This window comes from Eggerthella hominis (genome assembly GCF_014287365.1).
Taxonomy (GTDB): domain Bacteria; phylum Actinomycetota; class Coriobacteriia; order Coriobacteriales; family Eggerthellaceae; genus Eggerthella; species Eggerthella guodeyinii.
This window is the reverse complement of sequence record NZ_JACOOA010000002.1, coordinates 459,292-516,962: the sequence shown is the minus strand read 5'-3', so window position 1 is coordinate 516,962 and position 57,671 is coordinate 459,292. Positions and strand designations below refer to the sequence as shown.

The window sequence follows — 57,671 nt, the reverse complement described above, 5'->3', positions numbered from 1 at the left end:
CACCGTCATGGACGGCCTCGATCGCCTCGATACGGCCTCCACGGTGCAGGTGGAGAACGGCTCGTCGATCGCCGTCGCGTTCCCCGAGCCCACGCCGGCCGGTTCGCTCATCATGGTGGAGTGCAACCGCACGCTGCTTCCCGGCGAAGGCGGCACGTTCGGCCTGGCCGGAAACTACACCACCTCCGACGGGCAGACGAGCGACATGCCCGCCACCGACAAGACGTTCGACGTGGTCAGCACGTCGCCGGTGGAGCAGTTCTCCACCTGGCTGGGCACGCAGGATTGGGTGAAAGCGTGGAACTCCAACAAGTTCCTGCACCTGTTCTTCGACCCCACCATCATCGTCACGTCGGTTCCCGTCGTGTTCAGCGGATGGCTCATCGCCATCGCGCTCGTCATCGTCAGTTTCCCGCTGGCCATTCCCATCGGCCTGCTGTGGTCGTTCTTGCGCATGGCGAAGAGTCGCATCCCGCGCGCCATCGGCGCCACGTACATCAACATCGTACGCGGCACGCCGCTGTTCTTGCAGATTTACATCGCGTTCTTCGGCCTGCCCTTGCTCGGCATCAAGATGGACCTGTTCGTGCTGGGCGCCATCGTGCTCGTGATGAATTCGAGCGCGTACCTGGCCGAGATTTTCCGCGCGGGCATCCAGTCCATCAACGGCGGTCAGTTCGAGGCCGCGCGTTCGCTGGGCATGAACGGCGCGCAGACGATGTTCTACGTCATCATCCCGCAGACCGTGCGCCGCGTCATCCCCACGATGACGAGCGAGTTCATCCTCATGTACAAGGACACGTCGCTGCTCGCCGCCGTGGGCGTCATGGAAATCATGATGTACGCGAAAACCATCACGGCCGCCACGGGCAATGTGACGCCGTACATCGTGGCTGCCGGCTTCTACCTCATCGTCACCATTCCCATGACGAAGCTCATTAACGTGCTTGAGGCTCGCATGGCCGGTGGCAGGCGTCGCAAGAAGAACATCGCCATCACGTCGGAAGAGGCCGTGCTGCCCGACTCCGACGCCGCCGTGTCCAAGAGCCTGCGCATGTCCGAGACGCTGGCCGGCTCCAACCATATCAGCCATTAAGGAGGTGCGGATATGAGCGAAACGAGCGAAGAAACCAAGCATCTGACCGGCGAGCCGGTGGTCCGCATCGAGGGGCTGCGCAAGGCGTTCGGCGACAACGTGGTGCTGCGCGGCATCGACCTTGAGGTGCAACGCGGCGAAGTGGTGGTCATCCTGGGGCCGTCGGGCTCGGGCAAGTCGACGCTGCTGCGCTGCGTGAACCTGCTGGAGACGCCCACCGAAGGGCGCATCTTCTTCGAGGACACCGAGATCACCGCGAAGAAGACCGACATCAACAAGGTGCGCGCCAAAGTGGGCATGGTGTTCCAGAACTTCAACCTGTTCCCGCACCTCACGGCGAAGAAGAACGTCATGCTGGCGCAGCAGAAGGTGCTGCGCCGCGCCCACGACGAGGCCGAGAAGATCGCCGTCGAGCAGCTGACCCGCGTGGGTCTGGCCGACCGCGTGGACTACAAGCCCTCCGAGCTGTCGGGCGGCCAGCAGCAGCGCGTGGCCATCGCCCGCGCGCTAGCCATGGACCCGCACGTGATGCTGTTCGACGAGGCCACGAGCGCGCTCGACCCCGAGCTCGTGCGCGACGTGCTGGGCGTCATGAAGGGCCTGGCAAAGGGCGGCATGACCATGATCGTGGTCACCCATGAGATGGGCTTCGCCCGCGACGTGGCCGACCGCGTCATCTTCATGGACGGCGGCTTCATCGTGGAGCAAGGCACGCCCGAAGACGTGTTCGACCACCCGAAGTCCGACCGAACGAAAGACTTCTTGGGCCACATCTCGTAGCGCTCGCCGCGCCCCGCTCCGGCGGGGCGCGCGGGCTGCCCCCCCCCACGCAACGAACGAATGTTTCACGTGAAACATCCGGGCCCGTCCGGGGGCGGCCGCAAGCGATGTGGGCGCAAAACGGCACCCATGCCAATTCCGAACGGCGTTTCGGGCCGGGCGCGCCAGGTTTTCGGAAAGACGCACGGCATATGCCCAGGTCGCGAGATCCTCCGAGCTGCTGCGACCCGAGTTCGTCTCGGGCAACATTGGTATGGGTGCCGTTTTGCGCCCAAAAACCGAACAGGCGATCGGCTCGGCACCGGCTTGCGCGCTGCCGCGTGCCGGGGAGATATGCGCCAAACGGGGAATAGAAACAAATGTTTCACGTGAAACATCCTGCGGGCTTGGTTGGTGCCCCTGGCTGTTGGCAACGCTCCCGGTCGCAATGCGGCTGCGGAGTGCCGGGGGGGGGGTGGCTCCGTCGTTGCGACGCGGTGATCGACTCTCTCCCTTTGTCCCTGGCGCGCCGACTGGCACTGCGCGCGACCCGCGATCGGCGCGTCGCGCGATGCACGGCCCCGAAAGCCTCCGTCGCGCCAAAAGGGAAGGACCCCGCACCCCCGCACCCCGCACCTTCCTGTAAACTCCTTGTTCCCGGTATGTCAAAAAATGTTATTCATCTAATAACATTTTTTCAACAAATGGTGATACAATGACCAATATAGGCATCTGTCGGTACAGACGAGAGTAAGGGGGTGTGCGATGGATATCTTCTCCGATCCCGTGATGCTAGCGCGCTTGCAGTTCGCTTGCACAGCGGCATATCACTTCATTTTTGTGCCGTTGACCATCGGTTTGGGACTTATCCTTGCCATCAACGAAACACGGTACTACCGCTCCCGCGATCCCAAGGACGCGGCAGCAACCAAATTCTGGGTGAAGATCTTCACCGCGACGTTCGTGATAGGTTTGGCCACGGGCATCACGATGGAGTTCTCCTTCGGAACGAACTGGGCGGACTACTCGAGGTTCGTCGGCGACATCTTCGGTGCGCCGCTGGCCGCCGAGGCGCTGCTCGCGTTCTTCCTCGAGTCGACGTTCCTGGGCGTGCTGCTGTTCGGCCGCAAGCGCGTCTCGCCGAAGTTCTACATGGTGTCGTCCTGGCTCGTGTGGTTCGGCTCGGCCCTATCGGCCCTGTGGATCCTCATCGCGAACTCGTGGATGCAGACGCCGGCCGGCGCGGAGCTGTCCGCCGACGGATCGAAGGCCGTCATCACCGACTTCCTCACCGCGGCGATGAACCCCTCGGTGTGGCCGCGCTACTCGCACACCATCGTCGCCGTGCTCATCATGGGCGCGTTCGTTGCCATGGCCGTGTCCGCGTGGTACCTCATCAAGAAGCGCCACACCGACTTTGCCATGAAGACGATGAAGCTGGGTGCCGTGGTGGGCATCGTGGTCAGCTGCGTCATGCTGGTGACCGCGCACTCGTCCGCCGTGGTCGTGGCCGAGGAGCAGCCCACGAAGCTGGCGATGATGGAGGGCATGTACGACTCCGAAGTGCCCCCGCTGTACGCATTCGGCTGGGTTGACGAAGAGAACCAGCAGGTCATCAGCCCGTTCTCCATCCCGGGTGGCACGAGCTTCCTCGCCACCGGCACGTGGGATACCGAGTACGAGGGCCTCAACGAGCTGGCCGCCTCCGCCGAATACGGCGCCATCGACCCCGAGACCGCGCCCGTGAACTTCGTGTTCCAGACGTACCACCTCATGGTTGCGATGTACGGCCTCATCATGCTCACGATCATCCTCACGCTCGTGTTCACGCTGCGCGGCGGCAAGATCCAGAACATGAAGTGGCTGCAGCGCCTCGTGCTCATCTCGCCGGTGTTCCCGCTCATCGCCATCCAGGCGGGCTGGTTCACGGCCGAGGTCGGCCGCCAGCCGTGGGTGGTGTACCCGTCCGCGACCGGCCCCGACGGCGTGAGCCTGCTCACGAGCGAGGGCGTTTCGCAGTCGGTGTCCGCCCCCGAGCTCATGATCACGATGGTGCTGTTCCTCGTGGTGTACGCGTTCCTCATGGTGGCGTGGGCTCGCACGATGGGCCGCTTCATCAAGGAAGGCCCCGTTGTCGAGACCGAAGGCGTCGTCGCGAAGGAAGGTGAGTAATCATGGAAATCACGTTCTTCCAGGGGCTTTGGTTCCTCCTGATCTTCGTGTTGATCGCCGGTTACTTCGTCCTCGACGGGTTCGACCTGGGCGCGGGCGTGCTGTACCCCTTCGTGGCGAAGGGCGATAAGGAAAAGGCCGTCGTGCGCACGAGCATCGGGCCCGTGTGGGACGGCAACGAAGTGTGGCTGCTCACCGCAGGCGGCGCGCTGTTCGCGGCGTTCCCGGCGGCGTACGCCACTACGTTCTCCGGGTTCTACCTGGCCGTTATGCTGGTGCTGTTCGGCCTGATCGTGCGCGCCGTGTCCGTGGAGTACCGCGGCCACGACCTCAAGTGGGCGAAGGTGTGGGACGTCTGCTTCTTCATCGGCTCGCTGCTGCCGGCTCTGCTGCTGGGCGTCGCCGTGGGCAACATCTACGCGGGCATCCCCATGAGCGCCAACGGCGACTACACGGGCATCCCGCTGCTGGGCCTCATCACGCCCTTCACGCTGCTGTGCGGCCTGCTGGGCCTGTCGATGTTCCTGACGCAGGGAGCCTCGTGGCTGGCGCTCAAGGCGCCGAAGCCCGGCGACCTGCAGGCGCGCGTCGCCAAGCTGCGCTTCCCGCTGCAGATCGTCTCGCTCGTGCTGTTCGTGGCGGTGTCGGCCTATGCCCTCATCGGCCTCCAGCCGGCGATGGACCCGATGCTCGGCGCTGTGCGCTGGGTGCTGGCCATCCTGTTCGTGGCCGCCATCGTCGTGTCGATCTTCTTCGCGAAGAAGAAGGATTGCGACCTGGGCGCGTTCATCGCCCAGTCCGGCGCGGCGGCGCTGCTCGTGCTGCTGCTGGCGGCGTCGATGTTCCCGAACTTCGTGGTGGCCTCGGCCGACAGCGTGGGCGCGTCCATCACGGCCATGAGCGCCGCGTCGTCCGAGCTGACGCTCATGTGGATGACCATCATCACGTGCGTCGGCCTGCCGCTCGTGCTGATCTACCACGTCATCATCTACCGCACGTTCCGCGGCCGCGTGAAGGACGAGGACCTGGCGCACTACTAGGATAGCCTCCGCCTGAACGAAAGCTTCAACTTCGCGAAGCCGTCGGAAACCCGACGGCTTCGCTTACGTTATACTGTCGGAAACAAAGCGCGAGAGAAGGAACCATCATGGACGACCAGACCCAGCCGCAGCCGCCTCAGCAGCCCGTTCCGCCTGCGACCCCGACGCCGGCGCAGCCGGCTCAACCCGCGCAGCCGGCGAGCCCCTACGCGCAGCCGACGGCGCCCGTTCCCGGGCCCGCTCCCTACGGCCAGCCGCAGCAGCCCGGCCAGGCGTACGGCCAGGCGTACGGCCAGCAGCCTCCCTACTACCAGCCGGTTGCCCCGCAGTCCAACGGCAAGGCCGTCGCCGCGCTCGTGTGCGGCATCCTGGCCATCCTGTTCTCGGCGACGATCCTGCTGGGCATCGTGTTGGGCATCGTCGCCATCGTGCTTGCCGTGCAGGCCGTCAAGGCGACGGGGAAGGACAGCAAGGCGACCGGTGGCAAGGTGTGCGGCATCGTCGGCATCGTGCTGTCCGTGTTGGCGTTCTTCCTGTACGTGGTGCTCGGCCTGGGCATGCTCGCGTTCGTGGCCGCCTACGACGACGTCGAATACCGCTCTTCTTCCACGTCCGACCTGTCCGCCATCACCGAGGGCGACCAGCAGATGGAAGCGGCGATGTCCGACAAGCTCGACCTGTTGAAGAACAAGGACGCCGCCATCATGCAGCAGATCGCCGACGACGCCGACGAGCAGCTGTCGGACGCGACGGGCTACAGCCTGACCGACCTCGGCATCGACCCTGCCGTGTTCGTCGAGTGGATGCTGACCGATTTCGATTACCAGCTTGATGGCGCGTACGACAACGGCGACGGCACGGGCACCGCCTACGCCGACGTGACGCTGCGCGACTCGATGGCCTTCGCCACCACGTTCATGGAGGACGCGCAGGCGGCCATCGACGCCGGCGAGATGCAGACCCTCGATGAGGCTGGCGCGAAGGCCCTCCTCGGCGAGCTCTACCAGGCCGCCATGGACAAGACCACCGCCATGGCCACGAACTACGTGAGCCTCGACCTCGTCAAGTCCGGCGACGCCTGGCAGGTGGACGAAGATTCCTGGTCCGACGAGCTCGACTACCTCTTCGGGCTGTAGGGACTACGCCAACTTCTGACCGAGTTCTTTTGCGGCGGCAGCTTTATCGAAGTTGCCGCCCGTTTTTTGCGTGAGGGCGCCCATGACGCGGCCCATGTCCTTCTTCGACGAGGCGCCCGTCTCGGCAAGCACCTCGTCGATGAGGGCGGTCAGCTCGTCGCCGGACACCTGCTTGGGCAGGTAGCTTTCCAGGATGGCCACCTGGGCGGCGAGGGTGTCGGTGCGCTCCTGGTCGTTGCCGGCCTTGATGGAGCCGTCGAGCGTCTCCTTCGTCTGCTTGATGAGGCGCTTGAACATGGCGTCCACGTCCGCGTCCGTGATGTCGCGGCGCTCGTTCACCTCGATGTTCTTGATCTCGCCGTGCACCTGGCGCAGGATGGACAGCTTCGGCTTGTCCTTCGCGCGCATCGCATTCTTGATTTCGTCTTGCAGCTCGTCGTAGCGCATGGGAACCTCGTTTCACTCGCAGGTTTGATCCCCTTGAGTATACTGCACAAACAAATGTTTCACGTGAAACACTCGGAACCTAGGCCGATTTGACGAACTTGTTCTTTTCGAAGGTGACGGGGGTGCCGGTTTCAAGGAGCTTGATCAGCTTGTCCTCGGCTCCGTCGCCGTACATGGAGATGCCTTCCACCTTGGGAAGCTCGTACCACTGCCCGGGCGTTCCGTAGAGGCCGTTGTTGTCGCATATATACTTCGCTCGCCATGAGTTGCTGTTTTCGATCGTCGATGTCGGTCCGGCGTACAGAAAAGCGTTCGCTGCGCTGTTGTTATAGCTTTTGAACTGGAGGTAGTACGTCTCCTCATCGAGTCCCTTCACGGAGGGCCAGGACGTGAGACCCTTGTCGGCAGCGTACGCTTTCCGGGCGCTTTCGTCGCCGGAGTACGGTCCTTTGTACGTTGCGAGCCAGCTTCCCAGTTCGTCGTCGAGCCCCAGCCCGTGCACATCGCATTTGATGATGACGGCGCCGTTGGGGGTAAACGTGGCGGTGTAGTTTCCTTCGCTCGGGCACAGCACGTCGTTGTTTTGCTTCTTGAGCTGCGCGACGCAATTGCCGAACAGCGTTTGCTGGGAGTCGGGGTTCTGATCGAGCAGCCAGGCGTTGGTGTACATGCTCTTCACCGAGCGGCGGTTGGCGGCGCAGGTGGCTTCTTCGGTGTTGCCCAGCGCGCCCGTGAACACGGGGATGGCGACGGCCACGAGGACGGCCACGATGGCCACCACCACGAGCAGCTCGGCCAGGGTGAACCCGGCAGTGCGGCGGCTGTGGGCTGGGCGATATGGGGACGGGCGATGCGGCATGGCTGCTCCTTCACGACTGGCAGCATCATAGCTGGTCTTGTTCCCGCGCACAATGTATGCACGCGCTCTCTGGTATCATGAAAGCACTATTGTGAAGGTACTGACGAGAAGGATAGGTATGAAAGACTTGCCGGCGCATCAGCTCGATCCGAAGGTCAAAACCGTGTGGCGCATCAACGATGCGATTTGGCTCACGGTGGTGTTCCTCTGCTGCTTTGTTCCATTCGCCATCGCGGCGGCGGTGGAGCCGGCTCCGTGGATGTTCATCGTGCTCGTCGCCATCGCCATCGTCTTCGTCGTGTGCCTCGTCGTGTGGCTCGTGGTGCTGCCGCCCATCCGCTTCATGCGCTGGCGTTACGAGCTGTCCAACGACTACCTCGACATCGCGCGCGGCATCGTGTGGCGCAAGCGCTTCGTCATCCCGTTCATTCGCGTGCAGAACACCGACACGCGCCAAGGACCCATCCTGCGCGCGTTCGGCCTGTCCAGCGTCACGGTGGCCACGGCCGCCGGCGAGCATGAGATACCCGGCCTCAGCGCTGACGTTGCCGAGCAGCTGCGCGATCGCGCCGCCGAGCTCGCGCGTCTCGCCCAGGAGGACGTGTGATGACGGACTTCCAGCAAGCGCCGCAGCCCCAACCGCAACCTGCGCCCGGGGAGCTGCAGAAGCACCACGTCCACCACAGCTACATCTGGCTCGGCAGCCTGCGCACGGCGTTCATGCTGCTGGTCGTCGTGGCGTTCTCCTCGTTCTCGGCCATCATCGGGGCCATCTCCGACGGCGAGGTCATCACGCGCGGCGACATCCCCACGCTCGTGCTCATCATCGGGGCCGTGATCGTCGGCATCGTCGTGCTCGTGGCGCTCATCGCCGTCTACCAGGTGATTTCCTACAAGCATCTCTACTACGAGCTGGGGCCCGAGGAGTTCAACCTGTACTCGGGCATCCTCAACAAGAAGCGCGTGCACGTGCCCTACCAGCGCATCCAGTCCGTCGATCAGCGCGCGACGCTCATCCAGCGCATCTTCGGCGTGTGCAGCGTCAGCATCGACACGGCGGGCGGCGCGTCGAACAAGGCCGTCATGGTGCCGTACGTGCAGAAGACGCAGGCCGAAGAGCTGCGCCGCGAGCTGTTCGCGCGCAAGCAGTACGTCGTTGCCGTGCAGAACGGCGCCGCTTCCGAGGCCGAAGCCGCGGCTGCGGCCGTCGCCGTCGCGGCGGGCGCCGTCCCGCAAGGCGCGCACGAGGCCGCCAGCGCCAACGTCCTGGACGCGCCGGCCGAGATCTGGCAGGACGTGCGCGGCGTGTTCGGCGGCGCGGCGGTGGACACGGGCCGCGTCACCTACGAATACGGCATGTCCAACAAGGAGCTTATCTTCACCGGCCTGTCGAACAACACGGCGTTTTTCGTCGTGGTCATCGGCATCGTCGGCGCGGTCGCGCAGTTCATGGGCGAGATGGCGCCCCTCCTGTCCGGCACGATGGAGCCGCTCGTGGGCAACGTCGTGGGCGCGAGCGTCCAGCTGTTCGGCGGCAACCTCATCGCGGCGGGCGTGGCGGCCTTCGTCGGCGCGTCGCTCGTGCTGTGGCTCCTATCCGCCATCGGCGCCTGCATCTCGTACGGCGGGTTCCGCGCGTGCCGTCGCGACAACCGCATCGAGGTGGAGCACGGCCTGCTGCAGCATCGCTTCCAGGGCGTCGACGTCGATCGCGTGCAATCGGTGGTGGTGAAGCAGAGCTTCATCCGCCGTCTGCTGGGCTACTGCGAGCTGTCCCTCGGCAAGATCGATGCCGCGGCGGAAGGCTCGGACGACCAGCAGAAAAGCCTCAACCAGCAGGGCCTCGTCATCCACCCCTTCGTGAAGATGACCCGCGTGCCCGAGATCCTCGCGGGCATCATCCCCGAGTTCGCCGACGTGCCCACCGACAACATCCCGGTGGCGCCGGTGGGGCTGCGCCGCGCCATCATCCGTCGCTGCCTCATCCAGGGCACGGGGTTCTGGCTGGCCGTTCTCGTGGCGGTGGGGCAGATCGCGGTGAACGTGCTCGCGAACCCCGCGGTGCCCGACGAGGCGATGACCCTGTTCTTCGTCAACAACGGCGCGCTGTTCGGCTACGCGCTGGCGGTGGTGCTACTCATCCTCGACGCGGTGGGCGCCGTGCTGTGGTTTCGCGGTTCCGGCTTCGCGTACAACGAGCGTTTCATGCAGGTGAGCAACGGCGGTTTCGCGCGCGAGACCATCAGCTTCCCGCGCAAAAAGATACAGTTCGGTTACACCAAGACGAATCCTTTTCAACGCAATGCCGGCACCGCCACGGTCAGCGCGCGCACTGCAGCAGGCATTGGAGGCACCACCATCAGGCTCATCGATGCCCGAGAGGACGATGCCCGCGCCTGGCTCGCATGGCTCAAGCCCCATGGAAATGTGATACAGTAGCACCATGAACGCATCAACCACATCCGACACCAAAGGCGCTCGAAGTACCGGCCCCGGCCACGATGCCGAGCGCCCCTCCACGGCTGCGCCCGCAGCCGTGCAGAAACCCGTTCCCGGCTGGACGCCTTCGCAGTTCAAGCCGAACGACTACGTCAACATGCACGCGCTGCGCGACGAGGTGTCCAACACCTCGGCCAGCGCTGCGAACAAGGCGCGCAACATCCGGGAGTACACGCTGGGGGAGGAGATCGCGAACTCCATCTCGCACGGCATCGGCGTGCTGCTGGCCATCGCGGCCATCCCCATCCTCGTCGTGCGCGCGCTCGACGACGGAGGCGGCATCTACCTGTTCGCCGCGCTCGTGTACACGCTCACCATGCTGCTCGAGTACACCATGTCCACGCTGTACCACGCCATCGCGGTCGACCGGGCGAAGCGCGTGTTCAAGGTGCTCGACCACAGCTGCATCTACCTGTTCATCGCCGGGTCCTACACCCCGTTCTGCCTCATCTCGCTCGCCGATTCCGGCGGCGTGTGGCTGTGCGCGTTCGTGTGGCTCGTGGCGCTGGCCGGCGTTGCCTGCGAAGCGTTCTGGGTGTTCCGCCCGCGCTGGGTGTCCGCCGTGTTGTACCTGCTCATGGGCTGGTGCGTCGTGTGGTTCCTTCCCGCGCTCATCGAGGCCATCCCGGGTCCGGGCCTGTGGCTGCTCGTGGGCGGCGGCATCTGCTACTCCATCGGGTGCATCTTCTACGTGTTGAAGAAGGTGCCGTACATGCACTCCCTGTTCCATCTCTGGGTACTCGCCGGAAGCGTCCTGCAGTTTCTGGCCATCTCCCTGTACGTTATGTAAGCGGCTGCGTGCACAAGCGCGCGGGCATGACAGCCCCACGGTTGTCGCGAGGCCGGGGCGCATCGCGACAAGAGGGCGCAGAAGATGCGCATCATCCGCTTGCTGAAGGAGTTGCATCGCATTCATGGACATTTGGATTAGCATCGTCGTCACGTTCGTGCTCGTGCTGGTGAACGGGTACTTCTCGATGTCGGAAATGGCGCTCGTCAACGCGCGGCACGTGCTGCTGCAGCGCGACGCCGACGAGGGCGACAAGGGCGCCGAGCGCGCGCTGAGCCTGGCCGCCGACTCGGGCCAGTTCCTCGCGACCATCCAGGTGGCCATTACGCTCGTCGGGTTCTTCGCTTCCGCGGCCGCGGCCACGAACCTGTCCGACCCGCTGGCGCAATGGTTGTCCGGCTTCAACATCGCGTGGCTCACGGTCATCGCGCCTGGCCTTGCCCCCGTGCTGATCACGCTCATCGTGTCGTACCTCAGCATCGTGGTGGGCGAGCTCGTGCCGAAGCGCATCGCGCTGGCCGATGCCGAGCGCGTCAGCAAGATGGTGGCCGGCCCGCTCATGGTGTTCCAGAAGGTCGCTTCGCCGCTGGTCGCGCTCACCTCGGCGTCCGCGAATGGGCTGTCGCGCCTGTTCGGCATCAAGAACGCTGACGAGCGCCAGAACGTGTCCGAAGAAGAGATCAAGTACATGGTCACGGACAACGACGAGCTGCTTGACGACGAGAAGCGCATGATCCACGACATCCTCGACCTGGGCGACATGACGGTCCACGAGATCATGACGCCGCGCGTGGACATGATGTTCGTGGAAGACGTCGACACGGTGCGTCAGGCCGTCGAACGCATGCGCGGCACGGGCTACTCGCGCCTGCCGGTGTACCACGAGGACATCGACCGCATCGTGGGCATCGTCCACTTCAAGGACCTCGTGGCACCGCTCATGGACGGCAAAGAGCACGAGCCCGTGGCCGAGTACGCCTACGAAGCCATGTTCGTGCCCGAGACGAAGGACCTCTTCCCGCTGTTGGCCGAGATGCAAACGAATCGTCAACAGATGGCCATCGTCGTTGACGAGTACGGTGGTACCGATGGTTTAATTACCGTTGAGGACATTGTGGAGGAAGTCGTCGGCGAGATCGTGGACGAAACGGACCGAGAGAACCCGTTCGTCGAGCAGGAGAGCGAAAACGTGTGGCTGGTCGACGGGCGATTCCCCGTCGAAGATGCCGCGGAACTCGGGTGGCCGGTGGAGGATTCGTCCGATTACGAAACCATCGCGGGCTGGCTCATGAACACGCTCGACTCGGTGCCCCAGGTGGGCGAGGAGCTTGCGCTCGGCGGATACCGGTTCAAGATTCAGGCCATGCGCCGTCGCCGCATTTCAACGGTGCGCGTGGAACGACTGGACGATCCCTCCCCATCCCGCGTGGATGCCGTTGAGGCGATCGACCAGGAGGAAGCGTGACGAGTGAAAAACGGCTGCTCCGCTCGCGAAAGGCGCTCATAGGCGGCGTATGCGCGGGTGTGGCCGATTATTTCAACGTCGACCCCCTCATCGTCCGTATCATCATGGTGGTGTTCACCTTCGCCTCGGCGGGCCTGCTGGGCATCGCGTACATCGTGCTGTGGATCGTGCTGCCGCTCGAACCGAAGGAAGAGGCCCCGTTCGACGTGCAGCCCCAGTCCGTCCATTCCGAAACGTACGGAGCGGTGGACTTCGACGCGCCCCGCAAGGGCGAGCCGGGCACGGCGAAGGCCCCGAAGACCCCGAAGACCCCGAAGGCTCCCAGCCCCGCTCAGGCGGCGAGCTGGCGCTACACGCATCCCACCTATACGTCGGCCGCCCACGTGCCGCCCGAGCCCCCTGCGGGCGCGTCGCGCGCGCCCGTGCCGCCCGTCGACGCGACGGGCGCCCCTCAGCCGCCGTTCACGCCGCCCCCGACGCCGCCGTACGAAGGTTGGTCCTCGGCTCCGCCGCAACCGCAGCAGTCGCCGGCGCCAACCTCGCGCTCCGGCGTGAGAGTTGCCTTGTGGGTGGGGTCGTTCCTGCTGTTCTTCGGCGTGTCGGCCATGGTGGCCAGCATGATGGAAGACGCGGTGTGGTGGCAGTACTGGCCGCTCATCTTCGTCATCCTGGGCATCGTGCGCATGGTGATCCCCGGCGAGGAGGGGCACCGCATGCGCAAGTTCGTGGACGGCCTCATCGCGTTTTTCGCCGGCGTGGTGCTGGTGCTGATGAGCCTCGACGTGATCGGCTGGCAATCCCTTGAGCGGATGCTGGTCAACCTGTGGCCGCTGCTGCTCATGGTTGCGGGATTGCTGCTGCTGGGCGGGGCGTTGAAGTCGCCGACGCTCACGCTGCTGGCGGGCCTGTGCTTCGTGGCGTTCTGCGTTGTGGGCATGGTCTGGTACTCGGTTCCGGGCGTCACGGAGGAGCTGGTCATATCGGCTCCGTACGGGCGCGAATACCGGTTCGACATGCAGCCGTGGGAGGGAATCGGCTCCAGCGAGGCCGTCGCAACCTTGACCGTTGATTGAAGCGCGGCATGTCGCTTCAGCCAACACATTCCGTTCGCTTTTTCTCCTGGTGAAGAGTAAGGCAATTCACCTGCTGAAATGCGGTTTCTCCCCTTGTCAAGCGAACAAATCATGTAGGGCGTCTCCACAAAACTTTGCCCTCGACCCCCCTTCTCAGCTAGAATACGTCCTGTCACAACAGCATATCGCCTTCCGGCAGCAAACCCCCACACAACTTACTACGCTGTCAACCGCTTCGGCGGCCCGAGGTCGTGCGCTGTTCAACGAAAGGTAACCGACGTTTTGGCTAAAAAGCGCTTCATACAAAAGAAGTCGAACCTGGCTGCGAAGATCCTCGCGGTTGGCTGCGCATCCTGCGTGCTGACCGGGTGCATCGGCTTCGGGTTCGCCTCTGCTGGAAGCGGCGCCGCGCACGATATCGACTCGTTCGGCATCGATGCGTCAAGCACGAGCGCTGCCGCTACCGCAACGCAATCGGCGGACTTCTCCGCCGCAACCTCCGACGCCGCCGCTTCCCCGCGCGAGACCACCGTGCTCACGAGCACCGCGTCGCGCGACATCTCGCAGGGCATCGAGGCCATCGAGGCCGAGGAAGAGGCCGCCCGCATCGCCGCCGAAGAGGCGGCACGCGCCGAGGAGGAGGCCCGCATCGCGGCCGCCGAGCAGGCGAAGGCCGAGCAGGAAGCTCGAGCCGCTCAGGAAAGCGCTGCGAATGCAGCCGCCATGCTTTCCGAAGTTGATTTCACCGTAGGCAAGGAAGCCTTCATCACCCAGTGGACCTCCCGTATCGACAACTACCTCGCCGGTTCTCCGCTGGCAGGGCAGGGCGCCACGTTCGCCGAGGCCGCTTGGAACAACGGCGTCGACCCGCGCTGGTCGCCGGCCATCTCCAACACCGAAAGCTCCAAGGGTGCTGTGTGCTTCAAGCCGTACAACGCCTGGGGCTGGGGAAGCAGCAGTTGGTCCAGCTGGGAAGAGGCCATCAACGCCCACGTGGCGGGCCTGGCAAGCGGATACGGCTACTCCATCACCGTGGCGAATGCGCAGAAGTACTGCCCACCCACCTACATGGACTGGTACACCAAAACCATCAGCCAGATGCAGATGATCTAAGCGAACCGCCGGCCCCGAGCCGGCGGTTCTTTTTCACGCACCTTCGCGTTCTCTCAGTTTGTAGTTATTGACATTACAAACGTGAGGCGGTACGCTATGTTTGTAGCTACGATTATTACAAACCAAGCAACGAAGGATGGCGAACATGGCAACGATCGTATTGGTCGGAGGCAATGGTTATATCGGTCGCGAGATCACGCGGCAGTGGTTGAAGCGGGACCCCGAGGCGCAGTTGTACGTGACGAGTCGCAGCGACCGTCGGGAGATCGAGGACGAGCGCGTGCATCACGTGCAGGTGGACGTCAACGATGAGGCCGCCTTCGAGGGGGCGCTGCCCGAAACGGTCGATTACCTGGTCAATCTCGCGTACGGAAGCATGGACGCGATGAAAACCATGCGTGCATTTGCCGAGGGGCACGGCGTGCAGGCCATCGGCAACGTCGGCATTGACGGTGCCGCGGTCGGTGAGGGGTTTGCGGATTTCGCGGACATGAAGGCGCGCGAGCTGGAAGCCCTGCGCGAGGGCGCGGTGCCCGTCGTCAACTACGATCTGACGGTTGCCTACGGTGCCGATCGCGACGACGACCTCCTGAAGGCGATACGAGCCGGCGCCTTGGACGCGCTGCCGCCGGTTCACGTCGAGGTGGTTGCGCGCCTCCTGATCGACCGACTCACCAAAGCCTGGCTCGCGTAAACACAAGCGAGCACACGGCGCGCGGCAGGGGACGGGGATAGCTTGGCGGTGAATTCGGCGAGCTATCCCTGCCGCTGCGCTTCGCTTGCGGTACCATGGGTTGGTGCAGCAGGCGAGAAAGTGGGCTTTTATGAGGGTAGGCAGACAATTCACGATTGCCGTTCACGCGCTCATCATGATCGCGTACTTTTCGGACGTCCGCGTTACCAGCGACATGGTCGCGGAAAGCGTGGGAACCAACCCCGTCACCGTCAGAAACGTGTACGCGAAGCTCAAAAGCGCGGAGCTGCTGACGGTGCAGCGGGGGACCGGCTTCACCGCGCTGGCTCGGCCCGCGTGCGAGATCACGCTTTGGGACGTGTACGCCGCCGTCGAGACGGATTCCGTCGACGAGATGTTCAAGTTCTCCGATACGCTGTCGGGCGCATGCCCCGTCGGCGGCTCCATTCGAGAGTTGCTGCTCATCCATCTGCGGGAGGCCGTCGCTGCGATGAGGGACGTCCTCGCGCGCACGACGTTGGAAGAGCTTCGCTACGAAATCGAGGCCCATCACGAAAAGGGGATCGACCTCCCAACCATCGTCGCGTGGTACAAAGAGCACGGCTTCGAGGTTGTCGAGGCGCGTTCCGCTGAGTGTTTCACGTGAAACATTCGTTCCTAAGTACCTGATTGCTCCACGTTACGCCTTTGTCGCCGTTCTATGGCGACGCTGGTCGCGCCCGCGTCCATGCAGTATGCTAGGGCGCAGCAGAAAATCGGCGCCGCGTGGGCGCCAGGTGAAAGGATCGGTATGAGCAACGTGATCGTCGTCGGCTGCGGCCGCGTCGGATCTCAGCTGGCGAATATGCTGTCGGACAACGGCAACAACGTGTGCGTCATCGACAAGAACGCCAACGCATTCGCGAACCTGGGCCGCAACTTCAACGGCTCCACGGTGCAGGGCGTGGGCTTCGACGAGGAGACGCTCGTGAAGGCCGGCATCGAGGACTGCGACGTCATGGCCGCCGTCACCCAGTTCGACAACACGAACCTCATGTGCGCCGAGGTGGGCAGCCGCCTGTTCGGCGTGCCGCACGTCATCGCGCGCCTGTACAACCCCGATCACGAGCGCGCCTACATGCAGCTGGGCATCGACTACGTGTGCGGCACGTCGCTCGTGGCCGAGGACGTGTTCAGCAAGGTGGTGTCGGGCCACGGCGCCCACCTCGACACGTTCGGCGAGTTCGAGGTGCTGCGCTTCTCGCTCGACCTCAGCTCCACGGACAAGCGCACCATCCGCGTGGGCGAGCTCGAACGCGACCACGACATCCGCATCATCGCGTTCGAGCGCAGCGACGGCTCCGCCAGCTCCATCCCCACGCGCGATTCCATCCTCTACAACGGGGACTCGGTGCTCGCCTGCGTGCGCCACGAGCTCATCGAGACGTTCGCCCGCTACATCCAGGACTAAGGGAGCTCTCATATGTACATCGTTATCGCAGGTGGCGGCAAGGTTGGCGAATATCTGGCTTCGGTGCTGCTTTCGAGCGGCAACGACGTGGCGGTGATCGAGGAGAACCTTGCGACGGCCGACCGCCTGTCGGTGGCGCTCCAGGGGCGCTACCTCGTCATCCACGGCGACGGATGCGACTCGAAGTACCAGGAAGACGCCGGCATCCGCCGCGCCGACGTGTTCGTGGCCACCACCGGCCAGGACGACGACAACCTCGTGTCGTGCGAGATCGCGCAGCGCGTGTTCAACGTGCCGCGCTGCATCGCGCGCGTGAACAGCCCGAAGAACCTCCGCATCTTCAAGGAGGTGGGCATCGAGTGCGTGTCGTCCACCACGCTCATCGCGAACCTCATCGAGGAAGAGACGCTGCTGGGCAGCGTGAGCGTCGCGTCATCGCTGACGCACGGCAACGTCATGCTCACCGAGATCGTGGTGCCGCGCATGCGCCATCATTCCAACGAGGCCGGCATCCTCGTGTCATCGCTTCCCATGCCGGAGAACAGCCTGATCGCGGCCGTATCGCCGAAAGACGACGACAACGTGGAAGTGGCCAACGAAGAAACGGTGCTGTACCCCGGCGACAAGGCCATCGTCGTCGTCGACAACGAGGTGCTCGACGACGTGCGGGCGCTGTTCAAGTCCCTCTGACGCCCCCGCCCCGTGCGGAGCGACGGGCGCGTGAGGGGACGCGGCTTCACCCCTGCGCGGCGGCCAGCTCGGCGAGGGCCTCGGGCGGGGTGTAGGCGCAGGTGCCGTCGCCGAGGGCGATGACTTCCACCGGATCGTTCACGTTGATGGCGCCGCCCTCGAGCGCGACGAAGAAGATGCCCTCGCGCGGGAAGATGCAGTCGCCGGCCAGGTGGTAGATGGCGCACTTCGTGTGGCACACCTTGCCGATCTGCGACAGCTCCAGCAGCACGTCGTTCCCGATGCGCACGCGCGTGCCCAGAGGCAGCGTCAGCAGGTCGATGCCCTCGGTGGTGACGTTCTCGGCGAAGTCGCCCTCCACCACGTCGAGGCCGGTCGCGCGCGCTTTCTCGATGGACTCCCAGGCAAGCAGCGACACCTGCCGATGCCAGTCGCCGGCATGCGCGTCGTCGGCCACGCCCTGATGCGCGATCACCGTCACCGCCGCGTCGCACGGCGTCTTGCGCGTGCCCTTGCGCTTCGACACGTTGATCGAGCGAACGCGCCCCCGCGCGTTCCCCTCGTGCTGTCGTGCTTGCTCCATGACCCGGATCCTCCCTAAAACCTAGTGAAATAATAGGAAATATACTACTCGAACAAGAATAGGGAAGTCAAGCGGGCATGTCCGCTGCCGTCTGCTGACCGCCCTGCGCCCGCCTTGTTCCCTCGGCGCTTTCCGTGAAATACGCCGCGCGGGCGCGCGTTTGCGGTATGCTGGTTGCCATCAGGTACGACGTGGGAAAGGGACCGGTGTGATCAACCGTTACACGCGCCCGGCAATGGGCGCCATCTGGGAGCTTGAGAACAAGTTCTCCATCTGGAAGGAAATCGAAGTGCTGGCGTGCGAGGCGCAGGCCGAGCTGGGGAAGTCGGGCATCACGAAGGAGGAGGCCGCGTGGATCCGCGCGCACGCCGACTTCACCGTGGAGCGCATCGACGAGATCGAGAAGGTGACGAACCACGACGTCATCGCATTCACCACGAACATGGCCGAGTACATCGACGCCGACGTACCCGAGGGCCAGGAGCCGCCCAGCCGCTGGGTGCACTACGGCATGACGTCGTCCGACCTGGGCGACACGGCGCTGTCCTACCAGATCACGCAGGCCATCGACATCATCCTCGAAGACATCAAGCAGCTGGGTGAAACGTGCAAGCGCCGCGCCTTCGAGTTCCAGGAGACGCTCTGCGTGGGCCGCACGCACGGCATCCACGCCGAGCCTATGACGTTCGGCATGAAGTTCGGCAGCTGGGCCTGGGCCCTCAAGCGCGCCCAGACGCGCATGGAGGAGGCTCGCAAGGTGGCCGCCACGGGCGCCATCAGCGGGGCCGTGGGCACGTACTCCAGCATCGACCCGTTCGTCGAGCAGTTCGTGTGCGAGCGCCTGGGGCTTGAGGCCGATCCGCTGTCCACGCAGGTGCTGGCGCGCGACCGCCACGCGCAGGTTATGGCCGGCCTCGCGGTGACGGCGTCCACGCTGGAGTCCATCGCCATGCAGGTGCGCCTGCTGCAGCAGTCCGACGTCATCGAGGCCGAGGAGCCGTTCGCGAAGGGCCAGAAGGGGAGCAGCGCCATGCCGCACAAGCGCAACCCCATCACGGCCGAACGCGTCTGCGGCCTGGCCCGCACCGTGAAGGGCAACGCGCAGGTGGCCTTCGACAACGTGGCGCTGTGGTACGAGCGCGACATCAGCCACTCCGGCGCCGAGCGCGTCGCGCTGGCCGACAGCTTCATCGCGCTCGATTACATGTTCGGCAAGATGCAGTGGATGCTCGACGGCCTGCAGACCTACCCCGCCAAGATGGAGCAGAACCTGTGGCGCACGAAGGGCCTCATCTTCAGCTCGAAGGTGCTGCTGGCGCTCGTGGACACCGGCATCAGCCGCGAGGACGCGTACGTCATCGTGCAGCGCAACGCCATGAAGGTGTGGGAGGACATCCAGAACGCCGTGGACGGCCCCACCTACCGCGAGAACCTCGAAGCCGACCCCGAGGCGAACCTCAGCGCCGAGGTGCTCGACGAGATCTTCGACCCCTGGGACTTCCTCACCCGCAAAGACGTGGTCTTCGACCGCCTCAAAGAGCTGGAGTTTTAAAGCCCAGTCCTCAGCGGTTCCCTTCGGGGGGGAGCCTGCGATGCCGAGCGCCCGCCGCGACACACGTGGCGGGCGCTCTCTAGTTTGTCTTGGCTTGCGAGAACACGGCGTCGATGGCCTGCTCCCAAACGGCGTAGACGTCCACCGGCTCATGGCGCGAGATGACCTGGCTCGTGCCGTTGAGCACCACGTACAGAAACTCGGCGTTTCTCGTGGCGTCGAACCCGTCCCCGAACACGCCGATGTCGCATCCGTGCTGCAACACGGCAGTGAGCGCCTCCGTCATGGATTTGCCCAGCCGTTCCTGTTGGGACGCGATGCTGGGAATGCGCGTGGCCTGCAGGTCTATCTCGGCGAGAACGTGCCGCCGCTCCTCGTCGTCGTGGTAATTCGCGATGATGGATCGCCCCATGGCGTCGAGAAAGGCATGGTAACCAGGCGCGTCGGTGATGGCGAGGAAGCTTTCGTCCTGGAAGTCGAGCGTGGGCCACATGCTTTCGGAGACCGCGCGGAACAGGTCTTCCTTCGAGGGAAAGTAGTAGTACAGCGACGGCTTCGTGATGCCCACCAGCGTGCAGACTTGGCTGATGGACGCCTTGTCGTAGCCCTTTTCGGCGATAAGCTGGTACATCGCTTTCAATATCTTTTCCCGCGTGATCGATTCTTCCATGGTGTTCCTTCCGCTCTGTGACCTGATCTCCAAGGTCATGAAAATCATTGTAATGTCGAATGGTGGTGCGGTCTTGCTGGAATGTACCCGCACTTCCAAAATCAATGGTTGACGAACGATAGCCCGCTCAGTATTATAGTGTATACCGACCGGTAGGTAAATAAAATTCATCAATCGGGAGCGAAAGAGGGGATGCGAGGGGCGCCGCTCGTGGACGGGCGTTTACCAAGCTTCTCTCGCTGAGCTTCCGAGGAGCACGGAGGAGGTGGAGACCCGTGTTTGAGAGCTATCGGCATCCAGGAGAATTCGAACCGCAATCTGATGTGTTCATGACGTGGCTTCCCGACGACATCCAGATGCAAGGCTACGACAATCGCGCTACCTGCATCGAGATCATCAAGGCCCTGCAGCAGTATGGCGACGTCAAGCTCCATATCAATTGCGGGGCGGAGGGAGTGCTGGAGAAAGCGCGCGCCGCGCTGCGCACCGCCTGCGTGGACCTCGACGATATCGAGTTCACGCAATTCCCCGACACGAACTGGTACGTTCGCGACAATGGCCCCACGATTATGGTGGATGACCATGGCGGCAGGGTCATGGTGAACCCCGGGTGGACCTACTACGGCGTATGGAGCGAAGACGCGCCCGAAGCCGTGTGCGCTCGCAAGGCCGGCGTGCATATGGCCGTTTCGCTGGGCTGCTACGACATCGTGAGCTCGAACCTGGTTTCGGAAGGCGGCGACCGCGAGTTCAGCGGCGATGGCATCATGATGTGCATCGAGGATACCGAGGTGCGCAAACGCAACCCTGGATTCACGAAAGCGCAGGTGGAGGAAGAGTACAAGCGCCTGTACAACGTTCAGAAGATCATCTGGCTGCCGCAACCCACCGTCGAGGACGACGACTACCGGATGGGGCCGCTCGAGTATCGTGCCGGGGTTCCGTACTTTGGAACGAGCTTCGCCGCGCATGTTGATGAAATGTGCCGGTTCGTGGATGGCTCGACCATCCTCCTTGCCGAAGTGACCGACGAGGAGGCGGCGGAGAGCGCTGCCGCAGCGGAAAGCAAGCGCCGTCTGGACGCGGCGTACGAGGTGCTTCGCGCCGAAACCGATGCGCAGGGCAACCCGTTTACCATCGTGCGCATGCCGGTGTCGATACCCATCGATTACCTGCTGACCGCCGATGACGACGATTACGAGCTGTACAAGGGGTTCATCGACGAGATGGGCGGCTGCTTTGCGGACGGCACTCCGTGGCCCGAAGGCGACCTGCACTTCATCGCTTCCACCGGATACTGCAACTTCCTCATCTGCAACGGCGTCGTGGTGGGCCAGCGTTATTGGAACGAGGGCATGGACCCGGCCATCAAGGCGAAGGACGAGCAGGCGGAATCGGTGCTGAAAGCGTGTTTCCCGAATCGCGAAGTCGTGATGGTGGACAGTCTGGCGCTCAACATGTCGGGCGGCGGCGTGCATTGCTGGACGAAGAACGTTCCCGCTGCGGGAAAAGCGTGCAGAGGCGCGTAAAGGTGCTGAACAAGCGACCGCGCCGATTATTCTCCCGACAATCGGCGCAGTCTCAGAAATGCTGAACAAAGTATACCAGAAAGGGCGTTTTGCCATGAACCATAACCTGCTGGGTCGCGACATTCTCAACCTTCGCGATCTCTCGAAAGACGAGTTCCGTTACCTGATCGACCTGTCTGCCACCTTGAAGGCGCAGAAGCAATCCGGCGTCGACCAGCACTATTTTCCGGGAAAGAACGTGGTGGCGAACTTCGAGTGGGGTTCCACTCGCACGCGGTGCGCGTTCGAAACGTCGTGCAACGACCTGGGCATGGGCTTCACCTACCTGACGAATTCCCACATGGGCGATTGCGAGACCATCGAGGACACCATGCGCGTGTTCTCCGAGATGTACGACATCATCGTCATCCGCGCCCAGCGCGACGAGGAGTACATCTACCAGATGGCCGAGTGGGCGGGCGTTCCGTTGATCAACGCTCTGTCGCTGGGCGATCATCCCACTCAGATGCTCGCCGATGCGCTGACCATGGAAGAGCAGTGGGGCGGACGCGGCTCGTGCCGCCACAAGAAGCTCGCTTTCGTGGGCAACTGCGCGGGTGCCCCTTTGTTCTACGGCCGATTGGCCGCCATGCTCGATATGGATTTCTACGCGATCGGCCCCGATCAAGATCGTCACCAGATGTGCCAGCGCATGATCGACGACGTGCAGGACATGTTCGACCGGTACGCGCCGAACGCCCGGTTCGTCATCACGTCCGATCTTGACGCGCTCGAGGGCATGGATGCGCTCGTCACCGAGGAATGGCGCTATATCAATCCCGAATGCGGCGAGGAAGTGTGCGATCCCAACCTCTACGAAAGCTGGATGGGCGATTTCGAGCACTTGCGTCCCTATCGGGTGAGCAGCGAGATCATGGAGCGTACGAAGAACCCCGACATCTTCTGCATGCACGAGCTGCCCTCGACGCACAATGCCGACCATGCGACCGGGCGCCGCTTGATGTCCCAGGCGCCGAACGAGGAAGAGCGCCAGTTCATCGCAGAGGGTCTGGAAATATCCAACGAGTGCTTCGAGAGGAATGCTTCGGTCATCTTCCGAGAGGCGGGAAATCGCCAGCACACGATCAAGGCGATCATGGCTGCGGTGCTGGGTCTGTATGAGCCTCTTCTCAGGAGTCGAAGTCGAGCGCTGCTCGGGCTATGGGTTTCGCGCAGCGCCGAGGCTTCGCGACCTCCCCCATCTGAAAGGGAACAAGCATGGATACCTCAAATCTGAAAAGCAGCAGCAAGTACGCCTGGCTGCTGGTGCTGGGTCTGGGTCTTATGTCTGCGGGCACGACGGGTTCCTACAGCGTGGTTGCGGGCAGCTTTTTGACGCCCGTGTGCGATGACCTGGGCATCGATATATCCGTCATGTCGTATTACTTCACGATCACGCTGTTGGCGCTGGCTCTCTCGCTGCCGTTCGTGGGCAAGCTTCTGCCGAAGGTCGTGGGGAAGTTCGGCTTGACGGCGATATCGGCCGTGCTGCTGGTGGCCGGCGCGGCGATGTCCTTCTACACGCAGGCATGGATGTGGTTCGTCAGCGCGTTCGTCATCGGCGTGTGCTTCGCGTTTACCACGGGCGTGTGCATGAGCGCCGTGGTGGATCAATGGTTTCGCAAGAAGGCCGGTCTGGCCATCGGCTTGTGCTGGACGGTGAACTCGGTGTACATGCTGGTGATGAGCCCCGTCATCACCGGGCTCATCGAGTCGATCGGGTGGCGCAGCGCGTACCTGGTGTTGGCTGGCGTATCCGCTGTGCTCGTGCTGCCGTCGACCATCTTCATCATCCGCTACAAGCCCTCCGACAAGGGCATGCTGCCGTATGGCTACGAGCCGCAGACGGGCGACGATGCCCAGAGCTTGGCTCCCGAGGCCGTTCGCGGCGTGCCGTTCAAGGTTGCCATCAAGTCGCCCGCCTTCTACGCATGCGTGGGCTTCCTGTGCCTCGTCCAGCTGACGGTGTGCATGAACCAGCTGTTCCCCACGTACGCGGTCGAAGTGGGATTCAGCCCCATCATCGGCGGATTCATGGTGTCGGCCGCTTCGATGTTCGATATCTTCCTGAATCCGGCCGTCGGCTCGACGTGTGATAGGTTCGGGTCCGTGAAGGCGCTGTTGGCGTGGATATGCGTGAGCATACTGTCGTTCGTGATGCTGATCTTCGCCGCCGGCCAGCCGTGGCTTGCCATATTCGCGGCGGGCGTCAACGACGTCATGTACGTGGTTGCGGGCGCGGGTTTGACCGTGCTGATCATGGACATATTCGGTTCGCGCGATTTCGGACGCATATTCGCCCTGATATGCTCGACGGGCTACATCGTCGGTGCGTTCGGCATGCCCGTCATGACCGGCGTGTACGCGTCGACGGGCACGTTCAACGCGGTGTTCGGGTTGTGCATCGCGCTCAATGTCGTGGTGGCGGGCCTGCTGATCTTCGCTCGCAAGAGCGGCAAGAAGCTGAAGTGGGAGGAAGCCGAGCAGGACGTGAAGGCGCTCGGATAAGCTGCGTCCAACGCGGGGGGCTTGCGGCTTGGCGCAAGCCCCCCGCGCGCGTTGCGTGTCCGAAAGCGTTTGAGCCTGCGTTACCCGGCAGGCGTCCATACGCGGACGAGGCAGTACTTCTTCGCCTCGCCGTCGAGGGGTTTGTCGTCGACGTTCGTGTACGTGACCACGGTGTCGCGCGACCCGGTGGACGCCAGGTACTCGCCGTAATCGTCGGCGCCGCTTTTCACGTCGAACGCAAACCACTGGTTCGTGTCGAAGTTGATGCCCACGACCTGTGTCAGCGACTTTACCATGAGGTACGACCCGCACCAGGCGGGAGGTGCGGTGGGGTTGCGGCTGAAGCGGAACCACGGGGCGGCGCTGTAGTCGCCGTTCGTCACGGTGCTGGCCGGCGCGTACGTGCCCAGGCTTGCGATGCCGTCGCCGTACTGGTAGCCGGCATCGAACGAGAACATGAACCCGGTGTTGCCGTAGCCCGCCTCGAGCGGCTTCATCGACGTGGGCAGCGCCATGGTGTCGAGCGCCTCGCCCGTGTTCGCGTCCACGCGCACGAGCTGGTAGTGGATGGACGACGTGTCGGTGCGCGGCGTGATGACCACGGAATCGCCGGTGGCGTAGGGGGCCGTCGCCATGCGGCCGATCGAGGTCCACAGCGTCTCGGTGTCGGTCGCGCCCATCGTGGCGCGCTTGAACAGCGACGGTTCGGCCTTCTTCGAGCCGCTTGCCTTCGGCAGCACCTGCCAGAACGCGCGGTTGCCGACGGCGGCGATGGTGGGCATCTCCCATTCGCTGTCGCCCTCTTCCACGAGCGCGGGGTTGCCCAGGGAGGCGCCGTCGCTGCGCGCCGTGTACACGCGCCAGACGCCGTCGAGAATGTCGGCCTCGGCCCAGATGAGACCCGAGGACGTGGCGCGCACGTCGTAAATCTCGAAGCCCTCCTCGATGCCGACGGCCTGCTCCAGCACGATGGGGTAGTTCCCCGAGTTCAGCGCGAGCAGGGCCACCTGCGTCAGAGGCTTGCCGGTGTCGGTGGGCAGCAGGCACGCGGCCACGTCGTCGTCGCTTGCCCAGACGAGGGAGCCGTACGGCAGCTCGAAGTTGCCCACCTGGTTCATGAGCGTCGCGGGGTCGTCGACCGCGGCGAACGTATTGGTGAATTCCTCGGAGGTGGACGACAGCACCGCGCTCTCGGGCACCTCGAGCACCACGAGATTGTCGTCGGGATCGCTCTTCGTCTGCTCGATGATGACGGATGCGCCGCCGCCGACCGCTGCCAGGGCGCCCACGCCCAACGCGCCGTACAGGAAGTGGCGTCGGGTGAGCAGGATCTCCCCGCCGTTCGGCGTGGGGACGCGCACGCCGCCGTTGCCGTTGCCGCCGCCGTTCGAGGCGCCGCGCGGGGTGGGGGACGATGCGGCGGACGAGCGCCGATGCGTGCCGGCCGAGCCGATGGAGCCGCCGCTTCCGTACCCGGCGACGTTGCCGACGTTGGGCGCGCTGCTGCGATGGCTGCCGCCGCCGTGCGCACCGCCGTACCCGGCGACGTTGCCGACGTGACCGCCGCGCGAGCTGGTCTTGCCGCCGGCGTACAGCGCGCCCCCGTCGGAGGTTGCGCGCCTGTTCGCAAGGCGTTTCTTTGCAACGGTCGGTTTCGCGTGGTTAGCGTGTGTTGATCTGCGGGTTACCATGGTGTTTATTGTGTCATTTCACGCACAGGTTCAAGCGCCCTTCGGTCTAATTGCTACAATAAACGCAAACACGACCACTACGCTCGGAGCTGGTCTACGTAGGGAACGCAGGCGCGTGCTATCCGAGATGACAGCGAGCTTGAGGAGTGATCCATGAGCAACGAAACACGACGCATCCTTCTGGTGGAAGACGAAAAGGCCATCCGCGATGCCGTGACGGCCTACCTCGAACGAGAGAATTACTGGGTGACGGCGGTCGGCGACGGTCAGGAAGCGCTCGAGGAATTCTCGAAGCATCACTTTGACCTGGTTATACTCGACCTCATGCTGCCCCGCGTTCCGGGCGAGCGCGTCTGCCGCGCCATCCGCGACAACTCCGACGTGCCCATCATCATGCTCACCGCGAAGGGCGAGGTGGAAGACCGCATCATCGGCCTGGAGCTGGGCGCCGATGACTACCTGGTGAAGCCGTTCAGCCCGCGCGAGCTGGTCGCCCGCGCCCGCGCCCTGCTGCGCCGCGTGCACGCCGACTCCGAGCCGCAGCGCGAAGTGCTGGAGTTCGGCGAGCTCACCATCGACGTGTCGGGCCACAAGGTGCTCGTCAACAACGAGGAAATCGACCTCACCGCCAGCGAGTTCAAGCTGCTCACCACGCTGTCGCGGTACCCGGGCCGCGTGTACTCGCGCATGGAGTTGGTGGAGAAGGTGCTCGGCTACGACTTCGAGGGCTACGAGCGCACCATCGACTCGCACGTGAAGAACCTGCGCGCGAAGATCGGCGACAACCCGCGGAGCCCGAAGTGGCTGCACACCGTGCACGGTGTGGGCTATCGCTTCGAGGATCCCACGAAGGTTGCGCAGTAACCCAACGTGCGAGATACCAACGAACAGGCTCCTTCATCTGCCGCCGATGCACCTGAAGCATCGCAGCCTCCGGTTGTCGAGCGTTTGACGGTCGATGCGGATGGGAGCACCGGCGCTACGGGTCCCATCGTCGTGCCGCACGAAGAGACCGGCAAGAAGCGCCGCGGCATCCGATTCGGTTGGGACAATCTGACGTACACGACGCGCGTCACGGCGGCGTTCGCCTTCGTGGCGGCCATGACCGCGCTCGTGGCCATCGGCGTGCTGTCGTTCGTGTGGGAGCAGCACTTCCAGACGTACACGCAGGCCAACATCGAGAAGCTCGCCGAATCCACGGCCGAGCAGATCGCGGAGATATACACCGACACGGGCTCGTTCGACAACGAAGGCGTAAGCACGGTGGCTCGCTATGCGGCGAAGCTCAACGGCGTGGGCGTGATGATCGTCGACAACCAAACGGGTAAGCCGATATTCGACTCCTCGACGACGCCCGAGAACGGCGAACCCGGCACCATGCCGAACAGGGATTACAGTCGTGGTTCGCTTGCGCCTTCGGGTGCGGGCGACCAATTCGCCACGGCTCCCATCGTTTCCGATAACGTCGCCGTCGGGTCCGTTCGCATGTGGGTGTACGGTTCCGAAGCGCTCTTGAGCCAGACCGACGAGGAGTTCCGCGACAACTCGTACCAGGCCATGGTCTTCGCGACGGCGCTCGCCATCGTGCTGGCGTCGTGCATCGGCTTCCTGTTCGCCCGCACGCTGGTCAGCCCCATCAACCGCATGACCACCACGGCGAAGGCCATCAAGGAAGGCGACCTGTCGGCCCGTACCAATCTGCACGGCGAAGACGAGATCGCCCACCTGGGCGAGACGTTCGACGCGATGGCCGACTCCATCGAGCGCGACCGCGAGCTGGAGCGCCGCCTCACCACCGACGTGGCGCACGAGCTGCGCACGCCGCTCATGGCCATCCAATCCACCGTGGAAGCGATGGTGGACGGCGTGTTCGAGGCCGACGAGGAGCGTCTGGAAACGGTGAACTCCGAAGTCCAGCGCCTGAGCCGCCTGGTTGACGCCATCTTGAAGCTGTCGCGCCTGGAAAGCCGCTCCACGCCCATGAAGAAGGAAGTGGTCAACGTGGGCGAGCTGATCGCCGGCATCGTGGCCACGCACGAGGCGTTCGTGGCCGACTCGGGCCTCACGTTGAAGTACGAGATGGAGCAGGGCGTGCGCGTGCTGGGCGACGCGGACATGATCCGTCAGGCCACCGCCAACCTCATCTCGAACGCCGTGCGCTACACGCCCGAAGGCGGCCTGGTCACCGTGCGCGTGAAGCGCGGCGACATCATGGCGTCCATCAGCGTGCAGGACACGGGCATCGGCCTGTCGCCCGACGAGGCGAAGATGGTGTTCTCCCGTTTCTGGCGCGCCGACGCGGGCCGCACCCGCGAAAGCGGCGGCCTCGGCATCGGCCTGTCCGTGGTGAAGGAGATCGTCGAGCGCCACAACGGCTGGGTGCAGGTGGAAGGACGCAAGGGAGAGGGCGCGTGCTTCACCATCCACATCCCGCTGTACCAGGGCGACGATCCGCAGCGCGGGCAGAAATCGCAAAAATCGCGCGGGAAGTCGCGTAAAGATCAGAAATAGACGATAATAGGGCGCGCCGACGGAGAAGGGGAGCGCCGACCGCCGCATCGCGTGCGGCGTTTCGAGAGAGCAACGAAAGGACCAGCATGACCGGAATCGACATCAAGCCTGATGCGCAAGGGAAAGTCCGCGACCTGTACGATCTGGGAGACAAGCTGCTGCTTGTGGCGACGGACCGCATCTCGGCGTTCGATTACATCCTGGAGGACGAGATCCCCCACAAGGGCGCGGTGCTCACGCAGCTGTCGTGCTTCTGGTTCGAGCTGTTGGACGGCGTGGTGGAGAACCACCTCATCTCCTCCGACGTGGCCGACCTGCCCGAGCAGTTCCAGCCGTACGCCGACTACCTGCGCGGACGCTTCATGCTGGTGAAGAAGGCCGACATGTTCCCCGCCGAGTGCATCGTGCGCGGCTACCTGGCCGGCAGCGGCCTCAAGGAGTACGAGAAGCAGGGCACCGTGTGCGGCATCGAGCTGCCCGAAGGCCTCGTGAACTCGTCGAAGCTGCCCGAGCCCATCTTCACGCCGTCGACGAAAGCCGAGATCGGCGACCATGACGAGAACATCAGCTTCGAGCGCCTCGTGGAGATCATCGGCGAAGAGGACGCCTCGCAGCTGCGCGATCTGTCCATCAAGGTGTACTCCACGGCGCGCGACCATGCCGAGAAGCAGGGCATCATCATCGCCGATACGAAGTTCGAGTTCGGCCGCCTGAACGGCCAGATCATCCTGGCCGACGAAGTGCTGACCCCCGACTCGTCCCGCTTCTGGCCGGGCGACGAGTACGCCGAGGGCGCCGACCAGCCTAGCTTCGACAAGCAGTTCGTGCGCGACTGGCTGAACGCCAACTGGGACCGCCAGGGCAACCCGCCCCGCCTGCCCCAGGACATCATCGATCGCACGAGCGAGAAGTACATCCAGGCCTACGAGCGTATAACGGGTAGGAAGTTCGCCTACTAAGAACGCGTTAGTCGAGCGGAATGCGTGCGGCCAAGGGGGCTGCGCGCATTCCGTCGTTGAAGGAGCAATAACCTATGTCCCAGCGCAATCCCATGAACGACCGGTACCAGACCGATGAGCACCAGGGTCAAACGCGTAAGAGCGCGGCCTCCATGAAGCCGAAGTCGAAAGCGGCTTCGTCGGTGCGCGTGCAGCCCACCGTGAAGACGAAGCAGCAGAAGAAGGCCGACAAGAAGGCTGCTCGCACGAAGCAGACCGAGATCGACCGGCAGTACTACAACCCGCCCACCGCGGAGTACAAGCGCCTCCGCAAGATCTGGTGGGGCCTGCTGATCGGCGCCATCGTGATGACGGCGCTGTCGTGGGTCGGCCGCTCCTTCCTTCCCGAGGCGGCCACGTACGTGGTGCTCGGCCTGGCGTACGTGTGCATCATCGGCGCCCTGTACGTGGACTTCTCGAAGATCCGCAAGGTGCGCCGCGCGTACCAGGAAGAGATGATGGCCAAGAAATCCAAGGAGATGCGCGCCGCCGAGAAGCAGCAGAAGGCTGCTCAGCGCGCCGCGAAGCAGGAGGAGGCCGAGAAGCCGGCCATCGAGGAGCAGCCGAAGAAGCGCGGTCTGTTCGGCAGCGGGTTCCGCCTGAACAAGGCCCAGGCGGCCAAGACCGAGAAGCAGGAAGCCGAAGCGGCCGAGAAGGATTCGACGAAGTAAGGTGGGGACCATGGTTTCTCGTGTCTACGTGGAGAAGAAGCCCGGTTTTGACGGCGAGGCCCAGCAGCTCAAAGAGGAGCTGCGCAGCCTGTTGGGCGTCGAGGCGCTTGAGAATCTCCGCATGGTGAATCGCTACGACGTGGAGGGCATCTCGGACGAGCTGTTCGAGCAGTGCGTGCCCACCGTGTTCAGCGAGCCGCAGTCCGACAACGTCGTTGCCGCAGAAGACCTGACGCACGGGGACGCGTTCACGTTCGCCGTGGAGTACCTTCCCGGCCAGTTCGACCAGCGCGCCGACTCGGCAAGCGAGTGCATCCAGCTGATCAGCCAGGGCGAGCGCCCCGAGGTGCGCAGCGCCACGGTGTACCTGCTGGAGGGCGCGCTGTCCGACGACGACATCGCCGCCATCAAGCAGTACGTGATCAACCCTATCGAGGCGCGCGAGGCGTCGCTCAAGACGCGCGAGACGCTGCACATGGAGCAGCCCGTGCCCGGCATGGTGGAGACGGTCGAAGGGTTCCTGGAGCTCGACGAGGCCGGCCTGGCGGCGTTCATCGCCGATCGCGGCTTGGCCATGGACGTGGCCGACATCGTGTTCTGCCAGCAGTACTTCGCCGAGGAGGGGCGCAACCCCACCATCACCGAGATCAAGATGATCGACACGTACTGGTCCGACCATTGCCGCCACACCACGTTCGGCACCGTGCTGGACAACGTCGTGGTGGAGGACGAGGCCGTGCAGGCTGCGTTCGAGCAGTACCTGGCGATGCGCCATGAGCTGGGCCGCGACGAGAAGCCGATGTGCCTCATGGACATGGGCACCATCGGCGCGCGCTGGTTGAAGGCGCGCGGGGTGCTGACCGGTTTGGACGAGTCCGAGGAGATCAACGCCTGCACCGTGAGGTGCAAGGTGGACGTGGACGGCGAGGAGCAGGACTGGCTGTACCTGTTCAAGAACGAGACGCACAACCATCCCACCGAGATCGAGCCGTTCGGCGGCGCGGCCACCTGCGTGGGCGGCGCCATCCGCGACCCCTTGTCGGGCCGCAGCTACGTGTACCAGGCCATGCGCGTGACGGGCGCGGCCGACCCGCTGGTCCCCGTGTCCGAGACGCTGCCCGGCAAGCTGCCGCAGCGCAAGCTGGTGACCACCGCGGCCGCCGGCTACTCCTCGTACGGCAACCAGATCGGCCTGGCAACCGGCCAGGTGAACGAGTTGTACCACCCCGGCTACGCCGCGAAGCGCATGGAGATCGGCGCCGTGGTGGGCGCCACGCCGGCCGACCACGTGCGCCGCGAGACGCCCGCGCCGGGCGACGTGGTGGTGCTGCTTGGCGGCCGCACCGGCCGCGACGGCATCGGCGGCGCGACGGGCTCCTCGAAGGCGCACAAGCTGGAATCGCTCGAGAGCTGCGGCGCCGAGGTGCAGAAGGGCAACGCGCCCGTGGAGCGCAAGATCCAGCGCCTGTTCCGCCGCAAGGACGCGTGCCAGCTCATCAAGCGCTGCAACGACTTCGGCGCGGGCGGCGTGTCGGTGGCCATCGGCGAGCTGGCCGACGGCCTGCTCATCGACCTCAACAAGGTGCCCAAGAAGTACGACGGCCTGGACGGCACCGAGCTGGCCATCTCCGAGAGCCAGGAGCGCATGGCCGTGGCGCTGGCACCCGAGGACGTGGACGCGTTCATCGGCTACGCGCACGAGGAGAACCTCGAAGCCACCCCCATCGCCACGGTGACGGAGGAGGCGCGCGTACGCATGGAGTGGAACGGCTCCACCATCGTGGACGTGAGCCGCGCCTTCCTCAACAGCAACGGCGCGGCGAAGCACCAGGACGTGCGCATCGTGCGCGGCGGCGCTTACGAGCGCACCTGGGCGGGCGACACGCTGGCCGAGCGCATGACCTCGCTGGTCACCGACCTCAACGTGTGCTCGAACAAGGGCCTGTCCGAGCGCTTCGACTCCACCATCGGCGCGGGCACGGTGCTCATGCCGTTCGGCGGGTTGCGTCAGCTGACGCCGGCGATGGCCATGGTGGCCAAGCTGCCCGTGTTCGGCGAGACCACCACGGTCAGCGGCATGGCCTGGGGTTTCAACCCGTACCTCACCGAGGCCAACCAATTCACGGGCTCCTACATCGCCGTGGTGGAGAGCGTGGCGCGCCTCGTGGCCGCCGGCTTCCTCCACGAGGATATGTACCTCACGTTCCAGGAATACTTCGAGAAGCTGCGCGACGAGCCCGAGCGTTGGGGCAAGCCCACGGCCGCCGTGCTGGGCGCGCTGATGGCGCAGGTGGATTTGGGCATCGGCTCCATCGGCGGCAAGGACTCCATGTCGGGCAGCTTCGAGCAGCTCGACGTGCCGCCGACGCTGGTGTCGTTCGCGACGGCCGTGGGCTCGGTGGATCGCGCGACCTCGCCCGAGTTCAAGCAGGCGGGCAGCCGCGTGGTGCGCATCGCGCCCGCCGCGTACGACGGCGTGACGCCCGATGCCGCCGGTCTGGTGGAGACGTTCAAGCTGGTGGAGCGCCTGATCGGTGACGGCGCGGCGCTGGCCGTGTCCACGCCGGGCTACGGTGCCACGGCCGAGGCCCTGTTCAAGATGTGCGTGGGCAACGGCATCGGCGTGAAGCTGGCCGACCGCGTGACCGCCGACGAGCTGTTCGCGCCGTCGTACGGCAGCTTCCTCGTGGAGCTTGCGCCGTGCATGGAGCTGCCGACCGCGTCCGACGCCGTGTGCGTGGGCGAGGTGGGAGAGACGACCGAGGCCTACGCGTTCGCGGCGTGCGGCGAGGTTATCGACCTTGCCGAGTTGCAGGAAGCGTGGGAGGGCCATCTCGAGCCGGTGTTCCCGTACCGCGCCGAGGGCGCTGCCGTGGAGGCGGTGTCCTTCGACGGCGCCGCGCCGCTCGTGTACAACGGCATCGTCGCGAAGCCGCGCGTCGTCATCCCCGTGTTCCCGGGCAACAACTGCGAGTACGACTCGGCGCGTGCGTTCGAGCAGGCGGGTGCCGTGGCCGAGACGATCATCATCAACAACCTCACGCCGGACAAGGTGGCCGAAAGCACCGAACAGCTGGTGCAGGCCATTCGGAACAGCCAGATCATCATGCTGCCCGGCGGGTTCTCCGGCGGCGACGAGCCCGACGGCTCGGCGAAGTTCATCACGGCGTTCTTCCGCGCCCCGGCCGTGACCGAGGCGGTGCGCGACCTGCTGCAGAACCGCGATGGCCTCATGCTGGGCATCTGCAACGGGTTCCAGGCGCTTGTGAAGCTGGGCCTCGTGCCGTTCGGCGACATCCGTCCGATGGACGAGACGTGCCCCACGCTGACGTTCAACGACATCGGCCGTCACCAGAGCCGCCTCGTGCGCACGCGCGTGGCGTCGAACCTTTCGCCGTGGCTGAGCCGCTGCGAGGTGGGCGACATCCACACGGTGCCGGTGAGCCACGGCGAAGGCCGCTTCGTCGCAAGTCCCGAACTGGTTGCCGAGCTGCGCGCGAACGGCCAGATCGCCACGCAGTACGTGGACGAGCAGGGCGTGCCGTCGATGAGCCTCGAGGTGAACCCGAACGGGTCCGTGCTGGCCATCGAGGGCATCACGAGCCCCGACGGTCGCATCCTGGGCAAGATGGGCCACAGCGAGCGTCGCGGCTTGGGCCTGTACCAGAACGTCCCCGGCGACCGCTACCAGCAGCTGTTCGAAGGCGGCGTGGGGTACTTCACGGATTAGGCGATCCTTCAGAGCGATCTGCTTTCAAGCGCGGCGCACCTTCGGGTGCGCCGCGCTCTTCCTTTAGCGCCAATCGTTGACGAACGTTCGCACGTCCTCCTTCGAGTGCACGTCCAGCTTGGCGTACAGGTGCTGCACGTGCACGCGCAGCGTGCCGTGGGCGATGTACAGCGTCGACTCGATCTCGGCGAACGACTTGTTCTCCGCCACCAGGGAGAGCACCTCTTCCTCGCGGTGGGTCAGCCCGTATTGGCGGGCGATCATCGCACAGCGGTACGCGCGGTCTTGCAGGTAGTCCCGCGTCGCCAGCTGCTCGATTTCCACGCCTTCGCCATTCGACACTTTTCGCAGCGCCTTGATGCCCCAGGTGCTGGTGAACGTGTTCTTCGTCAGCAGGAACATGCTGAGCGCCACGACCAGCAGGGCGGTGAGGCTCATCACGACGTCGACGAGGGGAAACGTCGTATGGAAGCTCGCGTCCTTCAGCCAGTTGCCGAACAGGGCGCTGGGGGCCGACATGATCACGTACACCGATTGGACGATGCCGAACAGCCACTCGACGCGCGCTTTGTAGCGGAAGCAGATGGTGCTCAGCGCGAAGAAGACGTACAGCATCAGGCCGTAATATCCCACGCTCACCAGCAGCTTTCCCGTGCCGAACGAGTCGTCCAGCCCTCCGATTCCGCACAGCAGCAGCGCGGCGACCACGAAAAGCGAGGACGCTTTGGCGATGACGTTCTCGTCGAAGTGCGAGAACAGGGCCGTGACGCACAGCAGGATGACGCAGGAGGCCGCGAGGCGGCCGAACTCGCTGGGCACGCGCGCGTTGCCTTCGTAATGCGACACGAGGCCGAACGCGAACGAGAATACGAGGATCAGCAGGATCGGCTGCCAGGGGATTTTCCAGTCGACTCCTTCCTCGGCGAGGTCGTCGGCGTCTTTCGGCAGGCGGGTGCTCAGGACGAGGAGGCCGCAGCTGAGCGCGGGAAGCGTCAGCAGCGCGACGAACAGCGCGGCGTCGCCGAGCGCGCTGACGAGGAAGTACACGCATGCGGCCAGCGCCATCGACCCGGCGTAGGCGATCCAGGCGGTTCGGGGCCGGTGCGCCGCGATCTGGATGTTCCACATGAGGAACATCCCGACGGTGGCGAGGCTGGAGGCGGTGATGGCGCACACGTCCACGGCGAAGAGGGACGTGCTCATCGCAAGGAGCTCCAGCAGGGGGAAGAGCGCCCCGAGCACGCCGCAGGCCACGACGACGGCCCTGCTCCACAGCGTGCGGCCGGTTGCGTGCACGAACCACGCGAGGGCGATATAGCACAGGGCGCACAACACCGACATGATGAACAGGCGCGAAACGGGCGACGAAAGCGATGCGATGTCGAGGTTCTTCTCGAGGGAAGCGGCGAGCGAACTCCAGGCGATGAACAGGCCGAACCCCAAGAGCCTGGCCGGGAACAGCTCCACCGGGCGCGTGCGGCCGTCGCGCCTGCGGGGGAGAGATGTGTGCTCGTCTGGCATCCTTCGACTTCCTATCCGACCGTTCGTGCGAAGCGCTCCCTGAGATTTTACCAATATACGGGGCCCGTCGCGGGCCCAGTTTGGGGGAGACTAGAAAAATAAGCTGGCATATAGACGCCCGAAATAGTCTCCCACCTGGCGCTTCATGGGCTACCTTGGGTGGCGCAATCGGCGTGACCGCGCCGCTTGCGTAGGAAGAGAAGTTGAAGGAGAGGGAGACGATCCATGAAAGAGAAAGCGAACGTATCGCGCCGTGAAGCCTTGAAGCTTGGAGCGGGAATGGTTGCGGGCGCGGCGGTGTGCTGCGCCGGGCTGTCGGCGACGGGTTGCGCGCCCGCGCAGAGCGCCGCTGCCGAGGGAACCGGGGCTGCGGCATCCGCTTCCGACGCCGCGACGGGCGGCACGCGCTTCGCCAAAGCGACGAACGCCGACGAGATCGGCATCGTGCACGACGTGCAGGTCGAGGAAGATGCCGATGTCGTGGTGGTGGGTGCGGGCATCGCCGGCGTCGTGTGCGCGATGGTCGTGGCCGAGCAGGATCCGGAGGCGAAGGTCATCCTCGTCGAAGCCCAGGGCGTGTGCGGCGGCGGCGCGAACTACGCCGAGCAGCCCGACATGCCCGCGGAGGGACGCGACTGGATCACGGCGGCCCGATACGGCGAGGAAGCGGCAACGGCCTCGCACTTCGTCAAGGACGGTCGCCTCATCGCCGAGCGCGCGTACGACATGGGCCGCAACAGCGCCTGGCTGTTCACGAAGCACGGCGTTCCGCTCACCATCAAGAACTTCGAAAAGCTCAAGACGGTGCTGGACGCCTTCGAGGCGGGCGAGCCCGTCGCCAAATGGAACGGCATCGCGGGGTACGAGGGCGGCAACGGATCGCTGACCATCCAGCGCCTCATCGGCGAGATCGACAGCGACGCGACGTATGCGAACGTCGAGATCAGAACGAACACGCGCGGCATCGCGCTGCTGCTCGAGGACGAGACGACCGTCTCGGGCGTTCAGGTGAAGAGCAAGAACGACTACGTGAACCTTAACGCCAAGGCGGTCGTCCTGGCGTGCGGTGGCATGTCCAACAACCTGGAGCTGCTGCAGCATTACAGCAACCAGGAGCTCGAGCACTGCGTGTCGGTGGAGCAGGGACACTACGGCGACGCCATGGTCATGGCGGAGCAAACGGCGCACGGCCGCTGCAAGACCATCGCGCTGTCCAGCATGCAGGCCTACGTCGACGGCATGCATTACCAGTCGTGGCTGTGCCTGGCGGCGGGCGAGACGAACACGGCCCTGTTCGTCAACCAGGAAGGCGAGCGCTTCGTCAACGAGGACATGAGCCGCATTTCCGACCAGCCTACGCGCGGCGGCATCAACCGCAGCAAAATCGTGGAGGGACAGGGCGCGGTCTACTCCATCATGGGAAGCGGCCTGCTGGAGTACTACAAGCAGAACAAGGTGGATGCCGAGAGCTTCTACGGCGACGGTCAGGCCGAACGTCCCTTCGACCTCGATGCCGACCTGGAGGAATACGCCGACAACGAGAACCTCTTCGTCGCCGATACCATCGAGGAACTTGCCGAGAAGATCGGCGTTCCGAAGGACGCCCTCGCGCAGACCGTCGCCACGTACGATGCCGATGCGGCGGCGGGCGTTGACTCGGCGTTCGCGAAGGACCCCCAGTACTTGGTGCCGATGGGCGACGGCCCCTTCTACGCGTTCAAGCTGAGCTCGCTCATCGTGAACACGAACGCCGGCATCCGCGTCGACCACGACTGCCGCGTCGTCGACCAGGACTTCAACCCGGTTGGGGGCCTCTACGCGATCGGCGTCGCCATCTCCGGCTTCGTTGACGACCTGTACGAGACGGGCAACTGCCAATGCGTCTCCATCTGGAGCGGCAGCAAGGCGGCGCGCTCCCTGGTGGAGCAGCGCCTCGGCGGCACCGTCGCCGACGACTGGTTCGGGCCTGCGGAGTGGAACGCCAGCGCGGATCTCCCCGCCTTCGCCAACGAAGACGAGTACCAGAACTACGTAGCCGCGTTGGCGTAGCCACGACCGCAGTGCAGCGGCAGCGGTTCCGCATACCTCGGTTATACCGGCCGGCGTCCCCCTTGGGGCGCCGGCCTTGCTATACTGGTGGCACTATGCTCCCCGTCGAAGGGAAGGTGGCGTCATGAGGATACTCGGCATGGGCGTTCCGGAAATGACGATCGTGCTGCTGGTGTTGCTGGTGCCCGTTGCGCTGGTGGTGGCGCTCGTCGTGGTGCTGGTGAAGCGTTCGAATGATCGACAGCCCCTGCCCGACGAACGCCAGCGTGCGAGCGCGTTCGCCTACCAACGCCTTTCCCAGCTTGACGACCTGCGCAAGCGCGGCGCCATCACCGAGGAGGAATACGCCTCGAAGAAGCAAGAGCTCATGCACGACTTGTAAACCAGTGCGGCGAGGAGGTTCTCATGGGATTTTTGGACGGGTACAATCGGGGGCTGTCAGGCAATTATCGCTATGAGATTGCCGGGAAGACGGTGGTGTGCTCGCATTGCGGAGGCGAGGAGTTCGACGAGCGGTCGGCCCAGCTGAACACCGCCGGGGCGTCGCTGCTCAACCTCGATTGGGCCAATGCGTCCGCTCGCGTGCTCGTCTGCCAAGGCTGCGGCCACCTGGAATGGTTTCTGTAGGAGGAACATGGACGCCGAATTCGTCAACCTGACGCCGGAGAACCTCGCCGACGAGCACCTGTCCTGCATCATCCGCATCAGGAAGCCCCACCCGGGCGTCGAGGCGAAGCGCCAGTGGCTCGCCGACCGCTTGCGCGAGGGGCACGTGTTCCGGAAGCTGCAGGTGAAAGACCCGGTGTTCATCGAATACGCCCCGCTTGAAACGGCGTGGGTTCCCGTCGTGGGCGACAACTACCTGTACGTGTACTGCCTCTGGGCGTCCGGCAGCTGCAAGGGGAAGGGGTACGGGCGCGCGCTCATGGAATACTGTTTGGACGACGCTCGGGCGCAGGGCAAGTCGGGCGTATGCATGCTGGGCGCGAAGAAGCAGAAGTCGTGGCTGTCCGATCAGGCGTTCGCTCGGAAGTTCGGCTTCGAGACGGTCGACGCCACCGACGACGGGTACGAGCTGCTCGCGCTATCGTTCGACGGCACGGTGCCGGCGTTCACGCCTCGCGCCAAGGCCCAAACCATCGAGCGCGACGAGCTGACGATCTACTACGATTTCCAATGCCCCTACGTCCCCGAGCGCATCGAGGCGATACGGCGGTACTGCGAAGAAAACGGCGTCCCGTTGACGCTCATCCAGGTGGACTCGCTGGAAACAGCGAAGGAGCTGCCCGGCGTGTTCAACAACTGGGGCGTGTTCTATCGAGGGAGCTTCGAGACGGTGAATCTGCTGGACATCGCCTACCTCAAGAGGATACTCAAGAAGTAGCCGCTCGTGGAGTCGCGCGCGTTGGCTGTGGCTCGGAGCGCATTGGTCGCGCCAGCGAGCTGGCTTGTTTTGGCAGGTTTTGGGCGAAATTCGTCGCCGCACGAGGGGTCGATCTGGAGACTCGAATGTGGCATGGCTCCTGAACGGGGAAGATAGTTCGACGCTGATTCGCAGGCTCTTCCATTTGCGACATCGATGGCTTGATGCGGCGAATATCGGGCAAAACCTGCCAAGATTTCGGGAGTCGCTGACGCAGGGATCAAGATCGACCGTTGGAGGGCCGATGCAGGCTTTCCACCGAGCGGTTTCGAGAAATGAAGAAGCGGGCATGAAGTCGTGTTCCTGCCCGCTTGATCTGGGCATATATTACCACAAAATCGCATAAAAGTCGAGTCGTGCGTTTGCCCGGCGCGCGCGGTATAACTGTCTGCGCGCAAAATGACGGGTAGGTGATGCGTATGGGTTTTGATGTGTCCGCAGGTTGGCAGCGGGGTTTGCAGGTTGCGTCGGCGCGGGACGAGCTTGCCTCCTGCAACGAGGCGACGGCCGCGTACGGGTTGAGTCTCACGGAGGAACAGATGCTCGGCCTCGTCGAGCGCCGGCACGAGGCGCTTCGGGCGACGGGGCGCGTGGAGTTTGGGCGCGGGGCGTTGCGCGACATCGTCGCGGCGTTTCGCGATTCGCCGTACCTACTTCAGGAGACGTACGTTGAGACGGTCGCGGACGTGCAGGACGCGTTCTACCGCTACAAGGAGGAGGCTGAAACGTGCGGCGGGATATCGGATGACGAGTTGATTTCCGCGTTGCGCACGGCGTTCGACGAGCGCGTGCACGGTGCGGTTGATGCGCTCGAGGGCGTGAAGCTGGCGGAGCTGCGCGCGCAGGTTGCGGGCCGGTTGGCGGGGGAGTACGACGAGACGACGCAGCGCGAGGCGGCGGAAGAGGAGAGCGATGACGAGGACGACGAGCGATTGCACGACGAGTTCGACCGCGTGTTCGACGAAGAGCGCCTCGAGCGGCCCAGCAACGAATTCGCCGCAAGGTACTACGACGGCTACGGCGAGCTGTACCGCATCGGATTCGACACGAACAGCCGCATCGGAGGATCCTCGTTTCTGTGACGACGGCCGGGCGCTGCGCACGCGGCTCGACGATGGCGTCGACGTAGGCGCGGCGTTTCAGGCGCAGGTGTGGGGCGTGCTGGCCAAGCAGGTGGCGTTGTTCACGATGGGCGAGAGCACGTCCATTCCCGAGTACGACGCGCATCGCTTGTTGGAATCGGTGTGCTTCGTGCTGGGCGTGGACGCCGACGATCCCGACGAAGCGGCGATGCTCGACGTGCTCGAACAGGGTGCCGAGGAGATGTTCGCGCGCAACCTGCATCGCATCGAAGAGCAGGCGGCTCAGGTGGAAGGCCTGTGGAAGGACGTGTGTCTCAGCATGCCGCTGCTGGAGAGCGTTGCGTTGCGGGATACGCTGGAAAGCCTGCGCGACTTCGGGGCGCGCTACGAGCCGCGATTCTTCGCGCACGAGATTCCGGCCGACATCGACTATCCGCTCTGCCGCCCCGTGCCGGAGGAGATCCAGGGCGTGGCGTACGTGACGGCGTACCTCGAGCGGCTGCTGGCGGAATGCCGCTTCCTGCGGCGGTGCGACCTGGAGCGCTGCCAGGCGGTGCTGAGGCGCGTGCATCCTGCGTACGGCGAGCTCATCGTGAATCTGTTCGAACCGGTGGCGGCGAACGCGGTGGGCTGCGTGCTCTCGGGCGGCGACGTGCGCGGCCTATGCGTTGGCGAGGGAGGTCGCGCGCGTATCGCCCGGCTGCTGGCGGATCGCTCGTCTGCCGAGCGCCGGGAGCTGCTTGTTGGGGCGGCGGACCGGGCATGCGACGAGCTGGGCCTGCGCGGCCCCGACGAGGAAGCGGCGCGGGAGCTTGCGCGCTGGGCCGCGGCCGGCCTCGAGCCGCGTCTCGACAACGCGTTGAGGCACGGCTCGCTCGACGGGGTGTTCGTCTTGTAGTGGGCGCGCATCCGTGCAATCAAGTTTTTGATATTTACGAACATATGTACCCATTTAATGCTATAATGGATCTACTGATAAAAGCGGCGTTGTGCTCAGCCAGGCACCTCCAGTCCAAGACGCCCAGGACGCAAGGAGGTGGCCATGGCACCCATCCAATCGCTCAAGCTGTACGAGGACTCCCGCATTCGCGCTCTTTGGAACGACGACGAGGAGGAGTGGTATTTCTCGGTGGTCGACGTTGTGGCGGTGCTGACCGAGAGCAGCAATCCGCGCAGGTATTGGAGCGATCTGAAACGCAAGCTGCAGGAGGAGGGAAGTCAGTTGTACGATAAAATCGTACAACTGAAAATGAAATCCGATGACGGCAAGCTCTATAAAACCGATGTGGCCACGACATCTCAGATCCTCCGCATCGTCCAGTCCGTTCCCTCTCCGAAGGCCGAGCCCTTCAAGCTGTGGCTCGCCCAGGTTGGCGCCGAGCGCATCGAAGAAACCGTCGATCCCGAGCAGGGTATCGACCGCGCGCTCGAGACGTATCTCAAAAAGGGCTACAGCCCTGAATGGGTGAACCAGCGCTTGCAAACGATCTCGGTGCGCAAAGAACTGACGGATGAGTGGATCGAGCGAGGCGTCTCGAAAGGATCGGAATTCGCCATCCTCACGGATGAGATTTCGAAAGCGTGGGCGGGCATGACCACGCGCCAATACAAGAACCATAAGGGCCTGACGAAGGAGAACCTTCGAGACAATATGAGCACGCTCGAGCTGGTGCTCAACATGCTTGCCGAGGCGACGACGACCGAGCTGTCGAAGGTTGAGGAGCCGGAGACGTTCGAGCAGAGCAAGGGAGTGGCTCAAAGGGGCGGTTCCGTGGCGGGCAACGCGCGCGAGGAGATCGAGGCTCAAACAGGCAGGCCGGTCGTCACGTCGAAGAACGCCCAGGATTTCCGGAGGGTTCTCGGAGAGGTGATAGAGGCTGCGGCCGAGCTCGGCGACGGGCGGCGCGCGGAGGAGGGACCGGACGTCTAGGGGCGCTCTTTCGGCTTGGGGGCGAACATGCCGAAGATACCCTGGGTGACGTGATGGGTGGCCAGCTCGGCGAGCGACCCGAGGGCGCCGACGAGCGTGTCGCGCGCCGTTCCGTCGATGTTCTTCGCAGCCTCGCTGAGCAGGGTCACCGTTTTGGATCCGCCGAAGAATATATCGGTGGCGTTCTGGGCGCCCGATGCTTCGATGGCCTTGAACAACGCATCGACGATGGCCGCGGCCTCATCGTCGGAATAACGCGCCAGCCACTCGGTGAGCAGGGCGTCGGTGAACTTCGCGTTGTCCGTGAGGTCGTCGAGGTAGACGAAATCGTCGCCGTCGATCTCCCAGGAGAACGGGCTGTGCTGCATGAGGCCGCGCTCGGTGCTGTGCACCACGCGCGGCGGCGTGTGCGACTCCATGAGCATCCCGATGATGGAGTCTTGCGGCACGGTGCGATGGATGCGCCCGTCCAGCTTCCGCCAGTCGTCGGGCGAGAACGCGCCCGCCTTGAAGCCGGGACCGTCGTGCGTGTAGACGCGATCGATACGCTCTTGCACGGCGGCGGGCGCGTTCAGCGCGGCGTACAGCGCGAGGTTGGCCCCCTTCGAGTGGCCGCCGACGAACAGCCGCCGCGGGAGGTGCGGGGCGACGGCTTCCAGGTAGCGTGCGGCCTGCTCCTGCGCGGGGACGGGCGCAGTGTAGGCCATGTTGAAGTTCTCGCGCCAGCCGGTGATGGATGTGTCGGTGCCGCGGAACCCCACGTAAGCGAACTCTTTTTTGTACACGAACGTCATGGCGGCGAACTGCGTCTGCCGCTCGGTATCGAACAGGCTGAGGTAGTCGCGGACGGCGACGTCGCGGAACCGCGGGCTGGCCGCAAGCGCGAGCATGTTCTCTTTCACGCGGCCGGGAATGAGGCCCGAGAACATATGCTCGTATCGCTCGGCGCGCAATGCATCGGTGAACCGGGCGGGACGTCCGGACGGAGACAGGAGGTTTTTCACGACGATGCCGAACGCGCCGAACGTTTTTCGCTCGCGCAGCGGCGGCACGATGCCCTCGGCGCGCACCATGCAGAACTGCGAGAGCGTCGCCGAATCGACCGGGTTGAACGGCTTTTCCTCGAACGAGGCGAACTCGGTACCCAGATAGTCGAGGATGTTCATCGTCGCGCTCCCGAAGTTCCTGCGTCTTCAGCGTCGATGAGGGCGAGGAGCTCTTCCCGGGAGCCGATGCTCAGCTTCCCGTAGATGTGGCGCACGTGGGTGCGCACCGTGTTCTCGGAAATGTACAGCTTCTCGGCGACGTAGCCGTGGTTGTAACCGCGCCCCAGGTAGTACAGCACTTCGCGCTCGCGCGGCGACAGCCCGCGTTCGACGGCCAGCGTGTCGCACCGGCGGTGGATGTACGTGCGCGAGTCGTCCGCTCCGCGCGGCTCGGTGCGACGGACTTCGCGCTGTCGCGACCCCTGCGCGAACGAGATGGCGATGAGGGCCAGGTACACGGTGAGCATGATGAGGCAGATGGCGCGCCCGTCGGTGCCGATGATGGCGATGCCGCACAGGCCGGCCACGAACGCGAGCGCCAGCAGCACGAGGCAGGCGGGGAACACGACTGCGGCGGCGAGGGGAACGCTGCGGGCGGCGCTGGCCATGCTGCACCAGATGGCCAGCGCGATCACGGCGAAGCTGGCCTGGGTGAGCACGTCGATGGTGCCTGCAACGACGTTGCTGTCGGTGCTGATCACCGGCAACGCCAGCAGCAGCGCGACGGCCATGGGATACACGGCCTGGTTGAGCAAGCGAAGCGGCGACGAGTCCGCTTTCCGCAGCACGATGAGCGCGACGATGATCGCCAGCATCGACGGCCCGATGAGCGATTTCCATGCACCCAGCGGGTCGGGCAGGCGCGTCTGCTCGCTGGAGATGACGGGGTCCCAGGTCAGTCCGAAGATGAAACAGGTGATGCATGCGCCCACGAGAGGCATCCACAATATGGCGCGTGCCTTGCGCAGCCGCGCGCGGTGATCACCGTCCTCCTCGCGCTCGGTGTCGGCGGGTTGCGACGAGGCGGGCTCGTCGAGCGTGCGGGCAACGAACAGCAGCGCGATGGACGCTACCAGCGTGCACGCGACCATCGCCAGCCCCAGCGGCGTGGGCGAGAGCGGCTCGGCGGCAACGTGGGTGACGGCTGCCAGCATGATGCCCAGCGCGCTGTTGAACAGCAGGTTCTCGGGCTCGAGCCGCGCGAAGACCGATCCCCAGGCCGTCGTGAGCATCGTGAGCCCCGCCCCGAACGCCATGCCGAACACGACAGGCTCGATGAACGGCAGCGACAGCTGCGTGTACAGGGGCAGCATGAATTGCATGCCGAGGGCGGTAAGGCAGGCCCCGAGCAGCACCGGACCGGTGCGGGTGAGGTCGGGCGCGGGACGGCCGATGCGTTTCGCGCGCACGGCGACCGCCGCAAGCACGATGCCGCAGCCGAACAGGCCCCAACCGGTGTACACCGCGAAGGGGTGCAAGGAGAAGGCGGTGTCCGTCTCGCCTTCGGAGAAGAACCGGATCGCGTTGAGAAAGACGGAGAACAGCAGCCCCGCACCCAGCAGCGCAGGTTTGAACGAGACGGACGTCGAACGCGCCCGCTCAGAAACGTGTTGTTGTGCGCTTCCCATGTCCTCCCTGCAACGCCGCAGCATTTTCCCTCGTAGACAGCGCAAATCACCAAATTCAGCTATGGGGCGACCCCCGGGGGTGCGCCGCGCGAACCTCGAAATCATCGCTTTCAGTGATGGCGGAACCCAAGCCTGAACCGTAGTGTAGCCGAACGTTCGGTGCCGCACAACAAACCGCGCGGTGACGAAACGGGAACACGGGTATTTGATTGAAGGGAGCGGGAACATGGGAACCACCTCGAAGCACAGCTGGTCGCGTCGCGATTTCTTGAAGGGCGCGGCCGCCGGCACGATGAGCGTCGCCGCGCTCGGCGCGCTGGGCGGATGCTCGCCGCAGCAATCGGCATCCACCGCCTCGGCAGCAGCGGCCGATTCCGGTGAAGCCGGCACGTACGATGTGATGCAGGAGCTGTCGACGTTCAATCGCGGTCAGAACGCCAGCGCGAAGGCGCCCACCACGCCCGAGGAGTACATCACCCTCAAGGGCGACGGCGTGCTGTCCGCCGGCGGCGGTTGCGAGCAGCTGGGCATCAAGCCGGCCGACTTCATGCTGAACAAGCCGGCGTGGCTGGGCGACGCCCCCGAGGTCAGCGACATCGCCGACACCGAGGAGTGCGACGTGCTGGTCATCGGCGCGGGCAACGCGGGCACCGTGGCGGCGCTGCGCTGCCAGGAGGAGGGCGCGAACGTTTTCCTCGCCGAGATGCAGACGTACGACGAGTACGACGAATACGCCTGCGACATGGCCTGCTACAACTCGAAGCTGTTCTTGGACAAGGGCACGCCCGAGATCGACACGACCGAGGTGTTCAACGAGTACATGCGCCTCTCGCGCGGCCATGCGCACCAGAAGATCGTGCGCGACTACGCCACGCGTTCGGGCGAGATGCTCGACTGGATGGTGGAGCACATCCCCGCCGAGTACGTGGAGAAGTACGCCAAGACCTCGAACTACAAGGGCAACGACAACTTCAGCGGCGAGTGCTGCGGCCAGAAGTCGTGGCCGGCCATGACCCAATGGCGCGATGAGGAATCCAACATCAACATGTGGCCGTTCGTCATCCGCTCGGTCCACACGGCGTTCGAAGACGCCGGCGGCACCATCAAGTGGGGCTATCAGGGCGTGGTGCTCGTGCAAGACGGCGACGCGGTGACCGGCGCCATCTTCCAGGACGTCGATGGCGCGTACCATCAGATCAACGCGAAGGCGACCATCGTGGCAGCCGGCGACTTCGGCGGCAACCCCGACATGCGCCTCGACCTGTCCGACCAGATGCGCAACATCGCCTGGTCGTACGGCAACGATCGCACCGACGCCACCTCCATCGGCGGCATGGGCCGCGACGGCTCCGGCATCCGCATGTGCATGTGGGCCGGCGGCACGATGGAGGGCGGCCCCCGCGCCGGCCAGGCCGCGGGCATCAACGGCGTGCCGGGCTTCGCGTTCGGCGGCGCGTGGCCGTGCTTCGGCAACGACGGCAAGCGCTTCATGAACGAGACGATGGTGAAACACGGCTCCAACGGCTACCTCGACATGCTTCCCGCGGGCCAGCTGTTGGTGAACGTGACGGACGCCAACTGGGAGGAATACCTGTCCCACCAGGGTTACGGCCACGAGACGATGGACCGCAGCTCGGACTACATGGTGGAAGAAGTGCGCGAGAACATGGCGAACTACAAAACCGGCAAAGACGGCTTCGACGTGCGCGCCTTCGCCCGCTTCGGCAAGGAGTACTCCACGGTGTACGCTGCCGACACGCTTGAGGAACTGGCCGAGATCGTCGGCTACACCGGCGAGGCCAAGGAGAACTTCCTGGCCGAGGTTGCGCACTACAACGAGCTGTGCGAGAAGGGGCACGACGACGATTGGGGTTGCGACCCGCAGAACCTGTTCCCCATCAAGGACGCGCCGTTCTTCGCCTCGTTCGGCACGACGGGCGGCAACCCCTCCGGCGGCCTGTGCCAGCACGCGGCCATCTGCACCGATGGGCGCTACCAGGTGCTCACCGGCGCGAAGGAGCCCATTGCGGGCCTGTACGCCGCGGGCAACACCTGCGGTCAGCGCTACGGCATCCAGTACGCCACGCCCACGGCCGGCAACAGCTGCGCCTCGGCGCTCACCTCGGGCTATTGCGCTGCGGAAAGCGTGATCGAGGACGTGAAGGCGTAGCGCCGCATCAACCGATTCGGGGCCGGCTGGCGCACCCCCTCCCTCCCTGATGCCAGCCGGCCCATGGCGCGCGGCGGTCGCTCTCGGGCGGTCGCCGCTTCGCGCGAGAAGCGAGGAAAAGGAGCAACCCACCATGACTGAGAAACGCGATGCGATCGTGCAGGTGTCCATCCCGTTTTGCGTGAAGGACGACGCGCTCAGGCGCGACGGCATGATCCTCGGATGGGACAGCGCGCGGATGGCGCGCTACGCGGATGCGCTCGTGGCCGAGATCGAGGCGAACGCGGGGCAGTTCGACGACTGCCGCGTGCGCGCCGTGCAGCTGGGCGGCGGCGTAGCGTCGAATGCGGGCGCGGACATCGCCCGTATCGTGCGGGCCGTGCGACAGGCCTGCGACGTGGCCGAAGATGCGCCCGTCACCATGCGCTCGTCCATCGCGAACGTGAGCGGCGCCACCATGCCGTTCTTCCGCCGCGCCGGCGTGACGCGCTTCGACTTCGAGATGCTGTCGCTCAACCCCGTCGACTTCGTGCGTCTCAACCGGGTGGACAACCTGAACGACCTGCCCATCATCTGCGACCATTTCCTGCACTCCTATGCGAACGACACGCTGGGTCTCGTGCTGGCGTTCGGCCATAGGGCGCGCGACGGGGAGGACGGCGCGCTCACCGTGCGGCGCACCGCGCTTGCGGCCGCGCGTTCGCACGCGACGCATGTGGAGCTGGTGCGGGTGGCTCCCGAGCTCGAGGCGGAGCCCGAAGAGGTCGCGCGCCAGCTGGACGGGATGCGCGACGCCTTGGTCGAGCGCGGGTTCGCCGAGTACCTTCCGCTGCGCTTCGCGCGCGCGGGGAAGGTGGATCGCTTCGCGCAGCTGGCTGCCGAGGGCGCGCCGCAGGTGGGCTTCGGCCTGGGCGCCGTCACGCGCCTCGACGGCGTCGAGAGCGTGAACACGCGCGACCTCGTTCGCTACCGTGCCGCAAAGGGCGACTTCGCGAAGATCACGGAAGACGTGCGCAAGGCGGGGTAGGGCCAACCGCGAGAACCTGTTCCCGCCATCAAAAAGCCCGCCCCGCTTCGAGGCGGGGCGGGCTTGCAGTGCGGGGTGCGGAGCTCGGACGGGGCGGCTCCGCGGTACGACGCTGAGGGGGCGTCCAAGCTAGTTGGAGCCGTCCTGCTGCCCGTCGTCGGTGTTGGATCCGTTCTTCTGGGCGTACTCTTCCGGCGTCATGACGTCGACCACGTTCACGGTCATCTCGACCACGTTGAGGCCGGTCATATCCTTGAGGTCGCCGCCGACGACCTTCTTGATGTCGTCGAAGATCTCGGGTGCGGACTTGCCGTACTCCATGATGACGTCGAGGTTGATCTTGGCGTTCGTGTCGTCGACGATGTCGGCGTTGACGCCCTTCGTCTTGTCGTCTCCGCCGAGGCCTTCCTGGATGCGGGACAGCACGTTGCCCTTCATGTCGATGATGCCGTTGATCTTCTGCGCGGCCATCGAGGAGATCTTCTCAACAACGTTCTCGTCGATGACCAGCTTGTATACCGGCTCGGCAGGAACGTCGGAGGCGGTGACGGGCGCGTCGCCCTTCTTCTGGTCGGCGTCCATGTCGGAATAGGGGTTGTACGTGGAGGTGGCGGGCTTGGCCATAGTGCTCTGGGTCATGGTAGTTCCTTTCTGTAGCGTGAAAAATAATGGAGCGAACGCCTCGGGCTGCGCGAATCACGGGAACGGGAAGGGCGCGGCACGCGAGGCGTTTCGCTAGTTGAACCGATCGAGGAAGTGCTTCATCTGCTGGCGCGTTGCTCGGTCGCCGTCGCGGTACTTGCCGATGAGCACGCCGATGGCGGCGAACACGGCCAGCAGCACGGTGGGCCAGAATCCGATGATGAGGATGAGGGCCGCCGCGACGAAGCCGAGGATGCCGTACAGCACCGCATGGCTGTGGTGCTCGACGTAGGGGGACACCGCGCGCTTCATGCTGGCGTACACGCCCTTGTCGCGCTTCGTCTCGGACGCCGCGTTCGCGATGACGTCGGACGGCGTGTCGGCCGTGCGCTGCTGGGCTTGCGGTTCCTCGCGCTTGGCGCTTGCGGGCGCCGGCGCGGACGCGGGCGCTGCCGCCGGCACGGGGCTCGGCTTCGTCGCCACCGTCGGCTTCGGCTGCGGCTTCATCACCGGCTTCGTCGTCGGTTTCGGCGCCGCCACCGGGGCCGGCGCGGTGTGGATGCGCATCGTGGATTGGGTCATGAGCGCATCACCTACTCGACCACGTGGGCCGGCACCGGCTTGGTCTGGTGCTGGCGGTGCGTGTCGTCGGTGAACTTGGTGGCTTGCTGCGTGAACGCGGGCGTCACCACGTCGGCGTCGCCGGCGAACGTGATGCGCACGGAATCCACCGGGTAACCGGTGAAGGCCTCGAGCGTCGCGGCGATCTCGTCCTGCAGCTTCGCGCCCAGCTGTCCCAGCTCGGCGTTGCGGCCCGGATCGATCTTCGCGTGGATGCTCATGCGCGGATCGTGCTTGTTCGTGATGTGGACCTTCACGTTGTCCGTCGCCAGACCGTGATGACCCTCGATGACGTGCTTGACCGTCGACTGGATGGCGTTCTGCGTGATGGCGATGCTGCCGTTGTCGCGTTCAAGCTCGAGCTGCGAGTTCTTGCCCGGAGCGGTGATGGCGCGAATCAGCACGACCAGCAGTCCCAGCGCCGTGATGCCCAGCAGCACGGCTTCGACGATGAAGAACCAAGGCATGCTCATGAGCCATGCGATTGCCGGGAACAGCGGTTCCCAGGCGAACCAGAGGGTTGCGAGCACGCCCACGCCCAGCACGGCAGCAACGACGAACACGATCATGCAAAAGCGCTTAAACTTTCCCATAGATGCCGCCTTTCTTCTTGAATGCGCACGCCGGATGGCGATGCGCTGCCGGATAGAGTGGGACTACTCTAGAAGAAAGCGAGGGTCGGGGTAGCTGATGGTGCGGAAGTGCCGCCGGACGTTTGCCGTGTCGTTGAGACCCTGTAGGCGATGGCTACGATTGCGGGCGCGCGGACTCGACGAGGTCGATGACTTCCTGCTTGCTGTGTACGCCCAGCTTCTCGTACACGTGCTTGATGTGCATCTTCACCGTGTTGCGCGACAGGACGAACTTCTCCTCCATGAACGCGAGGTCGCGTCCGCGCGCAAGCTGCTCGAGCACGTCGGTTTCGCGCGGCGTCAGATTGTGCTCGCGCGCGACGGCGGTGCAGCGCGCTTCCCACGGATCGGGGTCGCTCGGGGCGGGCGCTCCGACGGAGGGCGCTGCCGCGGCGGCGGGCGCGGCGGGCGCGCAGGAGGCGGTCGTCGGGGAGGAAGCGACGGGCGCTGCGGGTTGCGGCGCGGCGAAGCGCCCTGCGGTGAACGGCAGCTTCGCCACCGGGTCGTTGAACAGGTACACGAGCATGATGACGTAGGCGAACACGATGACGAGGGAGAACGCTTCGGGTGCGGTGGCGTCCACCCGCGCCCACGCTTCGGCCAGCATGCCGAGGGCCGCGCCGGCCAGATGCCCCACGACGATGACGAGACGCGCCGCCGCGGCTGCCAGCAGCGGTTCGGTGCACGAGCGCACGATGACGACGGCGACCACCCACACCACCACCTCGAACAGCGACGTGCCGATGCTGACCAGCACGTCCCCTCCGCCGGTTGCGAACAGATCCAGCACGGGTCCCAGCAGGAAGCCGGCCGCTGTGCACACGAGCGCCCCGCGGAACAGCTCGTGCACGCCGATGCTCGGCACAAGCCCGATGGCCGCGATGATGAGCACGAGCGCCACCATCACGGCGGGCGGGGAATCGACCGGCCCGATGGAGGAGCTCGAACGCAAAAACCCCAGCATCATGGACGCCACCACCACCCCGACGACGAGGTTGCGGTTGGCGAGCGTGCGGAAGGGCAGCAGCACCGTCGCGCGTTCCTCCGGCGGTTCTGCGGATGCGTCGAGCCTGACGACCGAGCGCTGACGTTGCAGCGCCGCGATGACGAGGCCGGCCGCCGCCGCGATCAGGACGCTCCCGACGGCGAACGCGCCCACGTCTCCCAGCTGAGCGAACGCGGCCAACGCCTCCGCCGCCTCCTTCAGCACGAACGCGCCCAGGATGCCCAGCGCCGACACCTGCGCCACGAGGCGGTAGGGAAGCGTGGCGCTCAGGCAGACAAGCGCCACGCTCAACGGCGCGCCGATACCCTTGAGCAGGAAGAACGCGAGGGACGCGACAACGGCTCGCGTGGAGCCGTCGAACGGGCCCGCGCTCAGCATGATCGCGGTGCCGAACGCGTAGGCGATGAGGGCGGCTCCGGCGGCAATGATCAGGAAGCGCTTGAGGTCGCGTTGCCCGGTGCGGGCGCCGCGCATGCGTCGCCGCACCCCGACGAACAGGGCGATGTACACGATGAGCGAGGAGACGCGCATGGCGAGGTCGCCGCCGGGCGGTTCGAGCAGCGTCAAGGCGGCCCCGTCGCTCGTCCAGATTCCCGCGAACAGGCAGGCCAATCCTGCTGCGACCATGCCGAACGGCACGCTTCGCGCGGCACTCTGTTCGCGTGCGGGTTTCATTGGCGTGCGAATTCCCTCCCGGATAGCGCACTTTCATTGCGGGCATCATTATACGGGTTTATGCAAGTACGCCCATCATGGGTGTAGGCAACTTCAACCATTTCGATACTGTTGAATCCGCAAGGCAATGCCCGGCGCGGCCGAATGCGCACGGGCTCAAGGGAGGAGTAAGAACCATGGCAGAATTCGAGAACGGCATGCACGCACCGCATCGTCTGACGCGCCGCAGCTTCATCGCAGGCGTGGGCGCGATGGGCGCGCTGGGCGTGCTGGGAAGCTTCGGCTTGACGGGCTGCGCGCCTCAGGACGAGGAGTCGTCCGGCGAGGCGGGCGCGGCTGCGGGCGAGTCGTACGACGTGGTGGTCATCGGCACCGGCGGCGCCGGCCTTTCCGCGGCCATCGCCGCGTACGACAAGGGTCTCACCAACGTCGTGCTGCTGGAGAAGATGGGCGTGAACGGCGGCAACACGAACTACTCGTCGAGCGGCATGAACGCCTCGGAGACGAAGTTCCAGAAGGAGCAGGGCATCGAGGACAGCAACGACCTGTTCGCGCAGGAAACGCTCGACGGCGGGCACAACACGGGCGATCCCGAGCTGGTGAAGTTCATGTGCGACAACTCGGCCGGCGCCATTGACTGGCTGGACGGTCTGGGCGTGACGCTGGACAACATCACGCTGACCGGCGGCATGTCCGTCAAGCGCTGCCACCGTCCGACGGACGGCTCGGCCGTGGGCCTCACGCTCGTGCCCGGCCTCGTGGCCGCCGTCGAGGAGCGCAACATCCCCATCAAGATGAACTGCGAAGCGAAAGAGCTGGTCAAGGATGGCGACGCAGTGACGGGTGTCAAGGTGAAGTTCGAAGGCAAGGAGACGGTGCTGGGCGCGAAGGCGGTCATTCTGGCCACGGGCGGCCTCGGCTCGAACCCCGACATGGTGGTGCAGTACCGCCCCGACCTCAAGGGCTACGTGACTACGAACCAGCCGGGTGCCACGGGCGACGGCTACACCATGGCCGAAAGCGTGGGAGCCGAGCTCGTGCAGATGGACCAGATCCAGATTCACCCGACGGTGGAGCAGGAGTCCTCGACGCTCATCGCCGAGGGCGTGCGCGGCGGCGGCGCCATCCTCGTGAACAGCGAGGGCAAGCGCTTCTTCGACGAGATGTCCACGCGCGACAAGGTGTCGGCGGCCGAGCTGGAGCAGCCGGGCGGTTTCGCCTGGTGCACGTTCGACCAGCAGGTGTACGACGCGAACAAGGCCATCGCGAAGTACGACAAATCGGGCCTCGTGCAGAAGGGCGCCAGCGTGGCCGAGCTCGCGGCGGCCATCGACGTCGACCCCGCGACGCTGCAGGCCACCATCGACGCGTACAACGCCATCACCACGTCGGGCGCGACCGACGAGTTCGGCCGCACCGAGGGCTGCATCGCCTTCGCCGACGGCAACATGTACGCCATCAAGGTTGCCCCGGGCATCCATCACGAGATGGGCGGCGTGAAGATCAACGAGAAGAACGAGGCGCTCGACGCGTCCGGCAACCCCATCCCCGGCCTGTACGCGGCCGGCGAGGTGACGGGCGGCATCCACGGCAACAACCGCATCGGCGGCAACGCGGTGTGCGACATCACCGTGTTCGGCAAGAACGTCGGCGAAGTGGTGGCCGAGGCCCTCGCGTAACGCATCCTCCCGGCGGGTCGGCTCTGCCGGCCCGCTTCTCCCTCTCCGTGGGCCGATACTGCGCCCACCCCTCCATGAGCCCGGTTCCGCAGCGCGGGGCCGGGCTTCCTTACGGTCGCGCCTCCGCTTCGCAGGCCTGGTCGGCGTAGCGATGGAACACGTCGACCGCCTCCTCGAAGTTGTGCACGCCCATCTTCTGATAGATGTGGTACTTGTGCGTCTTCACCGTCTCATGCGAGATGAACAGGCGCTTCCCGATGGCCGGGGCCGAAATGCCCGTCACCAGCAGCGCGAGCACCTCCGTCTCCTTGGCGGACAGGCGGAAATCCTCGCCCATGCTCCGGCAGGCCGATTCGCGAATGAGATCGTACGACAGCCGGTTGTCCGACGGCTGCTCGCGCGGCCGGTACTCAAGCTCGCGCTGGGAATGGAAGACGAGAAACACCAGGTAGGCGAGCGCGGCGATGGGGACGACGATGTTCGCCACGGCCGTTGGGACCACCGCGGACAGCGTCATGCCCGCCGCGAACGCCACCAGCAGCAGGATGATCGAGAGGAAGGGCAGCGCCGATGACGATAGGGCCTTCCTGCCGTAGAGGTGCAGAACCTCCACCCAGGTGAGGGAAAGGAACAGCAGGTTCGAGCACACGAGCAGGACGAACGTGGCCGACAGGTCCAGCACGCCGGCGAGGAACGATGCCAGGATGCCGATGGTGGCCGGCACGGCCATGGCCAGGACGATCTCCGCGTCGCGCTCGTCGTCGCGCTCGCGCCAACGCCTGAACAGCACCAGCAGAACCGCGACGGTCAGCGCGATGCCCAGGGCGAACAGCCCCGGCGCGCGCAGCGCCTCCTCGAACAGGTTGTTGTGCAGCGACATGCCCAAGCTGATGGAGCAGATGATGCCGGCGGGCAGGATGGGGGCCACCGACTTCGCGACCATCTTCCAGCGCAGGGGCGCGTCGCCCGGCGCGCGTTCGGACGGCTCGTCTTGCCCGGACGGCGTTGCTCGCACGAGGCAGATCGCGCATCCTGTGACGGTCATGATGCAGGCGAGCACGAGCGAACCCTCGGCGTCGGTCTGCGCGAACACGTAGCCTCCGTGCGACAGCAGCGACGAGAGGCAGAGGCTGATGAGGGCGCTCAGCACGTAGTCGTCCAGCGAGGAGCGCGCATCGAAGGGGCGCTTCTTCAAGTTGAGCTGCATCTGCGAGGCGCACGATACGCCGAGGAGCACCGAAACCGTCAGCGGCACGAAGGGGACTTGCGTGGTGGCGAGCAGCACCGAGCACGCCAGCGGCAGGCCCGCGCACGAAAGGCGCAGGGCTGCGGCGCCGATGCGCGTGCGGCGGCGGATCGCCGCAGCGCCCAGCACGCACGACAGCACGATGAAGGCGACGGTGATGAGGGTTTGCGCTTCCACGGACACGAGCAGCGCGTCGCCCGAGAGGTAAGCGGTTAGCATTTTGGGACGGAACAGCAGCGTCTGAAGATACGAGAACGAGCCGACCAGCAGAACGCTCGTCAGCGCGAGCGACGGCCAGCGCCGGTTCGCCATATCCATCGAGCACCTCCCATACCCTCAATTACCTGCACCTTTCCACTTTAATACCAATCGGTGATACGCAGGTCGAGAATGCCGCTCTACGCTTGATCTGGATATGCCGAATGGGTTCGGCTTCGGATACGAAAGGGGAGCACGATGGATCGAAGGACCTTTTTGAAGGGCGGCTTGGTCGTGGCGGGATCGACGTTCGCGGCGGGCGCTTTGAGCGGATGCGCGGCCAAGGGATCGAGCGCGGCGGCCAAGGAGAGCGAGGCCGCGACCGCTGCGGAGTGGTACGGCAGTCCGCTCGACGTGTCGACGCTCGACATCGCCGAGACGGTGGAGACGGAGATCTTGGTGTGCGGCGCGGGCTCGGGCGGCATCATGGCCACCGCGGTGGCGGCGAAGGAAGGCGCGAAGGTCGTCTGCATCGAGAAGGGCGGCTCGTCGGGCAGCATGAAGACGTACGTGGGCGTCGTCGGCTCGCGTATCGATGAGGCGGCGGGCGTGAGCGTGGACAAGATGGCGGTGCTCAACGAGTTCACCCGCTACACGAACGGGTGGTGCGACCCGCGGGTGGCGCGCGTGTGGGTGAACGAGTCGGGCGAGGCGTTCGACTGGATCTGCGACGCCGTGGCCGAGTTCGGCGTGACGCCCTACTTCGAGACCGACACGGGCGGCGCCTACCACGGCTGCTGGCCGGTGTACCCGCTGCAGCACGGGTTCAGCTACTCGTACACGGATGAGGAGATGGCTGCCGCGCAGGAGAAGGTGGGCGACAACGCCGACCCGTCAGCCATGGTGCAGGCGCTTCCGAAGGCCAGCACGTATCTGTTGCAGAAGGCCGTGGAGTGGGGTGCCGACGTGCGCTACCTGACGGCGCTCGTGCAGCTCGAACGTGACGACAACGGGCGTGTGACCGGCGCAATTGCCGACAACAACGGCTCGTACGTGCGCATCAACGCATCGAAGGGCGTCATCTTGGCGACGGGCGGCTACGAGGCCGACCCCGACCTGCTCGCGCAGCTCAACCCCGACGCGGCGTCGATCGGCGGCGTGTCCATGACGCAGATGGGATGCGTGGGCGACGGCATCAAGGCCGGCCTGTGGGCTGGCGGCGTCAAGGACGAGATCCCCACGCTCATGACCTTCGCTCGCGCGGCCGTGGCGCCCGACGTGGAGCTGGGCTATCCGTACGCGGGCACGTCGTGCTGGATGGGCGACCAGCCGTTCCTCAAGGTGAACATGCGCGGCGAACGCGTGTGCTGCGAGAGCTCGCCGTACGATTACCCGCTGTTCGTGGGGACGGCGCATCCCGGCCACAAGCTGGCCAGCATCTGGGACGCGAACTACCAGGAGCACATCAAGGCGTTCCACACCATCGGCTGCTCGCGAATCGCGCCGTCCGAGACGCTCACGCCGGAGGGCAACCCCAACGGCGAGGGCCTGACGTTCGAGGCGAACGACGGCATGATCTTCCAGGCCATCGAGAACGGTATCATCCAGCAGGCCGACACGCTTGAGGAGCTGGCGGAGAAGCTGCTGATGCCGGCCGATGCCCTCAAGGCGACGGTCGCGCGCTACAACGAGCTGTGCGAGCGGGGCGTCGACGAGGACTTCGGCAAGGAGTCGAAGGACATGCTGGCGCTGGGCACGCCCCCGTACTTCGGGGCGTACTTCGGCGGCCACGTGTTGTGCACGCTCGACGGGTTGAAGATCGACGAGCATGCGCGCGTGATCGACGAGGCGCGCGAGCCCATCGAGGGCCTGTACGCCGTGGGCAACTGCTCGGGAAGCCTGTTCGCGGGCTCGTACCCCGAGCTTCTGATCGGCAGCGCCAACGGCCGCACCATCACCTTCGGTCGCCACGCCGTGCTCCACATCCTGGGCAAGGCGTAGGCGCGCGGAGCGGCGCTTTCCCCCTATTCGACCTGCGTGAACGTGAACAGCTGCGGTTGGTCGACCCCGCCGACCGGGTCGATCCCGTCGGAGGGGTTCGCCTCCGCCTCCGCGGCTTGCGCGCGCAGGGCGTCGCCGTAGGCGCGCAGCGTTTCCTCGAGGTTGTCGACCGGGGCGATGACGTAGGTTTTCGTCTCGGTCGATCCGTCCTCGAACGTCGCCGTAACTTCGAGGCGCGCCTGGGAGACTATGTCGGCATACCGGCGGACGAGAAGCGCGTTGAGGCTCTCGTGCAGCTCGACGTCCCGCTCGCGACGGCCGCTGTAAAACTCCTCTGTTGCCGCATCGTACAGCGTCGCCGTCTCGCCCTCCAGCGGGAACGACACCCGCAAGGCGCGCCAGATTTCGGCATTGTTCACGTTCTGCTCGTCGTAGCCGACGGTAAAGCTTGCGGCGCGATCCTCCACGAAGGGATCGTCACCCTCCCGGTAAGCGGAATCTGCCAGAAGGGCGTGCGTGTAGAACAGCACGCGGTCGCCTTCCACCGTGTACGTGAGCGACGCGACGTTCGTTCCCGTGCAGGTGAGGTCGAACAGGTAGGCCACCGAGAGGTAGCGTTGTCCCGAGTCGGGCGCGTCGTCGGCGTTGTTCGGGTCGATTTCCGGATCGCTGTGCCACACTTTCGTGAAGCCGCCGTGGCCGAAGTTGGTGGTGTGCGTGTCGAGGGCGAACGAGTTTTCCGCTGGCGGCCCGTCGAGCTGCCGCGAGATGGCGAACGCGACGCCGCCCACGAGGGCGAGCGCGCAAGCCGCCGCGATGACGGCTCCGACGAAACGGCGCCGCTGGTGTCGGCTGCCACCGCGGCGGGTCGGCTGCGCGCGCGTCGCTTCGGCCCTCCGCAGACGGTGCGCCTCGCGCATGACGCGGTCGTGCACGCGGTTCGGCATCTCGATGTCGTCCATCAGCGCATGGTAGTCGTCCCGCTCAGTCGATTGTCCTGTCCGTCCCAAAGGATGCCTCCTTTCCCAGCATGTTCCCCAGGTGCGTGCGCGCCCGGCGCAAGCGCGTGCGAACCGTGGCGGGCACGCAATGCGCGAGGTGCGCGATCTCTTCGGTCGAATACCCTTCGTAGTAATACAGGTGCACGATCAATCGCATCTTGTCGGGTAGGCGTCTCAGCGCGCGCCCGAGCTCGCTTTCGTGCAGGGCGCGCACGGCATCGTCGCCGCACGGGTCTTCGGCCGTTGCATCGGGGACCGCATCGGTGAGTTCGGCACGGCGTTTCCAAGCCGAACGATGCAGGTCGCGACAGCAGTTGACGGTGACGCGC

General features: G+C 65.0%; 50 protein-coding genes (2 of these 50 only partly in view). 35 read left to right on the top strand and 15 right to left on the bottom strand.

The features are described from left to right. The 5 genes from H8S61_RS06975 to H8S61_RS06955 all read left to right on the top strand — a co-directional run. On the top strand, positions 1–1,096 hold the 3' portion of the coding sequence (locus H8S61_RS06975; protein WP_255466500.1) for an amino acid ABC transporter permease. It extends 173 nt beyond the left edge of the window; the window shows 1,096 of its 1,269 coding nt (coding positions 174–1,269); the start codon falls outside the window, past its left edge; the stop codon is at positions 1,094–1,096. 12 nt (positions 1,097–1,108) lie between these two features. After that, entirely contained in the window at positions 1,109–1,876 is a 768-nt protein-coding gene (locus H8S61_RS06970) for an amino acid ABC transporter ATP-binding protein (protein WP_160942089.1), read from the top strand. Between the two features lie 744 nt (positions 1,877–2,620). Then, positions 2,621–4,027: a cytochrome ubiquinol oxidase subunit I gene (locus tag H8S61_RS06965; RefSeq protein WP_160942088.1), complete on the top strand. Its 1,407-nt coding sequence runs from the start codon at positions 2,621–2,623 to the stop codon at positions 4,025–4,027. Between the two features lie 2 nt (positions 4,028–4,029). Then, positions 4,030–5,067, top strand: coding sequence for a cytochrome d ubiquinol oxidase subunit II (gene cydB, locus H8S61_RS06960; protein ID WP_160942087.1), 1,038 nt, complete (start codon positions 4,030–4,032; stop codon positions 5,065–5,067). Positions 5,068–5,174: 107 nt separating this feature from the next. Next, entirely contained in the window at positions 5,175–6,203 is a 1,029-nt protein-coding gene (locus H8S61_RS06955) for a DUF4190 domain-containing protein (protein WP_186938458.1), read from the top strand. A gap of 3 nt (positions 6,204–6,206) precedes the next feature. Here the strand turns inward: H8S61_RS06955 and H8S61_RS06950 are convergent, their stop codons facing one another. Continuing rightward, positions 6,207–6,650: a GatB/YqeY domain-containing protein gene (locus H8S61_RS06950; protein ID WP_186938457.1), complete on the bottom strand. Its 444-nt coding sequence runs from the start codon at positions 6,648–6,650 to the stop codon at positions 6,207–6,209. A gap of 79 nt (positions 6,651–6,729) precedes the next feature. Further along, positions 6,730–7,509 (bottom strand): prepilin-type N-terminal cleavage/methylation domain-containing protein, encoded by a 780-nt coding sequence (locus H8S61_RS06945; RefSeq protein WP_186938456.1) that lies wholly within the window; start codon positions 7,507–7,509, stop codon positions 6,730–6,732. A gap of 118 nt (positions 7,510–7,627) precedes the next feature. Here H8S61_RS06945 and H8S61_RS06940 point away from each other — a divergent pair, with 118 nt between their 5' ends. From H8S61_RS06940 to H8S61_RS06895, 10 genes are all read left to right on the top strand, one after another. Beyond that, the gene (locus H8S61_RS06940; protein WP_186938455.1) at positions 7,628–8,116 is read left to right on the top strand and encodes a PH domain-containing protein; all 489 of its coding nucleotides are present in this window, start codon (positions 7,628–7,630) and stop codon (positions 8,114–8,116) included. Then, positions 8,116–9,948: a PH domain-containing protein gene (locus H8S61_RS06935; protein WP_186938454.1), complete on the top strand. Its 1,833-nt coding sequence runs from the start codon at positions 8,116–8,118 to the stop codon at positions 9,946–9,948. The genes H8S61_RS06940 and H8S61_RS06935 overlap by 1 nt, the downstream gene beginning before the upstream one ends. 157 nt (positions 9,949–10,105) lie before the next feature. Next, entirely contained in the window at positions 10,106–10,798 is a 693-nt protein-coding gene (gene trhA / locus H8S61_RS06930; RefSeq protein WP_154333598.1) for a PAQR family membrane homeostasis protein TrhA, read from the top strand. A gap of 124 nt (positions 10,799–10,922) precedes the next feature. Further along, a complete protein-coding gene (locus H8S61_RS06925; protein WP_186938453.1) occupies positions 10,923–12,263 on the top strand; it encodes a hemolysin family protein in 1,341 nt (446 codons plus the stop codon). Continuing rightward, positions 12,260–13,336, top strand: a complete 1,077-nt coding sequence (locus H8S61_RS06920; protein WP_186938452.1) for a PspC domain-containing protein — start codon at positions 12,260–12,262, stop codon at positions 13,334–13,336. Before H8S61_RS06925 ends, H8S61_RS06920 begins: the two co-directional genes overlap by 4 nt. Before the next feature lie 282 nt (positions 13,337–13,618). After that, positions 13,619–14,449: a CMP-2-keto-3-deoxyoctulosonic acid synthetase gene (locus H8S61_RS06915; RefSeq protein WP_186938451.1), complete on the top strand. Its 831-nt coding sequence runs from the start codon at positions 13,619–13,621 to the stop codon at positions 14,447–14,449. A gap of 145 nt (positions 14,450–14,594) precedes the next feature. After that, positions 14,595–15,143, top strand: coding sequence for an NAD-dependent epimerase/dehydratase family protein (locus H8S61_RS06910; RefSeq protein WP_186938450.1), 549 nt, complete (start codon positions 14,595–14,597; stop codon positions 15,141–15,143). A 103-nt stretch (positions 15,144–15,246) separates the two neighbouring features. After that, complete coding sequence (locus tag H8S61_RS06905; protein ID WP_366458037.1) at positions 15,247–15,789, top strand: Rrf2 family transcriptional regulator; 543 nt, start codon at positions 15,247–15,249, stop codon at positions 15,787–15,789. 144 nt (positions 15,790–15,933) lie between these two features. Beyond that, positions 15,934–16,593, top strand: a complete 660-nt coding sequence (locus H8S61_RS06900) for a potassium channel family protein (RefSeq protein WP_154333369.1) — start codon at positions 15,934–15,936, stop codon at positions 16,591–16,593. Positions 16,594–16,605: 12 nt separating this feature from the next. Beyond that, complete coding sequence (locus H8S61_RS06895; protein ID WP_160942076.1) at positions 16,606–17,283, top strand: potassium channel family protein; 678 nt, start codon at positions 16,606–16,608, stop codon at positions 17,281–17,283. A gap of 46 nt (positions 17,284–17,329) precedes the next feature. Here H8S61_RS06895 and H8S61_RS06890 read toward each other — a convergent pair whose 3' ends face one another. Continuing rightward, positions 17,330–17,866 (bottom strand): MOSC domain-containing protein, encoded by a 537-nt coding sequence (locus H8S61_RS06890; protein ID WP_186938449.1) that lies wholly within the window; start codon positions 17,864–17,866, stop codon positions 17,330–17,332. A 208-nt stretch (positions 17,867–18,074) separates the two neighbouring features. Here H8S61_RS06890 and purB point away from each other — a divergent pair, with 208 nt between their 5' ends. Beyond that, positions 18,075–19,418 (top strand): adenylosuccinate lyase, encoded by a 1,344-nt coding sequence (purB, locus tag H8S61_RS06885; protein WP_186938448.1) that lies wholly within the window; start codon positions 18,075–18,077, stop codon positions 19,416–19,418. 79 nt (positions 19,419–19,497) lie between these two features. Here the strand turns inward: purB and H8S61_RS06880 are convergent, their stop codons facing one another. Then, positions 19,498–20,088 (bottom strand): TetR/AcrR family transcriptional regulator, encoded by a 591-nt coding sequence (locus H8S61_RS06880; RefSeq protein ID WP_186938447.1) that lies wholly within the window; start codon positions 20,086–20,088, stop codon positions 19,498–19,500. Positions 20,089–20,363: 275 nt separating this feature from the next. Between H8S61_RS06880 and H8S61_RS06875 the strand changes: the two genes are divergently transcribed. The 3 genes from H8S61_RS06875 to H8S61_RS06865 all read left to right on the top strand — a co-directional run bounded on the left by H8S61_RS06875 (position 20,364) and on the right by H8S61_RS06865 (position 24,164). Next, on the top strand, positions 20,364–21,617 hold the full coding sequence (locus tag H8S61_RS06875; RefSeq protein ID WP_186938446.1) for an agmatine deiminase family protein: 1,254 nt from the start codon (positions 20,364–20,366) through the stop codon (positions 21,615–21,617). Between the two features lie 94 nt (positions 21,618–21,711). After that, positions 21,712–22,893: an ornithine carbamoyltransferase gene (locus tag H8S61_RS06870; RefSeq protein WP_186938445.1), complete on the top strand. Its 1,182-nt coding sequence runs from the start codon at positions 21,712–21,714 to the stop codon at positions 22,891–22,893. After that, positions 22,875–24,164: an MFS transporter gene (locus tag H8S61_RS06865; protein WP_186938444.1), complete on the top strand. Its 1,290-nt coding sequence runs from the start codon at positions 22,875–22,877 to the stop codon at positions 24,162–24,164. The genes H8S61_RS06870 and H8S61_RS06865 overlap by 19 nt, the downstream gene beginning before the upstream one ends. Positions 24,165–24,244: 80 nt before the next feature. On the opposite strand, the gene H8S61_RS06860 is transcribed toward H8S61_RS06865, so the two are convergent. Further along, complete coding sequence (locus tag H8S61_RS06860) at positions 24,245–25,855, bottom strand: Tat pathway signal protein (protein WP_255466499.1); 1,611 nt, start codon at positions 25,853–25,855, stop codon at positions 24,245–24,247. A gap of 153 nt (positions 25,856–26,008) precedes the next feature. On the opposite strand from H8S61_RS06860, the gene H8S61_RS06855 reads away from it, so the two are divergent. The 5 genes from H8S61_RS06855 (at position 26,009) to H8S61_RS06835 (ending at position 33,765) form a co-directional block, all read left to right on the top strand. After that, positions 26,009–26,719 (top strand): response regulator, encoded by a 711-nt coding sequence (locus H8S61_RS06855; protein WP_009305830.1) that lies wholly within the window; start codon positions 26,009–26,011, stop codon positions 26,717–26,719. A 6-nt stretch (positions 26,720–26,725) separates the two neighbouring features. Then, positions 26,726–28,366, top strand: a complete 1,641-nt coding sequence (locus tag H8S61_RS06850) for a sensor histidine kinase (RefSeq protein WP_186938443.1) — start codon at positions 26,726–26,728, stop codon at positions 28,364–28,366. Positions 28,367–28,452: 86 nt separating this feature from the next. Beyond that, positions 28,453–29,325, top strand: a complete 873-nt coding sequence (locus tag H8S61_RS06845; RefSeq protein ID WP_186938442.1) for a phosphoribosylaminoimidazolesuccinocarboxamide synthase — start codon at positions 28,453–28,455, stop codon at positions 29,323–29,325. 74 nt (positions 29,326–29,399) lie between these two features. Beyond that, positions 29,400–30,035 carry a hypothetical protein gene (locus tag H8S61_RS06840; RefSeq protein WP_154333377.1) on the top strand — a complete coding sequence of 212 codons (636 nt, stop codon included), beginning with the start codon at positions 29,400–29,402 and terminating at the stop codon, positions 30,033–30,035. Positions 30,036–30,045: 10 nt separating this feature from the next. Then, complete coding sequence (locus H8S61_RS06835) at positions 30,046–33,765, top strand: phosphoribosylformylglycinamidine synthase (RefSeq protein WP_186938441.1); 3,720 nt, start codon at positions 30,046–30,048, stop codon at positions 33,763–33,765. Positions 33,766–33,828: 63 nt separating this feature from the next. Here H8S61_RS06835 and H8S61_RS06830 read toward each other — a convergent pair whose 3' ends face one another. Then, entirely contained in the window at positions 33,829–35,286 is a 1,458-nt protein-coding gene (locus tag H8S61_RS06830) for a helix-turn-helix transcriptional regulator (protein ID WP_186938440.1), read from the bottom strand. A gap of 225 nt (positions 35,287–35,511) precedes the next feature. Between H8S61_RS06830 and H8S61_RS06825 the strand changes: the two genes are divergently transcribed. The 7 genes from H8S61_RS06825 (at position 35,512) to H8S61_RS06795 (ending at position 41,770) form a co-directional block, all read left to right on the top strand. Then, positions 35,512–37,335 carry an FAD-dependent oxidoreductase gene (locus tag H8S61_RS06825; RefSeq protein WP_186938439.1) on the top strand — a complete coding sequence of 608 codons (1,824 nt, stop codon included), beginning with the start codon at positions 35,512–35,514 and terminating at the stop codon, positions 37,333–37,335. A gap of 124 nt (positions 37,336–37,459) precedes the next feature. Beyond that, positions 37,460–37,717: a c-type cytochrome biogenesis protein CcmI gene (gene ccmI, locus H8S61_RS06820; protein WP_186938438.1), complete on the top strand. Its 258-nt coding sequence runs from the start codon at positions 37,460–37,462 to the stop codon at positions 37,715–37,717. A 23-nt stretch (positions 37,718–37,740) separates the two neighbouring features. Beyond that, a complete protein-coding gene (locus tag H8S61_RS06815) occupies positions 37,741–37,962 on the top strand; it encodes a DNA-binding protein (RefSeq protein ID WP_154333380.1) in 222 nt (73 codons plus the stop codon). A gap of 7 nt (positions 37,963–37,969) precedes the next feature. After that, on the top strand, positions 37,970–38,719 hold the full coding sequence (locus H8S61_RS06810) for an N-acetyltransferase (RefSeq protein ID WP_186938437.1): 750 nt from the start codon (positions 37,970–37,972) through the stop codon (positions 38,717–38,719). 458 nt (positions 38,720–39,177) lie between these two features. Continuing rightward, positions 39,178–39,840, top strand: a complete 663-nt coding sequence (locus H8S61_RS06805) for a DUF6323 family protein (protein WP_186938436.1) — start codon at positions 39,178–39,180, stop codon at positions 39,838–39,840. Between the two features lie 76 nt (positions 39,841–39,916). Then, positions 39,917–40,738, top strand: a complete 822-nt coding sequence (locus H8S61_RS06800; protein WP_186938435.1) for a DUF6179 domain-containing protein — start codon at positions 39,917–39,919, stop codon at positions 40,736–40,738. A gap of 144 nt (positions 40,739–40,882) precedes the next feature. Continuing rightward, on the top strand, positions 40,883–41,770 hold the full coding sequence (locus tag H8S61_RS06795) for a BRO family protein (protein WP_186938434.1): 888 nt from the start codon (positions 40,883–40,885) through the stop codon (positions 41,768–41,770). Here H8S61_RS06795 and H8S61_RS06790 read toward each other — a convergent pair. Beyond that, a complete protein-coding gene (locus H8S61_RS06790) occupies positions 41,767–42,936 on the bottom strand; it encodes an Mbeg1-like protein (RefSeq protein ID WP_186938433.1) in 1,170 nt (389 codons plus the stop codon). The two genes, H8S61_RS06795 and H8S61_RS06790, sit on opposite strands and share 4 nt — an antisense overlap. Next, positions 42,933–44,444, bottom strand: coding sequence for a helix-turn-helix transcriptional regulator (locus tag H8S61_RS06785; RefSeq protein ID WP_186938432.1), 1,512 nt, complete (start codon positions 44,442–44,444; stop codon positions 42,933–42,935). The genes H8S61_RS06790 and H8S61_RS06785 overlap by 4 nt, the downstream gene beginning before the upstream one ends. Positions 44,445–44,670: 226 nt before the next feature. Here H8S61_RS06785 and H8S61_RS06780 point away from each other — a divergent pair, with 226 nt between their 5' ends. Both H8S61_RS06780 and H8S61_RS06775 read left to right on the top strand, forming a co-directional pair. Next, positions 44,671–46,614: an FAD-binding protein gene (locus H8S61_RS06780; RefSeq protein WP_186938431.1), complete on the top strand. Its 1,944-nt coding sequence runs from the start codon at positions 44,671–44,673 to the stop codon at positions 46,612–46,614. Between the two features lie 133 nt (positions 46,615–46,747). Continuing rightward, positions 46,748–47,641 carry a coproporphyrinogen III oxidase gene (locus H8S61_RS06775; protein ID WP_186938430.1) on the top strand — a complete coding sequence of 298 codons (894 nt, stop codon included), beginning with the start codon at positions 46,748–46,750 and terminating at the stop codon, positions 47,639–47,641. 129 nt (positions 47,642–47,770) lie between these two features. Here H8S61_RS06775 and H8S61_RS06770 read toward each other — a convergent pair whose 3' ends face one another. From H8S61_RS06770 to H8S61_RS06755, 4 genes are all read right to left on the bottom strand, one after another. Continuing rightward, positions 47,771–48,280 (bottom strand): Asp23/Gls24 family envelope stress response protein, encoded by a 510-nt coding sequence (locus tag H8S61_RS06770; protein WP_154333386.1) that lies wholly within the window; start codon positions 48,278–48,280, stop codon positions 47,771–47,773. 96 nt (positions 48,281–48,376) lie between these two features. Next, a complete protein-coding gene (locus tag H8S61_RS06765) occupies positions 48,377–48,865 on the bottom strand; it encodes a DUF2273 domain-containing protein (protein WP_186938429.1) in 489 nt (162 codons plus the stop codon). An 11-nt stretch (positions 48,866–48,876) separates the two neighbouring features. Continuing rightward, positions 48,877–49,497 carry an alkaline shock response membrane anchor protein AmaP gene (gene amaP / locus H8S61_RS06760; RefSeq protein WP_154333387.1) on the bottom strand — a complete coding sequence of 207 codons (621 nt, stop codon included), beginning with the start codon at positions 49,495–49,497 and terminating at the stop codon, positions 48,877–48,879. Positions 49,498–49,651: 154 nt separating this feature from the next. Next, positions 49,652–51,169: a helix-turn-helix transcriptional regulator gene (locus H8S61_RS06755; protein ID WP_186938428.1), complete on the bottom strand. Its 1,518-nt coding sequence runs from the start codon at positions 51,167–51,169 to the stop codon at positions 49,652–49,654. 224 nt (positions 51,170–51,393) lie between these two features. On the opposite strand from H8S61_RS06755, the gene H8S61_RS06750 reads away from it, so the two are divergent. Then, a complete protein-coding gene (locus H8S61_RS06750; RefSeq protein ID WP_160942051.1) occupies positions 51,394–52,896 on the top strand; it encodes a flavocytochrome c in 1,503 nt (500 codons plus the stop codon). Between the two features lie 109 nt (positions 52,897–53,005). Here the strand turns inward: H8S61_RS06750 and H8S61_RS06745 are convergent, their stop codons facing one another. Continuing rightward, positions 53,006–54,460 (bottom strand): helix-turn-helix transcriptional regulator, encoded by a 1,455-nt coding sequence (locus H8S61_RS06745; protein WP_186938427.1) that lies wholly within the window; start codon positions 54,458–54,460, stop codon positions 53,006–53,008. A gap of 138 nt (positions 54,461–54,598) precedes the next feature. Here H8S61_RS06745 and H8S61_RS06740 point away from each other — a divergent pair, with 138 nt between their 5' ends. Further along, positions 54,599–56,341 carry an FAD-dependent oxidoreductase gene (locus H8S61_RS06740; protein WP_186938426.1) on the top strand — a complete coding sequence of 581 codons (1,743 nt, stop codon included), beginning with the start codon at positions 54,599–54,601 and terminating at the stop codon, positions 56,339–56,341. Positions 56,342–56,364: 23 nt separating this feature from the next. Here H8S61_RS06740 and H8S61_RS06735 read toward each other — a convergent pair whose 3' ends face one another. Further along, the gene (locus tag H8S61_RS06735) at positions 56,365–57,351 is read right to left on the bottom strand and encodes a hypothetical protein (RefSeq protein WP_186938425.1); all 987 of its coding nucleotides are present in this window, start codon (positions 57,349–57,351) and stop codon (positions 56,365–56,367) included. Next, positions 57,326–57,671: the 3' portion of an RNA polymerase sigma factor gene (locus H8S61_RS06730; RefSeq protein WP_186938424.1), read on the bottom strand. Its footprint extends 194 nt past the window's final position; 346 of the gene's 540 nt are visible here — the last part of the coding sequence; its start codon lies off the right edge, out of view; the stop codon is at positions 57,326–57,328. The genes H8S61_RS06735 and H8S61_RS06730 overlap by 26 nt, the downstream gene beginning before the upstream one ends.

Bases quoted from the DNA above. Each gene is read 5' to 3' on its own strand.
- H8S61_RS06785 (WP_186938432.1), bottom strand. From the start codon at position 44,444: ATGGGAAGCGCACAACAACACGTTTCTGAGCGGGCGCGTTCGACGTCC.
- H8S61_RS06860 (WP_255466499.1), bottom strand. From the start codon at position 25,855: ATGGTAACCCGCAGATCAACACACGCTAACCACGCGAAACCGACCGTT.
- H8S61_RS06925 (WP_186938453.1), top strand. From the start codon at position 10,923: ATGGACATTTGGATTAGCATCGTCGTCACGTTCGTGCTCGTGCTGGTG.
- H8S61_RS06765 (WP_186938429.1), bottom strand. From the start codon at position 48,865: ATGACCCAATCCACGATGCGCATCCACACCGCGCCGGCCCCGGTGGCG.
- H8S61_RS06795 (WP_186938434.1), top strand. From the start codon at position 40,883: ATGGCACCCATCCAATCGCTCAAGCTGTACGAGGACTCCCGCATTCGC.
- H8S61_RS06965 (WP_160942088.1), top strand. From the start codon at position 2,621: ATGGATATCTTCTCCGATCCCGTGATGCTAGCGCGCTTGCAGTTCGCT.
- H8S61_RS06830 (WP_186938440.1), bottom strand. From the start codon at position 35,286: ATGCCAGACGAGCACACATCTCTCCCCCGCAGGCGCGACGGCCGCACG.
- H8S61_RS06815 (WP_154333380.1), top strand. From the start codon at position 37,741: ATGGGATTTTTGGACGGGTACAATCGGGGGCTGTCAGGCAATTATCGC.
- H8S61_RS06845 (WP_186938442.1), top strand. From the start codon at position 28,453: ATGACCGGAATCGACATCAAGCCTGATGCGCAAGGGAAAGTCCGCGAC.
- H8S61_RS06910 (WP_186938450.1), top strand. From the start codon at position 14,595: ATGGCAACGATCGTATTGGTCGGAGGCAATGGTTATATCGGTCGCGAG.
- H8S61_RS06840 (WP_154333377.1), top strand. From the start codon at position 29,400: ATGTCCCAGCGCAATCCCATGAACGACCGGTACCAGACCGATGAGCAC.
- H8S61_RS06890 (WP_186938449.1), bottom strand. From the start codon at position 17,866: ATGGAGCAAGCACGACAGCACGAGGGGAACGCGCGGGGGCGCGTTCGC.
- trhA (WP_154333598.1), top strand. From the start codon at position 10,106: ATGCACGCGCTGCGCGACGAGGTGTCCAACACCTCGGCCAGCGCTGCG.
- amaP (WP_154333387.1), bottom strand. From the start codon at position 49,497: ATGGGAAAGTTTAAGCGCTTTTGCATGATCGTGTTCGTCGTTGCTGCC.
- H8S61_RS06855 (WP_009305830.1), top strand. From the start codon at position 26,009: ATGAGCAACGAAACACGACGCATCCTTCTGGTGGAAGACGAAAAGGCC.
- H8S61_RS06865 (WP_186938444.1), top strand. From the start codon at position 22,875: ATGGATACCTCAAATCTGAAAAGCAGCAGCAAGTACGCCTGGCTGCTG.
- H8S61_RS06790 (WP_186938433.1), bottom strand. From the start codon at position 42,936: ATGAACATCCTCGACTATCTGGGTACCGAGTTCGCCTCGTTCGAGGAA.
- H8S61_RS06805 (WP_186938436.1), top strand. From the start codon at position 39,178: ATGGGTTTTGATGTGTCCGCAGGTTGGCAGCGGGGTTTGCAGGTTGCG.
- H8S61_RS06880 (WP_186938447.1), bottom strand. From the start codon at position 20,088: ATGGAAGAATCGATCACGCGGGAAAAGATATTGAAAGCGATGTACCAG.
- H8S61_RS06740 (WP_186938426.1), top strand. From the start codon at position 54,599: ATGGATCGAAGGACCTTTTTGAAGGGCGGCTTGGTCGTGGCGGGATCG.
- H8S61_RS06780 (WP_186938431.1), top strand. From the start codon at position 44,671: ATGGGAACCACCTCGAAGCACAGCTGGTCGCGTCGCGATTTCTTGAAG.
- H8S61_RS06935 (WP_186938454.1), top strand. From the start codon at position 8,116: ATGACGGACTTCCAGCAAGCGCCGCAGCCCCAACCGCAACCTGCGCCC.
- H8S61_RS06950 (WP_186938457.1), bottom strand. From the start codon at position 6,650: ATGCGCTACGACGAGCTGCAAGACGAAATCAAGAATGCGATGCGCGCG.
- H8S61_RS06770 (WP_154333386.1), bottom strand. From the start codon at position 48,280: ATGACCCAGAGCACTATGGCCAAGCCCGCCACCTCCACGTACAACCCC.
- H8S61_RS06810 (WP_186938437.1), top strand. From the start codon at position 37,970: ATGGACGCCGAATTCGTCAACCTGACGCCGGAGAACCTCGCCGACGAG.
- H8S61_RS06940 (WP_186938455.1), top strand. From the start codon at position 7,628: ATGAAAGACTTGCCGGCGCATCAGCTCGATCCGAAGGTCAAAACCGTG.
- H8S61_RS06870 (WP_186938445.1), top strand. From the start codon at position 21,712: ATGAACCATAACCTGCTGGGTCGCGACATTCTCAACCTTCGCGATCTC.
- H8S61_RS06895 (WP_160942076.1), top strand. From the start codon at position 16,606: ATGTACATCGTTATCGCAGGTGGCGGCAAGGTTGGCGAATATCTGGCT.
- H8S61_RS06775 (WP_186938430.1), top strand. From the start codon at position 46,748: ATGACTGAGAAACGCGATGCGATCGTGCAGGTGTCCATCCCGTTTTGC.
- cydB (WP_160942087.1), top strand. From the start codon at position 4,030: ATGGAAATCACGTTCTTCCAGGGGCTTTGGTTCCTCCTGATCTTCGTG.
- H8S61_RS06970 (WP_160942089.1), top strand. From the start codon at position 1,109: ATGAGCGAAACGAGCGAAGAAACCAAGCATCTGACCGGCGAGCCGGTG.
- H8S61_RS06825 (WP_186938439.1), top strand. From the start codon at position 35,512: ATGAAAGAGAAAGCGAACGTATCGCGCCGTGAAGCCTTGAAGCTTGGA.
- H8S61_RS06755 (WP_186938428.1), bottom strand. From the start codon at position 51,169: ATGGTCGCAGCAGGATTGGCCTGCCTGTTCGCGGGAATCTGGACGAGC.
- H8S61_RS06750 (WP_160942051.1), top strand. From the start codon at position 51,394: ATGGCAGAATTCGAGAACGGCATGCACGCACCGCATCGTCTGACGCGC.
- H8S61_RS06955 (WP_186938458.1), top strand. From the start codon at position 5,175: ATGGACGACCAGACCCAGCCGCAGCCGCCTCAGCAGCCCGTTCCGCCT.
- H8S61_RS06745 (WP_186938427.1), bottom strand. From the start codon at position 54,460: ATGGATATGGCGAACCGGCGCTGGCCGTCGCTCGCGCTGACGAGCGTT.
- H8S61_RS06900 (WP_154333369.1), top strand. From the start codon at position 15,934: ATGAGCAACGTGATCGTCGTCGGCTGCGGCCGCGTCGGATCTCAGCTG.
- H8S61_RS06945 (WP_186938456.1), bottom strand. From the start codon at position 7,509: ATGCCGCATCGCCCGTCCCCATATCGCCCAGCCCACAGCCGCCGCACT.
- H8S61_RS06835 (WP_186938441.1), top strand. From the start codon at position 30,046: ATGGTTTCTCGTGTCTACGTGGAGAAGAAGCCCGGTTTTGACGGCGAG.
- ccmI (WP_186938438.1), top strand. From the start codon at position 37,460: ATGAGGATACTCGGCATGGGCGTTCCGGAAATGACGATCGTGCTGCTG.